Consider the following 40937-nt stretch of genomic DNA (forward strand, 5'->3'; position numbering starts at 1 on the left):
GGCTGCGGGATAGATAAGATATATCCCGCAGAAAACAGGAAGCTTTTTAATAGAATGTATGAACAGGGAGTTGTCATATCGGAATACCCGCCGGGTACGGAGCCTGTGAGACATCATTTTCCTCTAAGAAACAGGATAATAAGCGGGCTGTCGGATGGAGTGCTGGTGGTGGAAGCAAAGGCGAAAAGCGGTTCACTTATTACTGCTGATCAGGCACTGGAGCAGGGAAAGGATGTGTATGCCGTTCCCGGAAGAGCCACAGACACCGGGAGTCTCGGGTGTATCAATCTTATAAAGCAGGGGGCGGCATGTGTCACTGGGGCGGAAGATATCATAGAGAATATGGCAGGGGAGAATAAATTGTTTATAGGCTTCTTTGACAAAGAGAAAACCGAGATAAAAAAAGAAATTGCTATAACGGCAAAAAACAATAAGGTGCAGAATTTAAATGGAATTATCAAAAAAGTGGGTGTGACAGGGAAAAAAACAGACAATGAGATAAAGGCTTTCAGAGAAGATCTCACGGAGGATGAAAAGCTGCTGTTGTCATTCATAAAGCAAGAACCTGTTCACATGGAGGAATTGTGTGCAAAAACAGGATTTGCCACGGGAAAGCTGCTTGATATTGTATACGGACTTGAGGGGCGGGGAATTATTATGAATGTATCAGGAGGGTATTATACATTGGTATAAAAAATGTAGAATATTGGCGGTATTACTGTAAAAAACAGATAAAAGTTAAAAAAAAGTTGTAATTTGCAGGGTTTTTGTCTATTATGTAATAGGTAAAAAATGAGAGACTTTTCAATGAAAGGGAACGATATGAAGAAAGTAGTTAAATTTGGCGGTAGTTCACTTGCCAGTGCTGAACAGTTTAAAAAGGTTGGTAATATAATCCGTGCCGATGAGAGCCGTGTCTATGTGGTTCCATCTGCTCCGGGTAAGAGAAATTCAGCAGATACAAAGGTTACTGATATGCTGCTCCACGCTTATGAGACAGCAAGCAAGGGTGAGGATATCACCGGTGAGATGGCTGCCATTAAGGCAAGATATGACGAGATAATCACAGGACTTGGACTTGACTTTAGTCTTGATAGGGACTTCGAGGAGATCACAGAGAAGCTTACTGCAGAGCCTCTTATGGATTATGCAGCATCAAGAGGTGAGTTCTTAAACGGTAAGATCATGGCGGCTTATCTTGGCATAACATTCATTGATGCCGCTGAGGTTATTTTCTTCAATGCAGAAGGCAACCTTAATGATTATAAAACATACAAGACGCTTGGACAGAGACTTAAGGAAAATGAGCGTGCGGTAATTCCGGGATTTTATGGAATGGGCAAGGATGGAAATGTAAAGACATTTTCCCGTGGCGGTTCAGACGTTACAGGCTCTATTGTGGCTAAGGCATGTCGTGCTGATGTTTACGAGAACTGGACAGATGTATCAGGCTTCCTTGTGGCAGATCCACGTATAGTACCTAATCCAAAGGCTATCAAGTATATCACATACAGAGAGCTCCGTGAGCTTTCATACATGGGTGCGTCAGTTCTCCACGAGGACGCTATATTCCCTGTACGTCATTGTGGTATTCCTATCAACATCAGAAATACAAATGCTCCTGAGGACAATGGAACCTGGATAGTGGAGAGTACATGTCAGAAGCAGGATTATGTTGTTACGGGTATTGCAGGTAAGAAAGACTTCTGTACTATATTTATCTCAAAGGCAATGATGAATTCAGAGATCGGTTTTGGGAGAAAGGTTCTTCAGGCGTTTGAGGAAAATAATATTTCGTTTGAACATATGCCATCAGGAATTGATACAATGACCATTGTTGTACATGCAGATGAATTTATCCATAAGGAGCAGAGCGTTGTGTCAGCTATACATCGTCTTGCAGAGCCTGACTCTGTTGAGATCGAATCAGGTCTTGCTCTTGTGGCGGTTGTTGGACGTGGCATGAAGTCAGCAAGCGGTACAGCAGGAAAGCTGTTCACTGCCCTTGCGAAGGAAGGTATAAATATCAGAATGATAGATCAGGGTTCATCAGAGCTTAATATCATAATCGGTGTTGACAACAAGGATTTCGAGACAGCTATCAAGGCTATATACAATACATTTATTGGTTAATACATTTGAGAAACAGGGGGCATGAAATTCATGCCCCTTTAGAAGTTGACGTTAGATATTATTTGGTTTGATCTTGAATAAAAGAGCTAAATGATATATGAAAAAGGCAGATAAGATAAAGAAGATATATATAATATAGATAAGGCGGTGGTACACAGTTGGCAGAAAACAAAAAGACAGGACTTATGGATATATTTCTTATTTTCCTTAAAATTGGTGCTTTTACCTTTGGCGGCGGTTATGCAATGATCGCCCTTCTGGAAGATGAATTCGTGGACAAACGTAGCTGGCTTAATGAGTCGGAGTTTCTTGATATGACTGCCATTGCAGAGTCCACCCCGGGACCTGTTGCCATTAATGCAGCAACATATCTTGGATATAAGCTTGCAGGCTTTAAGGGGGCTTTGGCTGCCAGTCTTGCAGTATGTATACCATCATTTGCAATAATATATGTGATCTCTTTTTTCTATGAGAGATTCCAGCAGATAACCTGGGTGGCATCGGCATTTAAGGGAATACAGGCGTGCGTGGTTTACCTGATACTGTCGGCGGGCTTAAGAATGTTTATTAAAATGAAGAAAAATGTGTTTAATGTAAGCATATTTGCAGTGGTATCAGTATCCTTTATATTTGTATCACTATTTGGAATATCCTTCTCAAGTATATATTATATATTAATATGCGGAGTCGTTGGAGTCGTAGTGGGAACATTGCATAATATGAGAAACCGGGAAGATGGAGGAGCGGCATGATATACTTGAAGCTTTTTCTTTATTTTCTTGAGGTGGGCACCGTATCCTTCGGTGGCGGTTACGGAATGATATCTCTTATAAGGGATATCGTGTTGTCACAGAACTGGCTTACTGAGGGAGAGCTTATGGATCTGGTTGCCATATCAGAGACCACACCGGGACCTCTTGCAGTGAATATGGCAACATTCGTAGGAGCAACAAAGGGAGGATTTTTTGGAGCCTTAATGGCAACCTTCGGTGTGGTGCTTCCGGCGTTTGTGGTCATAGTACTTATTTCTTCTGTTATGAAGAAGGCTATGGAGTATGCAGGGGTAAAACATATGCTTGACGGCATAAGACCATGTATAATCGCACTTATTATTTCAACGGCACTTATATTTGGATTGAAGAATTTAATGGGGATATCGTCAGTGGGAGACAGCCTCAGAATAGATAAGATGGGTGTTTGGATATTTGCAGTTTTAGTGGCTGTGGATCAGATTCCGAAGCGGCTTGCAGGCAGAAAGATATCGCCGATAATTCTTATTATAGTGTCGGCAATTCTGGGTGTTATCCTGTTTTAGAGGCGGAGGGTTAATAAATCTACACTTGCACTAAAAAAAAATATAGTGTATAGTTGTCTCGTTTGAAATCTGCGAAAGCAGACAGAGTATTATCGATAAAGGGGATAGTTTAGCATGGCTAAAAATCTTGTAATAGTAGAGTCGCCTACCAAAGCGGAGACAATAGGTAAGATACTTGGATCAAATTATGAAGTTATTGCATCTAACGGACATGTAAGGGATCTTCCAAAGAGCCAGATGGGTATAGATGTAGAAAATGATTTTGAACCGAAATACATTACCATAAGAGGAAAGGGAGATATACTCACAGCACTTAGAAAGGCTGTGAAGAAGGCGGATAAAGTTTATCTTGCAACTGACCCCGATCGTGAAGGAGAAGCAATATCTTATCATTTATCCGTGGCACTTAAGCTGCAGGATAAGAAATATAAGAGAATAACATTTAATGAGGTAACAAAGACGGCTGTTAAAAATTCTCTCAAAAATGCAAGGGATATAGACATGAATCTTGTTGACGCCCAGCAGGCAAGAAGAGTTCTGGACAGACTTGTTGGATATAAGATAAGCCCTGTGCTCTGGGCGAAGATCAAGAGAGGTCTTTCTGCCGGAAGAGTACAGTCTGTGGCATTAAAGATCATCTGCGACAGGGAGAAGGAGATAAATGACTTCATACCTAAGGAGTATTTTTCGCTTGTGGTCAATGCGGAGACTGAAAAGGGAAAGAAGGAGATACCATTCAGATTTGTATCAGGAAATGGTGAGAAGGAGGACATATCCTCAGCGGAAGCCCTTAATAAGATCGTTGCTGACATCAGTGAAAATGATCTGCTGGTTAAGTCCATAAAGCAGGGAGAGAAAACAAGAAAGTCACCATTGCCATTTACCACAAGTACATTGCAGCAGGAGGCTTCCAGCAAGCTTAATTTTGCAACCACAAAGACCATGAGGATTGCCCAGCAGCTATATGAAGGAATAAATATAAAGGGTAAGGGCACCATTGGTCTGATCACATATCTCCGTACAGATTCCACAAGAATTTCTGAGGAGGCAGACGCATCAGCAAGAAAGTACATTGGTGACAATTACGGCGAGAAATATATTGAGACACAGGATGGAAACGGCAGGCAGGATAAGGGCGGCAAAAAGATACAGGATGCTCATGAGGCGATAAGACCTACAGACATCACATTGTCACCTGTGAAGATAAAGGATGAGCTTTCAAGAGATCAGTACAGACTCTATCAGCTTATATATAACAGATTCCTTGCCAGTAGAATGGCAAATGCAGTTTATGAGACCAGAACGGTTAAGGCTGTTGCCGGAGAACAAAATCTCCAGGCTTCAAGCTCCAAGCTGGCATTTGACGGATTTATGGCAGTATATAATCCGGATCAGGAAAAGTCAGAGAATATCAGAGGTCTTAATGAGCTGAAGGAGGGAGATGTCCTTAAGATCACAGCTATTGAGGATAAGCAGCATTTTACACAGCCGCCTGCCAGATATACAGAGGCGTCTCTTGTAAAGACTCTTGAGGAGAAGGGAATAGGAAGACCAAGTACCTATGCACCGACTATCTCAACGATCCTTGCAAGACGATATATCACCAAGGAGAATAAGAAGCTTTATGTAACAGAGATCGGCGAAGCGGTAAATAATATTATGGAGCAGGCATTTCCTGTTATAGTTGATGTTAACTTCACTGCAAATCTTGAGTCACTGCTTGATACCATCGGTGAGGGAGCTATCAACTGGAAGGTTGTTGTGAGAAATTTCTATCCGGATCTCGATGATGCGGTTAAGAAGGCAGAGGCGGATCTTGAGAAGATTGATATCCAGGATGAAGTCAGTGACGAGATCTGTGACGAGTGCGGCAGGAACATGGTTGTCAAGTATGGTCCTCACGGAAAGTTCTTAGCATGCCCGGGCTTTCCGGATTGTAAATGTACAAAGCCTTTTTATGAGAAGATAGGTGTTACATGTCCTAAGTGCAAGACCGGAGATGTTGTCATAAAGATGAGCAAGAAGGGTAGACGTTACTACGGATGTACAAATGCTCCGGAGTGTGATTTTATGTCGTGGACCAGACCGGCGAAGCAGAAGTGTCCACAGTGCGGAAGCTATATGCTCATAAAGGGAAAGAAGCTTTTATGTGCCAATAATGAGTGCGGATACACCTGTGACGCGCCTAAGGAAGAGGCTTAAAAATTACTTAAAATACAAATTAAGTTAACAATAATTACAGAATAATTACAGAACTTATAAGAAGTTGTTTTTTTCTTATGAAATCCGATTTTTGTCAAAATTGGTTATTGTAGTTCACATAACTTTGTGCTACAATGCCAAATAGTCGAGATTTTTAGAGGCAAAAACAGCTTCTTTTTGCGTTGGTCCGGAGGGAAATAGATGAGTGTTCAGTTGTTAGATAAAACGAGGAAAATCAATAAATTATTGCACAATAATAACTCGCATAAGGTTGTTTTCAACGATATTTGCGATGTTTTAAGTGATATATTGACATCAAATGTGTTGGTAATAAGCAAGAAAGGTAAGGTCCTGGGCATAAAAAACAGGGCAGATATACCTGAGATTACAGAGCTTATAGAGGGAAAGGTTGGTTTACATATTGATTCCATGTTGAATGAGCGGCTATTGCTCGTTCTATCCACAAAGGAGAATGTAAACCTGACAACACTTGGATTTGATGGACATAACATTGACCAGTACAGAGGTCTTCTTCTTCCTATAGATATTGCGGGAGAGAGACTCGGTACATTGTTCTTGTACAGGATCGCCAGTGATTATGACATAGATGATATAATTCTCGGTGAGTATGGAACCACAGTTGTGGGACTTGAGATGATGAGAGCGTTAAACGAGGAAAATGCCGAGGAGGACAGAAAGGTGGCTATCGTCAAGTCAGCCATCAACACATTGTCATTTTCAGAGCTTCAGGCAATAAAGCATATTTTCTCAGAGTTAAAGGGGGATGAGGGAATACTTGTTGCCAGTAAGGTGGCAGATCGCGTTGGCATAACAAGATCGGTAATTGTAAATGCTCTTAGAAAGTTTGAGAGTGCAGGAGTCATTGAGGCAAGGTCTTCTGGAATGAAGGGAACCTATATCAGAGTTTTGAATGATGTGGTTTTTGATGAGCTTAAGAAGGCATAAGGGTTTATAAGATAAAAATATGAAGGCTGAGAAAAATAAAAACTCATAAAAATATAAACTCACAAAACTATGTAGGGTATAGTGGTTGAAAAAATATATTTGATATTTAGATAAAAATTTGGTTGTAAAATATTTATTTGCAAGGAGATAAAGAATATGGCAGCTGGTATTGTAACATTGATCGTAGGTGTAATTATCGTTATCGTGAGCTTCTTCATACTTGATTCTCACGATTACAAGAAGGAAGATCAGGAATTTAACGAGAGCTCAGAAGAGTTCAAACGAAGAATGCAGGAATTTAATGATGTGCTTATTGAGCAGCATAAGGAAGCTATCAGAAGCTACAGTGAAGATACGAAGAAGAAGCAGGAGCAGGAGATCAGGGACGAGATCGAGAAGTGTACTGATGAGCTTTCAGAGAAGGCTAAGGAAAATATGATCAGCTATATTAACAAGAGCCTTTCAGAGGCATATGACTCTTACAGCTCAGACGAAGAGAGACCTGCACCTGTTGAGTACAGCGAGGAAGCTGACCAGGAGACAGAGACTGAGACTTCCGCAGATAATGAGGCGTCTGCAACAGAAGATGTTGATACAGAAAGTGAGATCACTGCAACAGAGGCTGGCATGGCAAAGGATGAAAGCACAGCAGCACAGACCGGTGATGTTTCAAAGGATGAGGCTGAAGCAACAGAGGGTAACGGCAGTGAAAGTGTTGATGCAGAAGGTATTGCTAAGGAAGAAGAAAATAATTCAGAGAACGGATCTGCAGCTTCCGCAGATCATGAAGCAGGTGATGACGGAATTGCAGATAAATCAGAAAATGCAGCGGACAACAATTCCGGTGATAAATCTGAAAATGCAGTAGAGAAGAATGTCGGAAGTGTAGATGGAACAGAGGTCACAAAGCCTGCAGTAAAGAAAAATTCACGCAGAAGAAAAAAGAAAAAGACTAATGTAAATGCAAATAAAAGTGAAGCAGCAGTTCAGGAAAATAAAACAGCTGCTCAGGCTGATGAGCCGGCAGTCCAGAGTGACACAGTGGGACATGATAATGCAGATATGGGTAATGACGGAAAGTGGAGCGCATTTGCAGGGGACACAGACAGGGAAAATGAAACTGATAAAACAGAGATCCTGGCTGAGAATGTGACAGAGGAGACTGCTGCACCTAAAAGGCAGGAAACCGGAAATACAGAAAAACCAGACAGCAAGTCAGATGCCGATAAAGAACAGGCTGATAAAAAGGACGCTGGTAAAGAAATTAGCACTGCAGGAAATGGTGCGGGGGCTGAGGAGCCTAAGAAAACTGCTCCAAGAAAAAGGGGCGGAAGAAAACCAAAGGCAGCAAAGACTAAGCCTGAGGTAGAAATTAAGGACAGGGCACCTAAGCAGGCAGAGCCTATCTGGGATGATATGAAGGACACAAACAAGGAGGTTGCAAGGTTATACGGTCAGGGAATGGACATTATTGAAATTGCAAATCAACTTGGCATAGGTGTCGGAGAAGCAAGAACAGTAATTAACAAGCTTAAGAAGAGATAATTGGTCTGAAATTCAAGACATGCAAATTTTTAATGGACTGAAGTTCAATACTCAAGGAGAATGATATGAGGAAGAGATATTTTTTTAGAGGACTTGGATGTGGACTTATAATCGGTGCGATGGTTATGATGGTTACTTTTCAGACACAGAAGCCCACAGGCGATAGTTCCACAGTAAACAAGAATAATACTATAACTGAAGCTGTTACGGAAAATTCTTCTCAGGCATCAAATGATGATGTTGATAACAGCCAGGCGGGAAGCACGGAAGGGGCTTCATCTGAGGATAACACAAACCAGGCGGGCTCATCAGAAGCCGGGGCCGAAGTTACACCGGGTGACAACAATGGAAATGGCAGCGGTTCGGGCGATGGACAGAGTGCTGACAATGGAAACGGCAACGGTTCAGGTTCCGGCAATGGACAGGGTACCGGTAGTGGAGACGGCTCAGGTAGTGGCAACGGACAGGGTACCGGTAGTGGCAACGGTTCAGGTTCCGGTAATGGTTCGGGAAATGAATCAGGAACTCCTACGACAGAAGATATGCAGGGAGACAAGAATGATCCGGGTGATGACGCAACAAAGAAGGGTGGCACTATCACAGTAACTAAGGATATGACGGCAATGGATGTATGTAAGCTGTTGGCAGGTATCAATATGGTAAAGAGTGCGCAGGATTTTTATTCATATTTAAGTAATAAGGGTCTTGTAGGTTCCATAATCCCAGGCAAATACACATTCGACGGCACAGAGGATTATGATACCATTGTGGCGATGATCACCTCTTCAAGCTATAAATAATCTAAAGTTGATTGCGAAAAATGTAAGCATTAAAAAAGTTACAGGCATTATAAAGTTATAGATGTTATAAAAGTATAGATATTATAATGGTATAGACAATTTAAATGGTATAAAACCCAAATACATAAGAATGTGGAAATTATAAAATCCTTCCGGAACAGGTTTTGTTCATACAGAGATCTGTTTTGGAGGGATTTTTTGCTGCTGCAGCAAAAAAATGCTTGCTTCGCACTTTTACTTGTGTTACAATCGACTTTGCGTGAGTGGAAATACAGGATATTTCTGCCCATAAACAAATAATATACATGCTGGTTGATAGTTGGCGTGGTGCCTATAGCTCGGGTGGTCCAAAGAGATGATACCGGCAGAAGATTTTAACCATGGAGGTAAAGAAAATGAGCGTTATTTCAATGAAACAGTTATTAGAAGCAGGTGTACATTTCGGACATCAGACAAGAAGATGGAACCCTAAGATGAAGCCATATATCTACACAGAGCGTAATGGTATCTACATCATTGATCTTCAGAAGTCAGTTGGTATGGTTGACGATGCTTACAATGCAATCGGTGATTGCGTAGCTAACGGTGGCAAGATCCTTTTCGTTGGTACAAAGAAGCAGGCACAGGATTCAATCAAGAGCGAAGCAGAGCGTTGTGGTATGTACTATGTAAACGAGAGATGGTTAGGTGGTATGCTCACAAACTTCAAGACAATCCAGACAAGAATTGCTACACTTAAGAAGTATGAAACTATGGAAGAGGATGGCACATTTGATGTTCTTCCTAAGAAGGAAGTTATCCAGATTAAGAAGGAGATGGAGAAGCTTCAGAAGAACCTTGGTGGTATCAAGGACATGAAGGAAATTCCTGACATGATCTTTGTTGTAGATCCTAAGAAGGAAAGAATTTGTATCCAGGAGGCTCATTCACTTGGTATTAAGCTTGTTGGTATTGCAGATACTAACTGTGATCCGGAAGAGCTTGACTATGTAATCCCAGGTAATGATGACGCTATCAGAGCCGTTAAGCTTATCGTATCAAAGATGGCAGACGCAGTTATCGAGGCTCAGCAGGGTGCAGACGCAACAGATGTAGAAGACGCTGAGACAGAAGCTGAAGAAGTTGCAACAGAAGAATAATATTTTAATATAAATACTAGATTTATTTGGAGGTTATTACGATGGCTATTACAGCAAGCATGGTAAAAGAGTTAAGAGAGCTCACAGGTGCCGGTATGATGGATTGTAAGAAGGCACTTACAGAGACTAATGGTGATATGGACGCAGCTGTAGAAGTACTCAAGAAGAGCGGCGCTGCTAAGGCTGAGAAGAAGGCAGCAAGAATTGCAGCAGAGGGTATTGCAAAGGTTGCAATCGATGGAAATACAGCAGTTGTTGTTGAGGTTAACTCAGAGACAGACTTCGTTGCTAAGAACGAAGTATTCCAGGAGTTCGTACAGGCAGTTGCAGATAAGGCACTTACAGTAGATGTTGATAAGGCCGGAGATGGTGAGGATGTTGTTTCAATCCTTGACATGAAGGCTGATCTTGATGATAAGATCCTTAAGATCGGTGAGAAGATATCTATCAGAAGATTTGAGAAGGTTTCAGCAGATGTTGTTGCTTCATATATCCATGGCGGCGGAAGAATCGGTGTTCTTGTAGCAGGTAACGGTGCTTCAGGCGACGCAGCTAAGGAAGCTCTTACAAACATCGCAATGCAGATTGCAGCTATGAATCCACAGTACATCTCAAGAGATGAGATCTCAGCAGATGAACTTGCTAAGATCAGAGAGATCACAATCGACAGCGCATTAAACGATCCATTCTCACTTCCAAAGCCAGTTCTTTCAAAGCTGCTTGAGAAGGCTGTTGCAGGTGTATGGAGTGCAGAGGATGTAGCTTTATATGAAGAGCACAAGTCAAACATGAACTACTTACCAAACTTCCTTTCAAAGGAAGCTAAGGTTCAGTTAGCAGAGATCGCATGTGCTGACAAGGAAGAAATCTCAGGAAATAAGATCTTCTCAGGTCTTGTTGAGGGACGTATTTCTAAGCAGATGAAGGAAATCTGCCTTCTTGATCAGGTTTACGTTAAGGCTGAGGATGGCAAGCAGACAGTTGCTGCATACCTTAAGTCAGTAAGCGCAGACCTCAAGATCGCTAAGTTTGTTCGTTTTGAAGTTGGCGAAGGTATGGAAAAGAAGAATGAGGACTTCGCTGCAGAGGTAGCAAAGCAGATGAATGTTTAGTGTAAAGCGAACTTCACATATATATTTCTGAAATTATGATAACCCTTGCAAATGGTGGTGACACTGTTTGTGAGGGTTATTTTATAGTAAATTATTATAAATAAAATTCAGTAAAGCAATGCTTGCCACTCGGACTTGAAAATTTAGTTGTATCTGATAAAACATAGGTAAAAGTAAGTGCAATATGTTTCAGATGTTGCATAAACTATATAAGGATGATACAATCATCCAGGAGAGTTACTGCCGTTTGAGTGGAAGGTTTAACAGAAAGAGGCATCTGTAGAGATGCCTCTTTTTTAGAAAGCATAAATCATGATTATATTATGGCAAATGCAAATAAATAAGAAGGAATACAACATGCTGCACGATAAAGACATACGAGAGCCCTTATTTGAGTATCTTGAAGAAACTCATGGAAAGATAAGGATAATAGAAGAGAAGAATATGGGGGAGTCCAGGGCGGACGTGGTGATGATCTGCCCGGAGTCCATCACCGGAATTGAGATAAAAAGCGACGCGGATACATACACAAGGCTGGAGGGACAGATAAAGGATTATGACAAATTCTTTGACTATAATATTCTGGTTGTGGGAAGCACACATGCAGCCGGTGCTGCAGAACATATTCCTGAATACTGGGGACTGATCTCAGTGGAGGTAATTGATGAAAAGATTGATATCTATAAGATAAGAGACCCACAGCTTAATCCAAAGTGTGATATAAAAAATAAGATAAGACTCTTGTGGAGACCTGAACTTGCCCATATACAGGAAATATGTAAGCTTCCGGTGTATAAGGCAAAGAGCAAGGACTTTGTCCGGGAAGCAATAGTACAGAAGATTCCACGACCTCTTTTGGATACCTTGATAAGTGATGAACTGTTTGAGAGGGATTATAACACTATTGCCGAGAGCATTAAGCGATACAGACAGGAGCAGCACCCGGAAAAACGAGTCCGCAAGAAATCCTTCAGGCATAAACGCAAGAGAAAGTGATGGATGTGCATATGTCAGCAAAGGTTTTATCTGCTGATTAGCAGTCGCCAAATGCGATCATACAAGTATGTCGCATTTTCCTCATTGCTTTAACAAAAAGGCCATCATACGGGAGACTTTCAACAGAAGTCCTTGGATGATGGCCTTTTGTATACTTTAAGTTAGAGCTGCAATTTTTTCATATACTGTTATATAAACTTATATTTTATTCTTCCTCTGCGTCTTCGATTTCAGGGGTACACTTGCACTTGCAGGACTTCTTAGCTGCCTTTTTAGGTGAAGCAACCATTCCAACGATAACACCGGCAAGGAAAGAACAGAGAACTGTGAGACAGAGCTCCTTGTCAGTAAGAACATTTGCCTTTAAGTACTTAACAACATTGTCATATTTTTCTTTAAAATTATCCTTCATAATTCCATAACCTCCTTAAAATCTGCCGGCCCCATCTGCATGATGCCAACGCACATAAACGACCGGGCAATAAACTGTGCCTGTCAGATATTGTATCATATTCTTTTCTATTATAAAAGACATGATATAAAAGACATGTTGTCAGTAGTAACTAAAATTTAATTGATCAAATGAAAATATCCTGCCACATATCATAAAATAAAAAATCTTCAAGCACCCCCACATAAATATCATGTATCGGTAAATATTATCATTATGAAATATTGAATTATCTACTTGGTTAGGATAGACTAACTGTGCAAGCAAATTTGCAGAGAAACGTCAGAACCGGTCATTTGTCGTGGCAAAAGGGATGACGTCAGAAGAAGATGAAAGCACGCCATCCCTTGTGAGACGTGTCATATAATAAGGAGGAAACAGTATAATGAAGAGTTTAAAGATTACAAAGGTTGTAGGAAGAGAAATCCTGGATTCAAGAGGTAATCCGACAGTTGAGGCTGAGGTTTATCTTGAGGATGGAACTATCGGAAGAGGAACAGCACCTTCAGGTGCTTCTACAGGTGAGTTTGAAGCGTTGGAGCTCAGAGATGGCGACAAGTCAAGATATCTCGGCAAGGGTGTTACAAAGGCTGTCCAAAATATCAACGTAATTATCAATCAGGTGCTTACAGGCATGGACGCATCTGATATCTATGCTGTAGATAAGGCAATGATGGACGCAGACGGAACTAAGGGTAAGACAAAGCTTGGTGCGAATGCGATCCTTGCTGTATCTATTGCCTGTTCAAGAGCTGCTGCAAATGCACTTGATATCCCTCTATACAGATTCTTTGGTGGAATAAGCGGAAATAAGCTTCCTGTACCTATGATGAATATTGTAAATGGTGGATGCCATGCCCTTTCATCAGGACTTGATGTTCAGGAGTTCATGATAATGCCTGTTGGAGCACCATCATTCAAGGAGTGCTTAAGATGGTGTGCAGAAGTATTCCACGCCCTTGCTTCAATCCTTAAGGAGAGAGGGCTTGCTACATCTGTAGGTGATGAGGGTGGATTTGCCCCTGCCCTTGCTTCGGATGAGGAAGCTATCGAGACAATTCTTGAGGCTGTTAAGAAGGCAGGATATGAGCCGGGACGTGATTTCAAGATCGCTATGGATGCTGCTTCATCAGAGTGGAAGACAGGCAAGGTTGGTGAGTACAAGCTTCCTAAGGCCGGAACAGTATACACATCAGATGAGCTTATCGAGCATTGGAAGAAGTTAGTTGACAAGTACCCTATTATCTCTATTGAAGATGGCCTTGATGAAGAGGATTGGGAAGGCTGGAAGAAGCTGACTGCTGAGCTTGGTGACAAGGTGCAGTTAGTTGGTGATGACCTCTTCGTTACAAATACAGAGAGACTGCGGGAGGGTATCGAGCTTGGCTGCGGTAACTCAATCCTTATCAAGTTAAATCAGATCGGTTCGGTTTCAGAGACTCTTGAGGCTATAAAGATGGCTCACAAGGCTGGATATACAGCTATTGCTTCACATCGTTCAGGTGAGACAGAGGATACAACTATTGCAGATCTTGCAGTTGCTCTCAACACATGCCAGATCAAGACAGGTGCACCTTCAAGATCAGAGAGAGTTGCAAAGTACAACCAGCTTTTAAGAATTGAAGAGGAGCTTGGCGACAGCGCAGTATATCCCGGAATCAAGGCTTTCAATGTAAGGTAGTAGACATAACTTTGAAAATGGTAGACATAACCAACTCAATATATGGTAGTTAATCATAAAAAATCAAAAAATAAAAACTATATATTGACAGACGAAAGCTGCTGTATTATCATAACAGACGTTGTGCAGACGGATTCTTAAATTAATATAGACCAGGGAATGAGGCACTCCCTTGACAAGATTTGTCTAAACCGCCCGAAATGGCTGATGGCTTCTGCATTTTATGTAGAAGCTGTCGGCTATTTTTGTGTCAAGTTTTCAATGGGTTGATGTTCAATTTTTGTTATTAATTATTTCCATACTTGAGGCGGCAATACTAGGAGCTGTTATAGCTGCCGTATCACCGGCAGTTGTAGTGCCTAAGATGATACAGTTAATGGAAGAAGGTTATGGTATGAATAAGCAGATTCCACAGATAATATTAGCAGGAGCATCGGTGGATGATGTTTTTGTAATTGTACTTTTTACTTCGTTTACAGGGCTTGCCCAGGGAGATCAGATCTCCATAATGAAGTTTGTGAATATACCAATATCCATAATCGCAGGAATCCTCATAGGAGCAGTAATAGGAATTGCACTGGCCATATTCTTCACAAAAGTCCATATGAGAGATACCGTTAAGGTTATTATTATACTTTCACTTGCTTTTATTCTTGTTTCCCTTGAAGAGATGATAACTATACCGGTGACATTTGCAGCGTTGATATCTGTAATGTTCATGGGGATATTTTTAAAAAGAAAAAAGCCAGATACTTCCGCAAGATTATCTGCGAAATTTAATAAACTGTGGGTTATGGCAGAGATAATATTATTTGTTCTGGTGGGGGCGTCAGTTGACATAACTTTTATATCTAAGGCAGGACTTAAGACGGTGATCCTTATATTTGCAGTGCTGGTATTCAGGATGGCAGGCGTGTTTATCTGTATGCTTGGAACAAAGCTTAATGGCAGGGAGAGACTTTTCTGTATGCTGGCATACACTCCAAAGGCAACAGTCCAGGCGGCCATAGGCGGCGTACCCCTTGCCATGGGACTGGCATGCGGCAATATAGTCCTTACGGTTGCTGTCATAGCCATAGTGATAACTGCACCCCTTGGGGCATTTATGATAGAACATACCTATAAAAAACTTTTATCTAAAACTGAAAATAATGAAATGCTTTCAAAGAATAATTAACATGTTGCTCATATTGTGATAATATAGTAGATGTTTGTGTGAAGAAATGAACATTATCGGAGAAAGATTATGGTAAAAGTAGATCTTATAACCGGCTTTCTTGGGTCGGGAAAAACAACATTTTTAAAGAAATACGCAACATATTTAATGAAAAAAGGCGAGCATATTGGTATCATTGAGAATGACTTCGGAGCGGTCAATGTTGACATGATGCTCTTAAAGGATCTTGAAGGTGACAAGTGCGAGCTTGAAATGGTGTCCGGTGGTTGTGATTATGACTGTCACAGAAGAAGGTTCAAGACAAAGCTTATTGCCCTTGGCATGAGTGGTCTTGACAGGGTTATAGTGGAACCATCCGGTATATACGATGTGGAAGAGTTCTTTGATGTACTTTACGAGGAGCCACTTGATAAATGGTATACCATCGGCAATGTGATAACCATTGTAGACGCGGGGCTTGAGGATGATCTGTCCTATCAGTCAGAGTATCTTTTGGCATCACAGCTTGCGGACTGCGGAGCAGCTGTAGTAAGCAAGGTGGCTGCCCACAGTAAATATGATATTGATAAGACAATAGACCATATAAATAATTCTCTGTCCATGTTCTCCTGTAAGCGTAAGCTTGGCAGGGAGATTATTATTAAAGACTGGGAACAGTTCACAGACGAGGATTTTGAGCGGATATCCCACTCAGGATATTCCATATGGGATATTGCAAAGCCTTTGATCGATAAGGAAAAGGATTTCGATTCTGTATTTTATATGAATGTGAAGTTCACTTCCGAAGGTCTTAAGAAATCCATAGACAGGATATTTAATGACGAAGCCTGTGGTGATGTGAAGAGGATAAAGGGCTTCATCAAAAATGATGACGGAACCTATGTGGAGATAAATGCCACAAGGGAGAAGTCGGTATTTGTCCCTATAGCCGATGGTCAGGAAATAATCATTGTAATAGGAGAACACCTAAATAAAGAGAGATTGGACTGTCTGTTGTTGGACAGGGACGTTCAGGTGCATGAGTAGAAGAGAAAGAAGACCGGATTTCGAGGAAAAGGATAACAGAAAGAAAAGAAAAAAGAATAAAACCGAGAAGATACATGTTGAAGGTGATCGAAGAAGGATCGCGTCAAGGGTTATCTCCATTATAGCTTCTCTTGTGATGATCCTGGTCATAGTATGGAATACCTACCAGATATTTAACAGTGTTGTGATGTTTGCCCGGTATGTAAAGGGCGAGCCCATTATGGCAGCAGTCATGGATGTGGCAAGAATCATTATAAGAGTGGGTTGTATAGTGTATGCCGTTGCTATCATAATAGAGTCATTTCAGGTGTGGCTGGTACGCCGGGCTGACTGGAAGCAGGCAAAGCACAGAAGACTCAGCAGGAATACGGTGCGCTTTACCTGTGTAGGTGTGGGAGTGATGCTGTTAAGTCTCGGGGATCTTGTTACCAACTATCTTATGTGCATATGCCTTCTGGCACAGATGGTGCTTGCTATCATGTTCTCTATGCGAAAGTCACAGAGATTGGCTGTGTGGATACTTACTGTGGTTTATATCGTGGGTATCATTGCTATATTATATATTACTCTCTTTGACAGAAGTACAAGAGAGCCGCTGTCAGATCAGACCGGTGTAAGCACCGAGTCGGCCAGCAATTCCGTTATGAGCCAGCTGTGGGAGATGTCTGCATATCCGGAGTATTTTCATATGACTATGTATGCGAATAATCTCAGACATAATTACGGACTTATAACCGTGCCGGGACTTTTGTACGCTGACTCCATCAATGCAGCAACAAAGCAGGTGGATACATGCACCCAGGTTACACCTCAGGGACTTGCCATATCAGACAAATACATTTTCGTAAGCGCCTACTGTCATACAAAAAATCACAAATCCATGATATTTGTAATAGACAGGGAGAGCGGAGAATATGTGAAGGAAATAGTGCTTGCCGACAGAACTCATGCCGGAGGACTTGCTTATGATCCTTCCCACAATGTGTTGTGGATAGCCACTAAGATAAATAAGACTGATGAAAACGGAAATAAAGAACGTGTGGCGGCAGTTGGATGTATAACCCTGGAGGAAATCGAAGATTACGATTTTAAGGAAACCGGACAGCCTTTAAAATATCACAATGCCTGTGCCACAATGTTTGAGAATACATCATTTATCACCTATTATGACGGATATCTCTATTCAGGCTATTGGTTTGCCAGCAAGAAGAAGACCAGCCTTATGGCGAAGTTTAAGATCACAGATGACGGCATAAGCCTTGAGAAGCTTCCGGATATGATCGCATCTATTCCGGGACAGGTTCAGGGAATGATGGTGTATAAGGACAAGGTTATATTTGCAACGTCATACGGAATAGATGAATCGAAACTTAAGATATACAAAAATGGTGACGATATACTGAAATTCGACAATAAGATCCTTATAAGGAATATTGAGCTGCCCCAGAAACTGGAGCAGATATATTCGTACGGAGGACGATTGTATCTTTTGTTTGAATCAGGAAGCTATGCATACAGGCTTACAGCCCCGGTGTGTATGGATCATATTGTATCCATGAATGAGAATACAATAACTGTTACCGAGTAAGAAAAAGTAGGAGGTGCCTTATGGCCGGAAAAAACTTAAGATTTTATGTAGCATTGTATATGAGTAAACTGGCGCGTACAGCGTTAAGGGTTTTAAAGAGGAATGCCAGTTACTTTCCCGGAAAGCTTGCCATCAAGATATGCCCCGATTTCCTGGGTAGGATTAACAAGCCTGAGACAATAATAACCGTAACAGGAACAAATGGAAAGACCACGGTATGCAATATGATACTGGACGCACTGGAAGCCAACGGATATGATGTCTTAAACAACAAGGCGGGGTCAAATATAAATGCCGGCGTTGCCAGTTCACTGGTAGCAGAAAGCACAATGTCAGGCAAGTGCAGGAAGAAGATAGCAATATTTGAGATAGACGAGAGAAGCTCAAAGCTTATCTATCCCTATATCAAGCCGACCTATGCAGTCTGTACAAACCTTTTCAGGGATTCAATACACAGAAATGCAAATCCTGAATTTATATTTAACATAATAAACAGCAGCCTGCCTGAAAGCTCCCATATGATACTTAATGCGGATGATCTTATAAGCTGTAATCTTGGGGCCGCAAATGACAAGACATATTTCGCCATCGACAGACTCGCCACAGACAAGGAAGAGTCGGTGAACCTTATAAATGATGTAAGGATATGTCCTAAGTGCCATAAGCCTCTACATTACAACTATGTGAGATATCACCATATAGGAAATGCAAAATGTGAGTTCTGCGGATATGAGTCACCGAAGGCAGACTATCTAGGAAAGCTTGATATGGACAATCAGATACTTAATGTGGTAACACCTTTCGGTACCGAGGAGTACCATATGGTGAGCAACAGTATCTTCAATACCTATAATCAGCTTACAGCTATTACAGTGTTAAGAAAGCTGGGACTTTCCTATGAGGCAGTTAAGAAGTCATTTGCGGATCTTAACATTGTAGAGTCCAGGTATTCCAAGGAAACTGTAAATGGCATTGATGTGGTAACACATATGTCAAAGGGACAGAATCCTATTGCCTGCTCATGTGTATTTGACTATGTTAAGGATGAACCGGGAAATAAGGAGATAATACTTATACTTGACGATGTATTTGACAGACAGGGATCTTCGGAGAATATGACCTGGATATTCGATTGTGATTTTGAATTCTTAAATCAGCCGGATATAACCAACATAATCATAAGCGGTGTAAGATGCAATGATTACAAGCTTAGACTTCTTATGGCAGGGGTTCCGGAGGAGAAGCTTATGACCACCTCAGACGAGGTGAATTCACCTGAATTGCTTAAGCTTGACGGAACAGACGCGGTATACATCCTCCATGAGCTTTATGCTGCGAATACGGCAATGAAGGCAAGGGATAAGGCAGTTGCCGTAATAAAAGAAAGGGGTGCAAAGAATGAGTAAGAATATAAAGATAGAAGTATTATATGGTGAGTTTGCAAACCTTTTTGGCGAGCTTCAGAATATCAATTACATTAAGGATTGTGTGCCGGAGGCAGAGATTATCAATACAAAGCTTCATGATGTGCCTGCATTTGTGTCTGAGGATGTGGACATGGTATATATGGGTGCCATGACAGAGAATCAGCAGGAACTTGTAATAGAAGCCTTAAAACCTTACAGGGACAAGATAAATGAACTTATTGATAAGGGAACAGTGTTCCTTTTCACAGGAAATGCTCTTGAGATAGTTGAGAAATATATTGTTGCCGAGGATGGCAGAAAGATAGAAGCACTGGGTATCTTTGATACATATGCCAAGAGAGATATGATGCACAGATTTAATTCTCTTATCCTTGGGGAGTTTGAGGGTATAAAGCTTGTGAGCTTCAAGGCACAGTTCTCCAAGTCCTACGGAGACAACAGCAATGATTACTTTTTTGATGTTATAAGAGGGGAGGGGCTGGGACCTGATACCATGAAGGAGGGCTTAAGGAGAAATAACTTTTTTGCCACATATTCAGTGGGACCGTTCCTTGTGTTAAATCCATTATTTGTAAAATATCTCTTGAACCTTATGGGAGTAGAAGATGTCAGGCTGGCATTTGAACCTACCATTATGGCGGCTTATGAGCAGCGTCTTAAGGAGTTCTCGGACGAGAAGTGCAGATACCAGTAGAACCATGAAAATAAACATGTGAAATGCAAGTTGATGGTTTATAATAGCCGGCCTGTATGTTACAATGAAAGTAATATGTTGTTAGTGTAAGGAGCAGGACAGAGTACATGGATATAAGATGGAATAAATCATATAAGCCAAAGAGAAAGTTATATTTGATCAGAACGCTGGCAGCTACAGGATATGAAAGCTTCTGTGAGGAGATCGGCTACAACTGGTATGAGAGGCTTGTGGGTGTGTCTGATACCGTTGACAACAGAGCTATGTATTATCTTCCGGAGAAGATGTGCGATGATGGGTATTCAAGGATCTGTGGAGGTATTGAGGTTGCATACTCAAGTCAGAATCCGTGCCCTGAGGGGTGTGAGGAGAAGATTATTCCCGGCTTTGACGTTGTGGATCTTGTGGGCTTCCCGGTGGAGCTTCTGGATGATATACCTAGACTTATAACCAGCGCATATTCTTATGCCAAACTGTATATAGAGAATGAAAAAGTAAATATTGTTACGGATAATAAGATACCATATATAATCTATATGGAGAATCCTACGGAGCTCAGGGTTGAGATCCCTATATGGTCTGTTAAGACAAGGATGGAAGAAATGCTTACGGTGGACAGACTTTCAAAGAGGGATCTGTATAACCTTGCCTACAGAGATGGAACCACAGGGTTTTATAACTGGACCTGGCTTAAGGAGAAGCTTGAACAGTGTAAATATATAGGATATGACCGCTTCGTATTCGGCAGGTTTGATATAAAGAACTCAAAGGTCATATGTAATGTGTTTGGCCATGATGAGGAGCTGGCAGTCTACAAGATGATATGCAAGACTCTTACGGAACAGGATTTTATTATTTATTCTGCAAAGTGTGAGAACGATAATTTTGCAATGATCATGAAATATATGCCGGAGGAAGAGCTGGTTACGAAGATCCATGCAATGTTTGAGAAGATAGGTACACTTCCGTCAAACAAGAAGTTTAATATATTCTACAGGTGCGGTCTTGTTGAATACAATGAGGCTGATAATCTGAAGCTTACCATGTCCATGAATGAAATGGCTATCATGGCGCAGGAAAAGGGTATAAGAAATAACGAAACGGAGATAATTTATTATACGGAGGAAATGAAGCGTAGCTATATAATGGCACAGCAGTTCAAGGTTGAGCTCCCTAATGCTATTGAAAATGAGGACCTGGCCGTGTTCCTGCAGCCTAAGTATAATCCTCAGAACGACAAGCTTACCGGTGCGGAAGCCCTTATAAGATGGTTCTATAAGGGAGAGGATCTTCTTCCGCCTAAGTACTTTGTTCCTCAGTTTGAAGCAGACGGAACCATAGATATTATAGACAGGTATGTACTCCGTCAGGTATGCAGGAAATTTCAGGAGTGGAAGGTTCTTGGATATCCTCTATATCCTATATCCGTGAACCTGTCAAGACATCAGATAGTACGTCCTGATCTTATATATATCCTGTGTGATATCGTAGATGAATACAATGTAGATCACGGACTTATTGATTTTGAAATAACTGAGAGTGCTGAGTTTAATGATATGGATTATCTTATTAAGGTTCTTCATGAGATTAAGAAGGAGGGCTTTAAGATATCTATGGATGACTTCGGAACAGGATATTCCTGTCTGGGACTTCTTAAGGATATGCCCCTTGATGTACTCAAGATAGATAAGAGCTTTATTGATGGAATCGCTGTGGGCGATTATAACAACAAAGATATGCTGATGGCAAAGGATATTCTCACTATTGCCAATCATCTTGGCATTAAGAGTCTGGCGGAGGGTGTTGAGACTTTTGAACAGAAAGAATACCTGAGACAGTGGGGATGTCATTATATTCAGGGATACTTCTACAGTAAGCCTGTTACCATTGCCAATTATGAGTATCTCTTGAAACAGAATGTAACTGAATGATCCTGTTTGGGTATATAATGCAGATATATGTGCCGTATTATTGGCATATGAGGTGATATTATGGATGATAGATATGTTATTGTGACGGATTCTTCCTGTGATCTGTCAAAGGAAATGATACAGGAACTGGAGCTGGCTGTTATACAGCTTGAGGTGGTGTTCCCTGACGGAACTACCATGGCAAATGATAAGATAGATCCGGTTGAGATCTATAAGAGACTGCGTTCGGGAGAGGATATAAAGACCTCTGCTGTAAATGTATCAGACGCAGAGGCGGTTATGAGACCGATATTTGAGTCGGGGAAGGATATTTTTTATCTTGGATTTTCCTCATGCTTAAGCAGTACCTTCCAGAATGTAAGTCTTGCATTAAAAGAACTTTCGGAGGAATTCCCTGATAGAAAATTTGATGCTGTGGATACCCTTGCGGCTTCCATGGGGCAGGGGCTTTTGGTGTACAAGGCAGCTCTTGCCAGGCGGTCAGGCATGTCTCTTGAGGAAAATGCCAGGTATATTGAGTCTATTAAGCTGAAACTGTGTCATTGGTTTACAGTTGACGATCTATTTTTCCTGAAGCGTGGTGGGAGAGTGTCCGGAGTTACAGCAGCACTTGGAACCATGTTAAGTATAAAGCCGATACTTCATATGGATGATGAGGGACACCTTATAAGTGTAAGTAAGACCAGAGGAAGAAAGGCTTCAGTTGATGAGCTTTTTAAGAAAATGAAAGCCACAGCGGACAACCCGGATGGACAGACTATATTCATAAGTCATGGTGATTGTTATGATGATGCCTTGAGACTTAAGGAAATGATAGAGAAGGAGTTTAAGGTTGAACAGATAGCTATTAATTATGTAGGTCCTGTAATAGGTTCACATTCCGGACCGGGAACATTAGCATTGTTCTTTATTGGCTCCAAGAGATAGATTTGTCCCTAAATAGTGAATAATATGATGCCTCCTAAGCAGACAGTATAATGAAAACTGCTTAGGAGGTATTTTTTATCGTTATAATTATATAATTCAAACAAAAAATATATCATAAATTATAAAAAATATATAAACTATAAAGAATCATTCTTAATAAGGGTTGACAAATTATATTTCCTTATGTAAAATGACATCATGATAATAAAAAATATCAATAAACAAAAAAATAAATGATTGCTGACAGAAGGGCAGCAACATAAATTTAAGGAGGAAATAATATTATGGCAAAGTATGTATGTTCAGTATGTGGTTATGTTTATGAGGGAGATTCAGCACCTGAGAAGTGCCCACAGTGTGGGGTTCCGGGATCAAAGTTTGTAGAACAGAAGGATGATAAGACATGGGCATCAGAGCACGTTGTTGGTGTTGCCCAGGGTGTTCCTGAGGATATAATCAATGACTTAAGAGCTAACTTCCAGGGCGAGTGCTCAGAGGTTGGTATGTATCTTGCAATGGCAAGAGTTGCTTACAGAGAGGGATATCCTGAGATCGGTGCTTACTGGGAGAAGGCAGCTTACGAAGAGGCAGAGCATGCAGCTAAGTTCGCAGAGCTTCTTGGTGAGGTTGTTACAGACTCAACAAAGAAGAATCTTGAGATGAGAGTAGAGGCAGAGCACGGAGCAACAGAGGGCAAGACAGATCTTGCAAAGCGTGCTAAGGCATTAAATCTTGACGCTATCCATGATACAGTACACGAGATGGCAAGAGACGAGGCAAGACACGGCAAGGCATTCGAGGGACTGCTTAAGAGATACTTCGGTTAATTCCATTTCATGAACCCGGTAGGGGATTGCCGGATGATTAATAAATGAGCACAAGTCAAATGTAATCATGCAGGCATATTGTACTTGACTTGTTGCCATAACAAATAAGACGCCCAATGAGCTTTATAAAACTCATTGAGCGTCTTATTTTATATAACTTATTTAAGTTGCTGGTCTATTTTACTTACTTTAGCTTGAAGGTGTTATTATCAATTCCGCTGGTATTGGTTCCGGAATTTGATGAGGTCATATCTGCCCCGTTCCACGGAACAAAAGGCTGTCCCTGACCACTGTTTGGCTGACCTGTATATGCATTATCTCCACCGTTTGGCTGACTGCCATATGAATCACTTACACTGCCTGCCTGGGTTGTGTTAAATGGATTCTGACCCGAAAATGGATCTGATCCGTTTGGCTGGTATGTTGACTGAGTCATGAATTCAGGCGGAACAGAACCTGCCGGGGTAGAAGTCGAAGGACCGGCTGATATAGTATTTTTTGACTTTACAGCTTTAATAACAATTATAATGGCACATACAACAAGTATGGCAGCTCCGATAAGTATCATCGACAGATAGTCAGCAGGCTTTATGATCTGGATAGTATACGGAAGCTCATAGTAGTTTTTTGAAATAAGATCAGGATCCTGAAGCTCTTCGTCAGTAAAGCCTGACTTTATGAAATCCATTTTGTAGCCTTCCTCTTCACTGCCGGTAGAGTTTATCTTTCCCTTGAACTTGTATGTCCCCGGATCTGTGAAGGAGTCGCCATATGTATAATCGGTAAGCTCATCGAAGAATTCGTGGTCGCCGCTTCCGACATTGATACCTACATATCTGAAATCGTCAGAGAAGTCACCGGTGTCTTCATCATAGTAACATACAGGAATGAGATAGTAGTAGCCTGATGTTCTCTTGAATACATAGTTCGTTGTTTCTTCCATGGTTGCGTAACAGCCGTAGCTTATGTAGATCTCGCCCTCAACATATGTGCCGGATTTGAAATCAGACGGCTTGGCAGTTGAGATATCCAGGATGTTGCCGGAATTGACTTTCACACATTGAATGATTCCGTCGATAATAAGGAAGCCTGCCACAAGCACAAATATTACAAGTGTGATTATGGTATTGACCCCTGATTTTTTCTTGTTTTTTCTTAAATTCATTTCTCTTCCTCCCTGGTAATCGGCACGGCATGGCGTGCTGTTCTTTTTCGTGTGTCATTTGACACTTTTTATTATTGTAATGATGTCCGTGACATCGTTACGCTGCAGCAACCCTTGTCGTAGACAATTTTTAATGGTTGCTGCTCTACTTGGACATCTGTCCCTCATTAATACAGAGTACCAAGCTGATTCTATCAAAAATCCCGGATTGACACAATGTACATATTTATCTATAAAAATTGTACATTGTATATAACCGGCATTTGTTTCTACAAATATACACAAAATACGCGGCTTTTGTTTGTATATGTCGGATGAAGTGTGATATAATTAATTAACTGTGCTGTATGTGTTAATATAGATTAGGTGTACACAGAAAAAGGTTATGAACATGGCATTTAACGAAGATGGAAAAAATAATAAAATGCATAAAGCAACACCTGTGGTAAGATGGATTATGTTTCTTCCGGCAGTGATCTGGATGATATTTATATTTTACATGTCAGCCCAGACAGGAGGTGAGTCAGGCTCCTTAAGTGAGCGGATCACCAGACCTGTAATAGACCTGCTTGATCATATATTTAATTACGGTGAACATTATGCCGTGGCTTTTGACAGGATGGAATTTATTATAAGAAAATGTGCACATATGACGGAGTATGCCATATTGTTTCTGTTGATATTTTTCCCACTTAAGAAGTGTGCGGGAGTGTCGTGGAAAGCATATATGGTTGGCATGATAATTGCGGTTATCTATGCGGGAAGCGACGAAGTCCATCAGTATTTTGTTGAGGGAAGACATGGCTGTATATCGGATGTGCTTATAGATTCGGCAGGGGCGGTAACGGCTGCTGTGCTTACTGCACTGGCAAGTAACAAAAAGACTATTTTGGCTGCGGTGTGCATAGTATTATGTGGGGTAACCGGAGTTCTGATATATGTATAAGGAATGGTAGTTTTATGACATTAGAGGAAGTAAGAAGGAACATAGACAGGGTTGACGGGGAGATCAAGAGACTGTTTAAGGAGAGAATGGAGCTGGCAGACAATGTCGCCAGGGTAAAGGCTGAGACTGGAGATGTTATCTATAAGCCGGACAGGGAAGAGGTTATAATAAACACTCTGACTGCGGATGTGGATGACAATATAAAGCGTGAGTATACAGCTCTTATAAAGCGTATCATGGAGGTGAGCAGGAAGTACCAGTACGGAAGGACACTGGAGCTTAGGGACTGCTTTCCGGTACAGTATGAGGAGCATGAACCGGAGCTTAAGACACCTGCCATGCTTGACAGGGAGGTTCACCTGTGTGATGAGGATTTAAGAGCTTCTGTGGTTGTGGCAGATACATTTGAAGGGGTGGCAGAGCTTATAAATAACGGATCCGCTGACTGTGGAATGGGTGTTATAGAAGACATAGGATATGGAGTTAGTGATGCACTTCATGATATACTGACAGGGAATGGTCTGTATATATGCCGCTGTAAGGTGATAAATGAAGACGGACACAAGAAGAAGCTTGTGACATTTTCAGAACACCTGGCAGCAGAGGAGGAACACAACAGGATCAAGATCATGTTTGTATGTAAGAACCACAGCGGAAGCCTTGGAAGTGTGCTTTCCATGATAGCGGATTACGGTGTGAACCTTACAGAGATACATTCAGTACCATATACCAACACAGACTGGAATTACAGGATATATGCGGAGCTTAATGCTAATTTCAGAAGGAAAGATATCAAGGCACTCATATTCCAGCTTATTAACGAGACAGAAGAATTCAAGGTTCTTGGAAGCTATTGCTGTAATGAGTAAATGAGCGGGTATATCAATAAATTAATATATTCTATAAGGAGAAAATAAGATGATTGACAGATTAGTGGAGAATATCAAAAAAACAAATGCACCTATAGTTGTGGGACTTGATCCTATGCTTGCCTATGTGCCTGAGCATATTAAGACAGAGGCTTACAGAGAGTACGGTGAGACTCTTGAAGGTGCCGCAGATGCTATCTGGCAGTTCAATAAAGGCATAGTAGACGCAACATATGATATTATTCCGGCTGTTAAGCCGCAGATTGCTATGTATGAGCAGTTTGGCATACCGGGACTTATTGCATTTAAGAAGACTGTGGATTACTGCAAGGAAAAGGGACTTGTGGTTATCGGTGATATCAAGAGAGGAGACATTGGATCTACATCTACAGCTTACGCAGTAGGTCATCTGGGCAAGGTACAGGTGGGCTACAATACATATGCAGGTTTCGACGAGGACTTTGTTACAGTAAATCCATATCTTGGAACTGACGGAGTTAAGCCGTTTGTAGATGTATGTAAGGAAGAGAATAAGGGTATATTCGTTCTTGTTAAGACATCAAATCCTTCATCAGGTGAGTTTCAGGATAAGATTGTTGACGGCAAGCCTCTCTATGAGCTTGTAGGCAGGATGGTTGATACATGGGGCTCAGAGGTTATAGGAAAGTCAGGTTACTCAGCGGTTGGTGCCGTGGTTGGTGCAACATATCCTGAGATGGGCAGGGTTTTAAGAGATATTATGCCTAAGTCATATATCCTTGTACCTGGTTATGGTGCACAGGGCGGAAAGGCAAAGGATCTTGTACATTACTTCAATGAGGATGGGTTAGGTGCCATCGTTAATTCTTCAAGAGGAATAATCGCTGCATACAAGCAGGATAAATATGCTTCATTTGGGCCTGAGGCTTATGCAGACGCTTCAAGACAGGCTGTTGTTGACATGATCGAAGATATCAACGGAGCACTGGGAAGATAATAAAATAACAGAAAAAACACACTGAAATATTCATATGTGAGGTAGGAGGACCCTATGGGTAAATTAAAAATAAAGGCTCAGGTTGTGAGACAGGAGTGTATAGGAACAGGTATATACAGCCTTGTTTTAAAGGCAGAGCCTATTGCGGAGCAGGCAGTGGCAGGACAGTTTGTATCCGTATATTCATCTGATGGCAGCAAGCTTCTTCCAAGACCTATAAGTCTCTGCGATATAGATAAGGAAAAGGGAACACTTAGACTTGTGTACAGAGTTGTGGGAGCGGGAACAAAGGAATTTTCACAGCTTGCGGCAGGAGAATATGTTGATATACTTGGCCCCCTTGGAAATGGTTTCATGCAGGAAAAGAAGAAGGCGATACTTATAGGTGGCGGAATAGGAATACCTCCTATGTTAGAGCTTGCCAAGGAACTTGACTGTGAGAAATCCATAGTATTAGGCTACAGGGATGAGCTTTTTCTTAAGGATGAGTTTGAACAGTATGGTACATGCTACGTTTCATCAGAGGATGGTAAGCATGGCGTAAAGGGAAATGTCATTGATGCCATAAAGGAATATGGTGTTAAAGGAGATATAATATATGCGTGTGGTCCTACACCTATGTTAAGGGGAATAAAGGCCTACGCTATGGAGCAGGGAATAACCTGTGAGATATCCATGGAGGAAAGAATGGCATGTGGTATAGGCGCGTGCCTTGCCTGCGTATGCAAGACAAAGGATGTGGACGATCATTCAATGGTACATAACAGGAGAATCTGCAAGGATGGTCCTGTATTCTATGCGGAAGAGGTGGAACTGTAATGAACATGAGTGTAAATATAGCAGGTGTAGAATTAAAGAATCCCATAACCGTTGCCTCAGGAACATTTGGCTCAGGCATGGAATACTCAGAATTTGTGGACTTAAATAGACTTGGGGCAGTTACCACAAAGGGGGTTGCCATAATCCCCTGGCCGGGAAATCCCACACCTAGGATCGCTGAGACCTATGGGGGTATGATGAATGCCATCGGACTTCAGAATCCGGGAATTGATGTTTTTGTCAACAGAGACATTCCGTTTCTTAAGAAATATGATACAAAGATCATTGTAAATGTCTGCGGCAAGTCAGAGGATGATTATGTGGAGTGCGTAAGAAGACTGGCAGATGTGGACGTGGATCTTCTTGAGATAAATGTGTCATGCCCTAATGTAAAGGAAGGCGGAATAGCATTTGGCCAGGATCCCAAGGCTTTATACAGCATAACAGAGAAGGTTAAGGCTGTGGCGAAGCAGCCGGTCATCATGAAGCTCAGTCCTAATGTTACAGATATAACAGAGATGGCTAAGGCAGCAGAAGCAGCCGGAAGTGATGCGGTCTCTCTTATCAATACCCTTACAGGAATGAAGATAGATGTAAACAGAAGGACATTTGCAGTGGCAAATAAAACCGCTGGTGTGTCAGGACCTGCCATACATCCGATAGCTGTAAGGATGGTATATCAGGTTGCAAATGCAGTTAATATACCGATCATAGGCATGGGGGGAGTTGCCACCACCGAGGATGCTCTTGAGATGATAATGGCAGGGGCTTCAGCAGTTGCCGTTGGAACAGCTAATTTCAATAATCCGTATGTGACAGTAGAGATCATTGACGGAATAAAAGAGTATATGGAGAAGAATGGTATAGAGGATATTAACGAACTTATTGGATGCGTAAAGTAAACGATGATCGATAGAAGGTGTGCGTGTGAAGAAAAACTTTGAAATAGAAGAGGTTGTATATTCAAAATATTGTGTTGATGCCGAGGACGGAAGGATACTGTATGCAGATGACAATTTCTGCAATATTCTTGGATATACCCAGGAAGATATCAGAGAAAGAGAACTGACCCTCTGGGACATTATAGTTCCGGAGGATCTGGATGAATATGCCAAAAGAATAGGGGCTGTGATCGCTGCCGGGGGTGAAGCGTATCTGTCCCATGGTCTTGTGAAAAAGTCCGGTGAGAGTATATATGTATTCTGTTATGGAAAAGTAAGGAAATGTGAGGATGGAAGCGGCGTTGTTGCCGACATAATGATCACAGACGTTACAGCCGGCAGACAGCTTCAGGAATATGTTGAGATGCTGGCGGGACAGAATACAGAGCTGAATCATGAGCTTTCGGATAAGAACAGTCTTATTACTTCACTTATAGATAATTTTGCAGGAGGTGTAGGGGTGTTTGAGGTTGGCAAGGATAAGCTTACAGCAAAGTATCTGAGCCATAGCTTTTATAAGATGTTTGGTGTTAATGTCAGGGAAGTGAATGCTCATAATAGTGATGTGCTGGAGTTTACAGCTCCCGGTTACAGAAAAAGTCTCATGCACCAGATAAGACAGACTATAGCAAGCAATACAACTACCATAGGTGAGCATAAGTTCCTGAATTTTAAAGGAGGCAAGGAATTCTTTGTCCAGGCATGTATATCTGTGCTGTCCATAAGATCAGGAGTGATAAATGTATGCATAGTTTTTTATGAGCTTGGTGAGAAGAAAAAAAGGGAACTTGAGAAGAATGCTTACAATGAGCTTATTAAGATGATCGTTGAGGGCAGTAATGAATACATAGTTGATTATTCCTTCGGAGATGATATCATGCACCTTAAGAAGATTGACGATGGAGAACTGGTGGAGGTGGATTCCACCGAGGGCTTCTTCACCGGTCTTAAGGACAATGAATATATCCATCCGGACGACTATGGAAAGATTGGCTATATGAAGGATTATCTTTCAAAGAACAGGGATACAAAAACTGTAGATTTCAGATTCAGATTCTTCACAGAGGAGTACAGATGGTACAGGATGATGTTGGTAAGCATAGCCTCGGATGATGGTACCATAGGTAAGCTTGTGGGTAAGATGTATTCCATTCATGAGGAGAAGCTCCGGGCAGCGGAGCTTAAGAAAAAGGCAGAGTTGGATTCCCTTACCAATATTTACAATCATCAGACCTTTGAAAATAAGGTTATTGCGGAGCTTGGCAGGAAATTCTATGGAAGCATGGCATTATTTGTCATGGATATAGATGATTTCAAGCTTATAAATGACGCTCTTGGACATTATGAGGGTGACAGGGTTCTTGCGGATGTTGCACTGAAGCTGAAGCAGATCTCAGAAAGATACGGCGGATATGCCGGAAGGCTTGGGGGAGATGAGTTTTCGGTATTTATCCCGGGAATATCAAAAAAAGAGCAGATTGAGGAGATCGCAGGCAATCTGGGTAAGGATATTTCGGATATGCCTTGCGATATAAAGCATACTGCCTCTATCGGAATATATATGAAGTCTGATGACGAGGATATCGACTACTATGAGATGTATAGGCGGGCTGATAAGGCGCTGTACAGTTCCAAGAGGGCAGGGAAGAACAGGTATAGCTTTTATGAGGATACGGGGATTGCGGAAGAGAACCTTTCTGATGAGACAAAGGCAGTCTTTACAGATACGGAATATATGCTTTTAGACAATTATAATGCCATATCATATATTTCTGATTTGAATAATTATGACTTGTATTACATCAACAATGCATGTAAGAAAAATCTGGGGATGCAACCAGATGACGAGTCCTATGTAGGCAGGAAATGTTATGAGGTTCTTCAGGGACGGTCCGAGCCGTGTCCCTTCTGTACCAACAATATACTTGATAATAAGAAGACCTATATATGGAACCATGTAAATGACAATGATGGCTGCGCCTATGTACTTAAGGACAGTGTTGGGGACTGGAACGGACACAGGAGCAGACTTGAGCTTGCCATCAATATAACAGATGTGGATTCCACCACCAGAGCCATGGCGGAGAGACTGGACAATGAGGATCTGTTGAATGTGTGTGTCAATGAAATGGCATACAGCAATGATTTCAATAAGAGTTGTGAGCGTGTCCTTGAAGCCATTGGAGCATACTATGCTGCAACAAATATATTGCTGTTTGAATACAGCGGTGACAGTGGAAAGATATATGAATGGAAGAGCGACATTGCCACATCCTTAAGCATTACAAGCAGGATGTTCCTACAGCCGGATGTAAGGAAATGCCTTGACGGCTATTCTAATGAACAGGGTGTCTTTATGGTGGATTCGGAAATGTATGGGGGACTTGATGAGAGACTCAGATTATTCTTTGGAGCTAACAGAATCTGGACAGCATATTTCATGTCAATTAAGAACCGCAGCAGGGAGACTATAGGCAGGCTGTTGATAATCAATCCTAAGAAGCATGTGGGAGAGCTGCAGGTGGTGAATATAATAGGTACATACCTTGGAAGGGATATGTATGAAAAGGATAATAGATAAGCATATTATCGTTTTTAGGTACAATTAAAAATGGCACTGGTATCAGATGTTTCAGATGAAAAACCATGCATTTGTAATTAAGCAAATGCATGGTTTTTTTATGACGGCGCTTAAAAAGGGAAAAGAGGTAACGATAAGTTGACACGATATAGTGAATGGCACCGCTTGGCAAACTCAGGTTAACATTGGAAAAATATAGGTATACATGATATAATATTATATTATGAGAAGTTGGGTTGGTATTATGATGTAGGGAGAATATTGTATTGCCAGATAGATGATACTATTGATTATTCTATGAATGCGTATATGTAATTGGGAGGTGACTCTTATGAAATCAAACTTTGATTTTTTGCAATCAGAGTTTCCTGTTTTATCAACATTTGGTTGTCAGGCTGAAAAGTATTGCTTTTCTGATCCTAATTCATGTCTTATGAAATTGGGAATGATAGGGGAGAGTATTGTTAATTTAATGTTTACTTACGACAGAATTCAATTGCCATATGATAATACAGCAGTTGCGCGGATAGATACTCTTCAAAGAGAAGGATTGTTAACTAGAGATTTAACTGATATTTTACATGCACTTAGAAAAAACAGAAACAAGGCCGTGCATGAGAATTATGATTCTGTTTCAGAATGTAAAATTTTGCTTGAAATGGCACATAGTCTTTGTGAGTGGTTTATGCAGACTTATGGAGATTGGAATTATCAGCATCATGATTTTGTTATGCCTAAATTCGAAAATAAGAAAGTGTTGGTTACACAGGAGGAGAAAGCTGCAGAAGAGGAACAGGCAGAAGAACTAAAAAAACAGGCAGAACAAAAGGCGAGTACAGCTAAAACTATTTCTAAATCAGAACGACAGAAGCGGGCTGATAAAATGGCGAGTCAGCGACCTAAGTCAGAAGCTGAAACTAGATATATTATTGACGAGCAACTGCGCCAAGTGGGATGGGAGGCAGATACAGAAAATCTGCGTTACTCTAAAGGAACTCGTCCAGCAAAAGGACATAATATGGCTATTGCGGAATGGCCAACAAGCTCTACAGTAGGAAAGAGTGGACGTGTAGACTATGCGTTATTTGTTGACACTAAGTTGATAGGCGTTATTGAGGCAAAAGCAATACATAAGGATATTCCATCTGTTATTGATTACCAGGGGAAAGAATACCCACGTAATATTCGTAAGGAAGATTCAGAGTATCAGATTGGAAAATGGGGGGAATATAAAGTCCCATTTACTTTTGCGACCAATGGGAGACCATACTTAAAACAGCTTGAGACAAAGTCAGGCATATGGTTTTTAGATTTGAGAAATCCAGCAAATAATCCGACAGCCCTTCATGGTTGGATTAGTCCTATGGGAATGTTAGAGTTATTGGAAAAAAATCCTCAAGAGGGTAATTTAGCATTAAAAGTATTACCATATGATTTTCTTACAGATTCTAATGGACTGAATTTGCGTGAGTATCAGTTGAATGCCATTAAAGCGGCAGAACAGTCGGTTATTGAGGGGAAAAGGAATATTCTTTTGGCTATGGCCACAGGAACAGGAAAAACACGTACTGTATTAGGAATGATTTATCGTTTTTTAAAGACGAACCGCTTCAAGCGTATTTTGTTTCTAGTTGATCGTACTTCTCTCGGAGAACAAGCTGTAGACGTATTTAAAGAAGTAAAATTGGAAGATTTAATGACGCTTAATGAGATATACAATATAAAGGGGCTTGAAGATAAAAATATCGATAAGGAAACCAGAATTCAGGTTGCTACTGTGCAGAGTATGGTTAAGCGTATTTTATATAATGACGGAGAAAGTATGCCTGCTGTTACAGACTATGATTTGGTTATCATTGACGAAGCACACCGTGGATATATTCTTGACAAGGAAATGGGTGATACGGAAATTTTGTATCGTGACCAGAGAGATTATCAAAGCAAATATCGAAGCGTAATTGAATATTTCGATGCGGTGAAGATTGCACTTACAGCAACACCTGCACTTCAGACAACAGAAATTTTTGGGCAGCCTGTGTTTAAATACACATACCGGGAAGCTGTCATTGAGGGATATTTGGTAGACCATGATGCTCCTCATCATCTGGAAACAAAACTAAGCACAGGTGGAATACATTATAAATCAGGTGATACAGTTATGATTTATGACCCTGTGACCGGCGAAATTACAAACAGTGAGTTGCTGGATGATGAACTGAATTTTGATATCGAACAGTTCAATCGTCAGGTTATTACGGAGAATTTTAATAAGGCAGTTTTGAGTGAGATTTCCCGTGATATTGATCCTGAAAATCCAGAAGAACAGGGCAAAACTTTAATATATGCAGTTGATGACCAGCATGCAGATACGATTGTGTCAATTTTGAGAGATATTTATTCAGAATACGGAGTTTCTAATGAGGCTATTATGAAGATAACCGGCAGTGTTGGCGGTGGAAATCCTAAGAAGGTACAAGAGGCTATCAAACGCTTCAAAAATGAAAATTATCCAAGTATTGCAGTGACAGTTGACCTGTTGACTACGGGAATTGATGTGCCTGAAATTACAACATTAGTGTTTATGCGCCGGGTGAAATCACGTATTTTATTTGAACAGATGTTGGGACGGGCTACCAGGTTATGTCCGAAAATTCATAAGACACATTTTGAAATATATGATCCGGTGGGTGTATATGATTCTTTGAACGATGTGAATACTATGAAGCCAGTAGTGGTGAATCCAACAACAAGTTTTACCCAACTGTTAGATGGACTGTCTGAAATCAATGATGACAGACAGGTAGAACAGCAGATTAATCAGATAATTGCTAAACTACAGAGAAAGAAAAGAAACATGTCACCTAAAGTAATGAATTATTTCATCAGCATGACTGATGGAAAAGATCCATCGCAGTTTATTATGGAAATTGAAAAGGCAGATGTGCAGGAAGCAAAGAAGCGTTTACTTAAATATCGTGATGTGTTCAAAATGTTGCAAGAGACAAAAGCAAATGGTTCTCGTCCTGTTGTAGTTTCTGATGCGGAGGATGAGTTGACAGAACATTCACGTGGATATGGAAAGGCGGAAAAACCAGAGGATTACCTAAATGCATTTTCACACTATATTCAGAGTAATCGAAATGAAATTGCTGCATTGAATATTATTTGTACTAGCCCAAAGGATTTGACAAGAAAAGATTTGAAAGATCTGAGATTGACACTTGATAGAGAGGGCTTTACGACGCAGCAGTTGAATACTGCAATTTATGAATTGACTAATGAAGAGATAATGGCAGACATTATAAGCTTGATTCGACGTTATGCAATCGGTTCAACACTGATTAGTCATGAAGCACGTATTCACAGAGCGGTTGAGAAGCTTAGAAAAAAACATAATTTTTCAAAGCAAGAGCAGAGCTGGATATCCCGCATTGAAAAATATCTGCTTGGAGAATCCGTAATGAATATCAAAGTATTTGATGAAGATAGCAGATTTGCAAGTTATGGAGGATTTAATAAGATAAACAAAGTATTTCAGAATAATCTGGAAAATATCGTGCTAGAATTAAATGAATATTTATATGATGACGGAGGAAATGTTGCATGACAACACAAGAAATTGTATCGAAATTATGGAATTTATGTAACGTACTGAGGGATGATGGTATCACATATCATCAGTATGTTACAGAATTAACATATATTTTGTTTTTGAAAATGGCGAAGGAAACCGGAACGGAGGAACAGATTCCAGAGAAATATCGTTGGGATGAATTAAAGGCCAAAAGCGGAGTAGAATTGAAAAAGTTTTACAAAGAGCTGTTATCAGAACTTGGGGATAATAGTACGGGCAGAATTCGTGAAATATATCAGGGGGCAGCAACAAATATTGATGAGCCTAAGAATCTTGAAAAAATTATAGCTACAATAGATAGCCTTGATTGGTATTCCGCAAGAGAAGAAGGCCTTGGAAATCTGTATGAAGGATTGCTTGAGAAAAATGCTAACGAAAAGAAATCAGGGGCAGGGCAGTATTTTACTCCACGTGTTCTGATTGATGTGATGACAAAACTCATGAAGCCGCAAGTGGGTGAGAGATGTAATGATCCTGCCTGTGGAACATTTGGATTTATGATTGCTGCTCATCAATATGTTGCCGATCATACAGACAATTTTTTCGATATTGAAGATGCAGATTTAGCAAGATTTGAGAAAGAAGAAGCGTTTACAGGCTGTGAGCTTGTTCATGATACACACCGTTTGGCATTAATGAATGCTATGCTCCATGATATAGAAGCACCTATTACACTAGGTGATACACTTTCAAATATTGGAAAATCAATGCATGATTATGATCTTGTTTTGACTAATCCGCCTTTTGGTACTAAGAAGGGAGGAGAGCGTGCAACACGTGATGATTTTACCTATCCTACCAGCAACAAGCAGCTGAACTTTTTACAACATATTTATCGAAGTCTGAAAAACAACGGAAAAGCAAGAGCTGCCGTTGTATTGCCGGATAATGTGTTATTTGCAGATGGTGATGGCGAGAAAATAAGATTGGATTTATTAGACAAATGTAATCTACATACGATTTTGCGTCTGCCTACCGGAATATTTTATGCACAAGGTGTTAAGACAAATGTACTTTTCTTTACTCGTGGAAAGACAGATAAGGGAAATACAAAAGAAGTCTGGATTTATGATCTCAGAAATGATATGCCATCATTTGGAAAAACAAACCCTTTAAAGCCAGAGCACTTTGATGATTTCATAGCATGTTATGCAGATGGAGACCTGAGCAAGCGAAAAGAAACATATAGTGAGGAAAATCCAAATGGAAGATGGCGTAAGTTCTCAATTCAGGATATCCTTGCACGAGATAAGACAAGTCTGGATATTACATGGATGAAGACAGAATCTGATACAGATAATTATACACTTACAGAATTGCTGGATCAGATTAAAGAAAAATCTCAGAATATTGCCAACGCGGTTTCGGAATTAGAAAAGTTGATTGGAGAAGTGGAGGAGTAATGAATACAAAAGCATTAAGACAAAAAATACTTGACCTTGCTATACGCGGCAAGCTTGCTCCACAGGATCCGAATGATGAACCGGCAGAGGTATTATTGGAACGCATCAGAGAGCAGAAACAGCAGATGCTCAAAGAAGGTAAGCTTAAAAAGAAGGATATTAAGAATGATACAATTATCTTTAAAGGTGAGGATAATTTGCATTATGAGAAGTTTCAGGATGGGACTGTGAAATGTATTGAGGATGAGATACCGTTTGAAGTGCCGGAAGGGTGGGCTTGGTGCAGGTTGAACGATATATATAATTTTATTGATTATCGGGGTGCAACACCAACTAAAACAACAAATGGAATACCTTTGGTTACTGCTAAAAATGTCAAATCTGGATATATTGATTATACAATTGATGATTATATATCAGAAGAAGAGTTTAAAGAACGGCAGCAACGTGGCATTTCAAAAAAAGGTGATATTTTATTTACAACGGAAGCTCCTTTGGGCAATGCAGCTTTAGCTGATATAGAAAAGTTTAGTGCAGGGCAAAGATTAATTACGTTTCAACAATATGGTTCAAAGAATGAATTGATAAATTATGTTATGTTAATGTTTATATTGAGTGATTTTTTTCAGCAACAGTTATGTGTTAATAAAACTGGAAGTACTGTAGCTGGTATCAAAGCTGCAATATTAAAAACTTTATGGATACCTGTACCACCATATAACGAACAACTTAGAATTAGTAATACCTTGAAGTCTGCTGTAAATTTGATTGATAGTATTTCACAAAATAAAGAAATACTTAGTACAAGTATAAGTAATACAAAATCTAAAATCCTCGATCTTGCAATCCGTGGTAAACTTGTCCCACAAGATCCAAATGATGAGCCGGCTTCTGTTCTCCTTGAGCGTATACGTACAGAAAAAGAAGAACTGATTAAACAAGGCAAAATCAAGCGTGATAAGAAGGAATCTGTTATCTTCCGAGGTGATGATAACTCTTATTATCTGAGGACTGGTAGAGTTGAAGAATCTTTAGAGGATTGGAGATTTGATGACCTTCCTGAAACATGGAAAATATGTTGTTTGGGGGAGTTGTGTGATTATGGGGATTGTATTAATGTTAATACTGAAGATATAGCAGAAGACGCATGGATTCTTGACCTTGAAGATATAGAAAAAGATACCGGCACGGTCTTAAAGAAAGTGACAAAGGATCAACGAAATTCAGTTAGTACAAAGCACAAATTTCATTCGGGACAAGTATTGTATAGTAAACTGCGCCCATATCTCAATAAGGTGGTTTTATCAGATGCTGACGGATACTGCACTTCTGAAATTCTTCCTTTAGAATTTAAAAATTGTGTTCTTCCTGAATATGCTCGATATTATTTAATGTCGGGTACATTTATTACATACGCTAACCATTGCTCTTATGGTGTAAAAATGCCTCGTTTAGGAACAACAGATGGGAAAAAAGCTATTTTTTCATTACCGCCATTGTCAGAACAAAAACGTATTGTAGAAACAATAGACTTTTGCTTTATGCAGTTGAATAAAATTTCAGAAGCGCTTGCTTAACATACAGCCGCCCTCATCCGAGGACGGCTTAATTTTTACCAAGTTACAATTTTATCTACAAGTTCCTGCTGTTCGCTGGCAGTTCTACGAAGATATATGCGTGTAGTTTCAATACTTTCGTGTCCCATAAGGTCGGCAAGCAAAGCAATATCATTGTACTTCTCGAGAAAATTCTTTGCATATCTGTGGCGGAATGAATGTGGGTAAACCACCTTTTTGTCAAGTCCATATTTCTCGGCATAGTTTTTAAGTTGCTGAGAAATTCCTCTTGTGGTAATTCTATCTCCATATCTGTTAAGAAACAAATAACCAGAGGAACGGTGCGATTCCTCCAGCCATTCAAGAGTTTCTATTTTTAACTTTTGTGGTATGTATAATCGTCGTAGTTTACCACCTTTTGTGTATAGGTCAAAATATCCGATTTCTATATGCTCAATCTTAATTTGAATCAGCTCGCTTACTCTTGCCCCAGTAGCTGCTAAATACCAAACTACAAAATACCATTCCATATTACCATCTTTTTTAAGCTGTTTTTTAAGAAAATTATAATCTGCATTGCTGATAACATTCTCTAAGAAGTTTTTTTGCTGCACCTTTACAGCTTTCAACTGTAATTGCCGTTCTTCTAAATACTCCAAATATTTGTTTATTGCTTGTATACGTAGATTTACCGTTTTAGGCTTAAAGAATTCCATCAAATACCCTTTGTAGGCAAGCAGATTTTCTTTGCTAACAACATCGTAATTCGCATTGAAATAATTCACTGTCCATAGATACGATGTTATCGTATTTTCTGATAAGTTTTCCTTTCTCAAGTATTCTTCAAATGTTATTTTTGTCTCCATAAAAAGACACCTCCGATATAATATTTTTGCGAGAAATTCGCTCTAATATTATATCGAAGATGTTTACACTCCTCTTATTATGAGAAGGTGGGCAATAACGTAAATTGCATTGATGAAAAAATCCCATTTGAATTACCAGAAGGTTGGGCTTTTATTCGTCTAAATACTGCATGGGAACTAATATCTGGAAGAGATTTGTCTCCATCAGAATATAACGATAAAAATGATGGAATTCCATATATTACAGGTGCAAGCAATTTTAAAAATGGTCATATTAGCTTAATTCGTTGGACTCCCGTTCCGCAAGTTATTACTCGGAGGGGAGACTTACTTCTGACTTGCAAAGGAACTATTGGGGAAATCGCACATAATAACTTTGGGGAAGCTCACATTGCACGTCAAATTATGGCTATTCGCAATATCTATAGCCTTAATGTTGATTTTCTGGCATTATGCATTGAATATTCAATGACAAAAATCAAACAAGCTGCCAAGGGACTTATTCCGGGAATATCTCGTGAAGATATTCTTAACTTAGTTATACCTATTCCACCAACCAAAGAGCAAGAAAATATTTGCAACAAGCTCAAAGTAACTTTTTCAGCAATAGAGTATATTGAGAAGAGCCTCAATTGAGGCACTTTTCGATTATAGCTAGGTGGCTAAATGCAACATTTATAGATTTATCAATGCGTTTCTGTTCAGATAACGGAGGAACTGCTATGAGCATTTCTTTTAATGTAAGTGGCTTTAATTCCTTTTGATTTGTTGATCCTTCGCCTTTCTTTTCAAGTTCGGTTTGATGTGCCTTCATGAAAGCATATAGGTAATGTGAGCTGATGCAACTAAAGCTACGAATTACCGTAACATGGGAATCAGGAACAATTAAGAGACCTGTAGTATTATCGGTATTTCTATAAATTCCGACTCGTCCAAGAGTACCTGTTCCGGTTGAGTTAATTACTATATCTCCATCTTGCATATGTTCATCAGTCGGATAACGTTTTATTGTGGTCTCGTCAAGATATTGAGCCAAACTAATATCTATGCCGTTGTATTTGGTGTTGCATTTCTGAGCAAATACAATAACATTGCTGATTTCTGCATATTTTGGAGATTTTCCTCGACGAATTTCTTTAACACAGCAATTTTCTAAACGCATCCATGTCCAAGTATCTGGAATATCATATGGTATTTCTTCATCAATGCAAGACACCTCACCATCAATCTTCTCATAATAAGAG

General features: G+C 40.4%; 34 protein-coding genes and 1 riboswitch (1 of these 35 only partly in view). Of the genes, 30 read left to right on the forward strand and 4 right to left on the reverse strand.

Going from position 1 to position 40937, the window contains the following annotated elements; genetic code table 11:
• The 11 genes from dprA to DXB54_RS08280 all read left to right on the forward strand — a co-directional run.
• A protein-coding gene (gene dprA / locus DXB54_RS08230) for a DNA-processing protein DprA (RefSeq protein ID WP_118694857.1) crosses the window boundary here: on the forward strand, positions 1-693 show its 3' portion. 564 nt of this gene lie to the left of the window's left edge; the window shows 693 of its 1257 coding nt (coding positions 565-1257); the start codon falls outside the window, past its left edge; it ends in the stop codon at positions 691-693.
• Positions 694-822: 129 nt separating this feature from the next.
• The gene (locus DXB54_RS08235) at positions 823-2133 is read left to right on the forward strand and encodes an aspartate kinase (RefSeq protein ID WP_118694893.1); all 1311 of its coding nucleotides are present in this window, start codon (positions 823-825) and stop codon (positions 2131-2133) included.
• Positions 2134-2291: 158 nt separating this feature from the next.
• On the forward strand, positions 2292-2885 hold the full coding sequence (locus DXB54_RS08240) for a chromate transporter (protein ID WP_330426377.1): 594 nt from the start codon (positions 2292-2294) through the stop codon (positions 2883-2885).
• The gene (locus tag DXB54_RS08245; RefSeq protein WP_118694858.1) at positions 2882-3448 is read left to right on the forward strand and encodes a chromate transporter; all 567 of its coding nucleotides are present in this window, start codon (positions 2882-2884) and stop codon (positions 3446-3448) included. The genes DXB54_RS08240 and DXB54_RS08245 overlap by 4 nt, the downstream gene beginning before the upstream one ends.
• 114 nt (positions 3449-3562) lie before the next feature.
• Positions 3563-5650 (forward strand): type I DNA topoisomerase, encoded by a 2088-nt coding sequence (topA, locus tag DXB54_RS08250; RefSeq protein ID WP_021939311.1) that lies wholly within the window; start codon positions 3563-3565, stop codon positions 5648-5650.
• A gap of 201 nt (positions 5651-5851) precedes the next feature.
• Positions 5852-6616 (forward strand): GTP-sensing pleiotropic transcriptional regulator CodY, encoded by a 765-nt coding sequence (gene codY, locus DXB54_RS08255; protein ID WP_021939312.1) that lies wholly within the window; start codon positions 5852-5854, stop codon positions 6614-6616.
• A gap of 156 nt (positions 6617-6772) precedes the next feature.
• The gene (locus DXB54_RS08260) at positions 6773-8161 is read left to right on the forward strand and encodes a DUF6115 domain-containing protein (protein WP_118694859.1); all 1389 of its coding nucleotides are present in this window, start codon (positions 6773-6775) and stop codon (positions 8159-8161) included.
• A 65-nt stretch (positions 8162-8226) separates the two neighbouring features.
• A complete protein-coding gene (locus tag DXB54_RS08265; RefSeq protein ID WP_118694860.1) occupies positions 8227-8961 on the forward strand; it encodes a hypothetical protein in 735 nt (244 codons plus the stop codon).
• A 395-nt stretch (positions 8962-9356) separates the two neighbouring features.
• Entirely contained in the window at positions 9357-10100 is a 744-nt protein-coding gene (gene rpsB, locus DXB54_RS08270; RefSeq protein WP_147612238.1) for a 30S ribosomal protein S2, read from the forward strand.
• Positions 10101-10141: 41 nt separating this feature from the next.
• Positions 10142-11212: a translation elongation factor Ts gene (gene tsf / locus DXB54_RS08275; protein ID WP_118694862.1), complete on the forward strand. Its 1071-nt coding sequence runs from the start codon at positions 10142-10144 to the stop codon at positions 11210-11212.
• Between the two features lie 357 nt (positions 11213-11569).
• Positions 11570-12208: a sce7726 family protein gene (locus DXB54_RS08280; RefSeq protein ID WP_118694863.1), complete on the forward strand. Its 639-nt coding sequence runs from the start codon at positions 11570-11572 to the stop codon at positions 12206-12208.
• Between the two features lie 205 nt (positions 12209-12413).
• Here DXB54_RS08280 and DXB54_RS08285 read toward each other — a convergent pair whose 3' ends face one another.
• Positions 12414-12620 (reverse strand): hypothetical protein, encoded by a 207-nt coding sequence (locus DXB54_RS08285; RefSeq protein ID WP_118694864.1) that lies wholly within the window; start codon positions 12618-12620, stop codon positions 12414-12416.
• Positions 12621-13044: 424 nt separating this feature from the next.
• On the opposite strand from DXB54_RS08285, the gene eno reads away from it, so the two are divergent.
• The 9 genes from eno (at position 13045) to DXB54_RS08330 (ending at position 23937) form a co-directional block, all read left to right on the forward strand.
• The gene (eno, locus tag DXB54_RS08290; protein WP_118694865.1) at positions 13045-14340 is read left to right on the forward strand and encodes a phosphopyruvate hydratase; all 1296 of its coding nucleotides are present in this window, start codon (positions 13045-13047) and stop codon (positions 14338-14340) included.
• Between the two features lie 146 nt (positions 14341-14486).
• A riboswitch (Fluoride riboswitch) is annotated at positions 14487-14564 on the forward strand.
• An 8-nt stretch (positions 14565-14572) separates the two neighbouring features.
• Positions 14573-15517 carry a cation:proton antiporter domain-containing protein gene (locus DXB54_RS08295; RefSeq protein WP_118694866.1) on the forward strand — a complete coding sequence of 315 codons (945 nt, stop codon included), beginning with the start codon at positions 14573-14575 and terminating at the stop codon, positions 15515-15517.
• Between the two features lie 69 nt (positions 15518-15586).
• Positions 15587-16543, forward strand: a complete 957-nt coding sequence (locus tag DXB54_RS08300) for a GTP-binding protein (RefSeq protein ID WP_118694867.1) — start codon at positions 15587-15589, stop codon at positions 16541-16543.
• Positions 16536-18131, forward strand: coding sequence for a YncE family protein (locus DXB54_RS08305; RefSeq protein ID WP_118694868.1), 1596 nt, complete (start codon positions 16536-16538; stop codon positions 18129-18131). The genes DXB54_RS08300 and DXB54_RS08305 overlap by 8 nt, the downstream gene beginning before the upstream one ends.
• Before the next feature lie 20 nt (positions 18132-18151).
• Positions 18152-19537 (forward strand): Mur ligase family protein, encoded by a 1386-nt coding sequence (locus DXB54_RS08310; protein WP_118694869.1) that lies wholly within the window; start codon positions 18152-18154, stop codon positions 19535-19537.
• Positions 19530-20252: a hypothetical protein gene (locus tag DXB54_RS08315; RefSeq protein WP_021939324.1), complete on the forward strand. Its 723-nt coding sequence runs from the start codon at positions 19530-19532 to the stop codon at positions 20250-20252. The genes DXB54_RS08310 and DXB54_RS08315 overlap by 8 nt, the downstream gene beginning before the upstream one ends.
• A 107-nt stretch (positions 20253-20359) precedes the next feature.
• A complete protein-coding gene (locus tag DXB54_RS08320) occupies positions 20360-22183 on the forward strand; it encodes an EAL domain-containing protein (RefSeq protein ID WP_118694870.1) in 1824 nt (607 codons plus the stop codon).
• Between the two features lie 60 nt (positions 22184-22243).
• Complete coding sequence (locus tag DXB54_RS08325; protein WP_118694871.1) at positions 22244-23110, forward strand: DegV family protein; 867 nt, start codon at positions 22244-22246, stop codon at positions 23108-23110.
• 284 nt (positions 23111-23394) lie between these two features.
• The gene (locus DXB54_RS08330; RefSeq protein ID WP_021939327.1) at positions 23395-23937 is read left to right on the forward strand and encodes an NADH peroxidase; all 543 of its coding nucleotides are present in this window, start codon (positions 23395-23397) and stop codon (positions 23935-23937) included.
• A gap of 184 nt (positions 23938-24121) precedes the next feature.
• Here the strand turns inward: DXB54_RS08330 and DXB54_RS08335 are convergent, their stop codons facing one another.
• Positions 24122-25102, reverse strand: coding sequence for a DUF6709 family protein (locus DXB54_RS08335; protein ID WP_118694872.1), 981 nt, complete (start codon positions 25100-25102; stop codon positions 24122-24124).
• 391 nt (positions 25103-25493) lie between these two features.
• On the opposite strand from DXB54_RS08335, the gene DXB54_RS08340 reads away from it, so the two are divergent.
• The 9 genes from DXB54_RS08340 to DXB54_RS08380 all read left to right on the forward strand — a co-directional run bounded on the left by DXB54_RS08340 (position 25494) and on the right by DXB54_RS08380 (position 38848).
• Positions 25494-26048: a VanZ family protein gene (locus tag DXB54_RS08340; RefSeq protein ID WP_158578212.1), complete on the forward strand. Its 555-nt coding sequence runs from the start codon at positions 25494-25496 to the stop codon at positions 26046-26048.
• A 14-nt stretch (positions 26049-26062) separates the two neighbouring features.
• Positions 26063-26917 (forward strand): chorismate mutase, encoded by an 855-nt coding sequence (locus DXB54_RS08345; protein WP_118694874.1) that lies wholly within the window; start codon positions 26063-26065, stop codon positions 26915-26917.
• 49 nt (positions 26918-26966) lie between these two features.
• On the forward strand, positions 26967-27893 hold the full coding sequence (gene pyrF / locus DXB54_RS08350; RefSeq protein ID WP_021939331.1) for an orotidine-5'-phosphate decarboxylase: 927 nt from the start codon (positions 26967-26969) through the stop codon (positions 27891-27893).
• Between the two features lie 54 nt (positions 27894-27947).
• On the forward strand, positions 27948-28712 hold the full coding sequence (locus DXB54_RS08355; protein WP_118694875.1) for a dihydroorotate dehydrogenase electron transfer subunit: 765 nt from the start codon (positions 27948-27950) through the stop codon (positions 28710-28712).
• A complete protein-coding gene (locus tag DXB54_RS08360) occupies positions 28712-29614 on the forward strand; it encodes a dihydroorotate dehydrogenase (RefSeq protein ID WP_118694876.1) in 903 nt (300 codons plus the stop codon). The genes DXB54_RS08355 and DXB54_RS08360 overlap by 1 nt, the downstream gene beginning before the upstream one ends.
• Positions 29615-29639: 25 nt before the next feature.
• Positions 29640-32234 (forward strand): sensor domain-containing diguanylate cyclase, encoded by a 2595-nt coding sequence (locus tag DXB54_RS08365; protein WP_147361021.1) that lies wholly within the window; start codon positions 29640-29642, stop codon positions 32232-32234.
• Positions 32235-32565: 331 nt separating this feature from the next.
• Positions 32566-35841, forward strand: a complete 3276-nt coding sequence (hsdR, locus tag DXB54_RS08370) for a type I restriction-modification system endonuclease (protein WP_118694878.1) — start codon at positions 32566-32568, stop codon at positions 35839-35841.
• On the forward strand, positions 35838-37271 hold the full coding sequence (locus DXB54_RS08375; RefSeq protein WP_118694879.1) for a class I SAM-dependent DNA methyltransferase: 1434 nt from the start codon (positions 35838-35840) through the stop codon (positions 37269-37271). Before hsdR ends, DXB54_RS08375 begins: the two co-directional genes overlap by 4 nt.
• Positions 37271-38848: a restriction endonuclease subunit S gene (locus DXB54_RS08380; protein ID WP_118694880.1), complete on the forward strand. Its 1578-nt coding sequence runs from the start codon at positions 37271-37273 to the stop codon at positions 38846-38848. The genes DXB54_RS08375 and DXB54_RS08380 overlap by 1 nt, the downstream gene beginning before the upstream one ends.
• 35 nt (positions 38849-38883) lie before the next feature.
• On the opposite strand, the gene DXB54_RS08385 is transcribed toward DXB54_RS08380, so the two are convergent.
• Entirely contained in the window at positions 38884-39693 is an 810-nt protein-coding gene (locus DXB54_RS08385; protein WP_118694881.1) for a tyrosine-type recombinase/integrase, read from the reverse strand.
• 87 nt (positions 39694-39780) lie between these two features.
• Here DXB54_RS08385 and DXB54_RS08390 point away from each other — a divergent pair, with 87 nt between their 5' ends.
• A complete protein-coding gene (locus DXB54_RS08390; RefSeq protein ID WP_158578213.1) occupies positions 39781-40329 on the forward strand; it encodes a restriction endonuclease subunit S in 549 nt (182 codons plus the stop codon).
• Here DXB54_RS08390 and DXB54_RS08395 read toward each other — a convergent pair.
• A partial coding sequence (locus DXB54_RS08395) for a restriction endonuclease subunit S (RefSeq protein ID WP_199708746.1) occupies positions 40322-40937 on the reverse strand: 616 nt, incomplete at its 5' end. The two genes, DXB54_RS08390 and DXB54_RS08395, sit on opposite strands and share 8 nt — an antisense overlap.

It is taken from the genome of Coprococcus sp. OM04-5BH (assembly GCF_003482105.1).
Classification (GTDB): Bacteria; Bacillota; Clostridia; order Lachnospirales; family Lachnospiraceae; genus Coprococcus.

Coding starts and splice junctions, on each gene's coding strand:
- DXB54_RS08310 (WP_118694869.1), top strand. CDS start 18,152: ATGGCCGGAAAAAACTTAAGATTTTATGTAGCATTGTATATGAGTAAA.
- DXB54_RS08385 (WP_118694881.1), bottom strand. CDS start 39,693: ATGGAGACAAAAATAACATTTGAAGAATACTTGAGAAAGGAAAACTTA.
- codY (WP_021939312.1), top strand. CDS start 5,852: ATGAGTGTTCAGTTGTTAGATAAAACGAGGAAAATCAATAAATTATTG.
- eno (WP_118694865.1), top strand. CDS start 13,045: ATGAAGAGTTTAAAGATTACAAAGGTTGTAGGAAGAGAAATCCTGGAT.
- DXB54_RS08265 (WP_118694860.1), top strand. CDS start 8,227: ATGAGGAAGAGATATTTTTTTAGAGGACTTGGATGTGGACTTATAATC.
- DXB54_RS08235 (WP_118694893.1), top strand. CDS start 823: ATGAAGAAAGTAGTTAAATTTGGCGGTAGTTCACTTGCCAGTGCTGAA.
- DXB54_RS08260 (WP_118694859.1), top strand. CDS start 6,773: ATGGCAGCTGGTATTGTAACATTGATCGTAGGTGTAATTATCGTTATC.
- DXB54_RS08330 (WP_021939327.1), top strand. CDS start 23,395: ATGGCAAAGTATGTATGTTCAGTATGTGGTTATGTTTATGAGGGAGAT.
- rpsB (WP_147612238.1), top strand. CDS start 9,357: ATGAGCGTTATTTCAATGAAACAGTTATTAGAAGCAGGTGTACATTTC.
- hsdR (WP_118694878.1), top strand. CDS start 32,566: ATGAAATCAAACTTTGATTTTTTGCAATCAGAGTTTCCTGTTTTATCA.
- pyrF (WP_021939331.1), top strand. CDS start 26,967: ATGATTGACAGATTAGTGGAGAATATCAAAAAAACAAATGCACCTATA.
- topA (WP_021939311.1), top strand. CDS start 3,563: ATGGCTAAAAATCTTGTAATAGTAGAGTCGCCTACCAAAGCGGAGACA.
- DXB54_RS08320 (WP_118694870.1), top strand. CDS start 20,360: ATGGATATAAGATGGAATAAATCATATAAGCCAAAGAGAAAGTTATAT.
- DXB54_RS08335 (WP_118694872.1), bottom strand. CDS start 25,102: ATGAATTTAAGAAAAAACAAGAAAAAATCAGGGGTCAATACCATAATC.
- DXB54_RS08345 (WP_118694874.1), top strand. CDS start 26,063: ATGACATTAGAGGAAGTAAGAAGGAACATAGACAGGGTTGACGGGGAG.
- DXB54_RS08375 (WP_118694879.1), top strand. CDS start 35,838: ATGACAACACAAGAAATTGTATCGAAATTATGGAATTTATGTAACGTA.
- DXB54_RS08285 (WP_118694864.1), bottom strand. CDS start 12,620: ATGAAGGATAATTTTAAAGAAAAATATGACAATGTTGTTAAGTACTTA.
- DXB54_RS08280 (WP_118694863.1), top strand. CDS start 11,570: ATGCTGCACGATAAAGACATACGAGAGCCCTTATTTGAGTATCTTGAA.
- DXB54_RS08380 (WP_118694880.1), top strand. CDS start 37,271: ATGAATACAAAAGCATTAAGACAAAAAATACTTGACCTTGCTATACGC.
- DXB54_RS08245 (WP_118694858.1), top strand. CDS start 2,882: ATGATATACTTGAAGCTTTTTCTTTATTTTCTTGAGGTGGGCACCGTA.
- DXB54_RS08340 (WP_158578212.1), top strand. CDS start 25,494: ATGGCATTTAACGAAGATGGAAAAAATAATAAAATGCATAAAGCAACA.
- DXB54_RS08355 (WP_118694875.1), top strand. CDS start 27,948: ATGGGTAAATTAAAAATAAAGGCTCAGGTTGTGAGACAGGAGTGTATA.
- DXB54_RS08315 (WP_021939324.1), top strand. CDS start 19,530: ATGAGTAAGAATATAAAGATAGAAGTATTATATGGTGAGTTTGCAAAC.
- tsf (WP_118694862.1), top strand. CDS start 10,142: ATGGCTATTACAGCAAGCATGGTAAAAGAGTTAAGAGAGCTCACAGGT.
- DXB54_RS08360 (WP_118694876.1), top strand. CDS start 28,712: ATGAACATGAGTGTAAATATAGCAGGTGTAGAATTAAAGAATCCCATA.
- DXB54_RS08305 (WP_118694868.1), top strand. CDS start 16,536: ATGAGTAGAAGAGAAAGAAGACCGGATTTCGAGGAAAAGGATAACAGA.
- DXB54_RS08300 (WP_118694867.1), top strand. CDS start 15,587: ATGGTAAAAGTAGATCTTATAACCGGCTTTCTTGGGTCGGGAAAAACA.
- DXB54_RS08325 (WP_118694871.1), top strand. CDS start 22,244: ATGGATGATAGATATGTTATTGTGACGGATTCTTCCTGTGATCTGTCA.